Annotated in this window: 50 protein-coding genes (1 of these 50 running past the window's edge); 39 read left to right on the forward strand and 11 right to left on the reverse strand. The window is 61.7% G+C overall.

All coding sequences use genetic code 11. The features are described 5' to 3' along the window. Positions 1 to 3: 3 nt before the first annotated feature. The 28 genes from HTA01S_RS24925 (at position 4) to HTA01S_RS22070 (ending at position 30,672) form a co-directional block, all read left to right on the forward strand. Positions 4 to 144, forward strand: coding sequence for a TAXI family TRAP transporter solute-binding subunit (locus HTA01S_RS24925; protein WP_407656130.1), 141 nt, complete (start codon positions 4 to 6; stop codon positions 142 to 144). A 48-nt stretch (positions 145 to 192) separates the two neighbouring features. Further along, positions 193 to 2,226, forward strand: coding sequence for a TRAP transporter permease (locus HTA01S_RS21950; RefSeq protein ID WP_068175283.1), 2,034 nt, complete (start codon positions 193 to 195; stop codon positions 2,224 to 2,226). Positions 2,227 to 2,240: 14 nt separating this feature from the next. After that, entirely contained in the window at positions 2,241 to 2,684 is a 444-nt protein-coding gene (locus tag HTA01S_RS21955; protein WP_068175284.1) for a DUF1850 domain-containing protein, read from the forward strand. Further along, positions 2,681 to 3,586, forward strand: a complete 906-nt coding sequence (locus tag HTA01S_RS21960) for an AEC family transporter (RefSeq protein ID WP_068175287.1) — start codon at positions 2,681 to 2,683, stop codon at positions 3,584 to 3,586. Before HTA01S_RS21955 ends, HTA01S_RS21960 begins: the two co-directional genes overlap by 4 nt. A gap of 283 nt (positions 3,587 to 3,869) precedes the next feature. Then, a complete protein-coding gene (locus HTA01S_RS21965; protein ID WP_068175288.1) occupies positions 3,870 to 5,036 on the forward strand; it encodes a nucleotide sugar dehydrogenase in 1,167 nt (388 codons plus the stop codon). Between the two features lie 63 nt (positions 5,037 to 5,099). Beyond that, complete coding sequence (locus HTA01S_RS21970) at positions 5,100 to 6,902, forward strand: GDSL-type esterase/lipase family protein (RefSeq protein WP_084236463.1); 1,803 nt, start codon at positions 5,100 to 5,102, stop codon at positions 6,900 to 6,902. Positions 6,903 to 6,913: 11 nt separating this feature from the next. Next, the gene (locus HTA01S_RS21975; RefSeq protein ID WP_068175292.1) at positions 6,914 to 7,981 is read left to right on the forward strand and encodes a glycosyltransferase family 4 protein; all 1,068 of its coding nucleotides are present in this window, start codon (positions 6,914 to 6,916) and stop codon (positions 7,979 to 7,981) included. Positions 7,982 to 8,057: 76 nt separating this feature from the next. Further along, complete coding sequence (locus HTA01S_RS21980) at positions 8,058 to 8,987, forward strand: lysylphosphatidylglycerol synthase domain-containing protein (RefSeq protein WP_068175294.1); 930 nt, start codon at positions 8,058 to 8,060, stop codon at positions 8,985 to 8,987. Positions 8,988 to 9,003: 16 nt separating this feature from the next. Then, positions 9,004 to 9,951: a glycosyltransferase gene (locus tag HTA01S_RS21985; protein WP_068175297.1), complete on the forward strand. Its 948-nt coding sequence runs from the start codon at positions 9,004 to 9,006 to the stop codon at positions 9,949 to 9,951. Positions 9,952 to 9,958: 7 nt separating this feature from the next. Further along, positions 9,959 to 10,915 carry a glycosyltransferase family 2 protein gene (locus tag HTA01S_RS21990; protein ID WP_068175299.1) on the forward strand — a complete coding sequence of 319 codons (957 nt, stop codon included), beginning with the start codon at positions 9,959 to 9,961 and terminating at the stop codon, positions 10,913 to 10,915. Beyond that, entirely contained in the window at positions 10,912 to 11,745 is an 834-nt protein-coding gene (locus HTA01S_RS21995) for a glycosyltransferase family 2 protein (RefSeq protein WP_084236465.1), read from the forward strand. Before HTA01S_RS21990 ends, HTA01S_RS21995 begins: the two co-directional genes overlap by 4 nt. Before the next feature lie 95 nt (positions 11,746 to 11,840). Continuing rightward, positions 11,841 to 12,905 carry a dTDP-glucose 4,6-dehydratase gene (rfbB, locus tag HTA01S_RS22000; RefSeq protein ID WP_068175300.1) on the forward strand — a complete coding sequence of 355 codons (1,065 nt, stop codon included), beginning with the start codon at positions 11,841 to 11,843 and terminating at the stop codon, positions 12,903 to 12,905. After that, positions 12,902 to 13,789: a dTDP-4-dehydrorhamnose reductase gene (rfbD, locus tag HTA01S_RS22005; RefSeq protein ID WP_068175303.1), complete on the forward strand. Its 888-nt coding sequence runs from the start codon at positions 12,902 to 12,904 to the stop codon at positions 13,787 to 13,789. Before rfbB ends, rfbD begins: the two co-directional genes overlap by 4 nt. Before the next feature lie 5 nt (positions 13,790 to 13,794). After that, a complete protein-coding gene (gene rfbA / locus HTA01S_RS22010; protein WP_068175306.1) occupies positions 13,795 to 14,676 on the forward strand; it encodes a glucose-1-phosphate thymidylyltransferase RfbA in 882 nt (293 codons plus the stop codon). 4 nt (positions 14,677 to 14,680) lie between these two features. Then, on the forward strand, positions 14,681 to 15,226 hold the full coding sequence (rfbC, locus tag HTA01S_RS22015) for a dTDP-4-dehydrorhamnose 3,5-epimerase (RefSeq protein WP_068175308.1): 546 nt from the start codon (positions 14,681 to 14,683) through the stop codon (positions 15,224 to 15,226). 5 nt (positions 15,227 to 15,231) lie between these two features. Continuing rightward, positions 15,232 to 16,707 carry a mannose-1-phosphate guanylyltransferase/mannose-6-phosphate isomerase gene (locus HTA01S_RS22020; RefSeq protein ID WP_068175310.1) on the forward strand — a complete coding sequence of 492 codons (1,476 nt, stop codon included), beginning with the start codon at positions 15,232 to 15,234 and terminating at the stop codon, positions 16,705 to 16,707. Continuing rightward, on the forward strand, positions 16,707 to 17,498 hold the full coding sequence (locus HTA01S_RS22025) for an ABC transporter permease (RefSeq protein WP_068175311.1): 792 nt from the start codon (positions 16,707 to 16,709) through the stop codon (positions 17,496 to 17,498). Before HTA01S_RS22020 ends, HTA01S_RS22025 begins: the two co-directional genes overlap by 1 nt. A gap of 13 nt (positions 17,499 to 17,511) precedes the next feature. Next, positions 17,512 to 18,735 carry an ABC transporter ATP-binding protein gene (locus HTA01S_RS22030; RefSeq protein ID WP_068175313.1) on the forward strand — a complete coding sequence of 408 codons (1,224 nt, stop codon included), beginning with the start codon at positions 17,512 to 17,514 and terminating at the stop codon, positions 18,733 to 18,735. A 278-nt stretch (positions 18,736 to 19,013) separates the two neighbouring features. Further along, a complete protein-coding gene (gene gmd, locus HTA01S_RS22035; protein ID WP_068175315.1) occupies positions 19,014 to 20,048 on the forward strand; it encodes a GDP-mannose 4,6-dehydratase in 1,035 nt (344 codons plus the stop codon). Positions 20,049 to 20,139: 91 nt separating this feature from the next. Continuing rightward, complete coding sequence (locus tag HTA01S_RS24930; RefSeq protein WP_084236467.1) at positions 20,140 to 21,516, forward strand: FkbM family methyltransferase; 1,377 nt, start codon at positions 20,140 to 20,142, stop codon at positions 21,514 to 21,516. Continuing rightward, positions 21,513 to 22,139, forward strand: coding sequence for an acetyltransferase (locus HTA01S_RS24935; RefSeq protein WP_084236468.1), 627 nt, complete (start codon positions 21,513 to 21,515; stop codon positions 22,137 to 22,139). Before HTA01S_RS24930 ends, HTA01S_RS24935 begins: the two co-directional genes overlap by 4 nt. A 16-nt stretch (positions 22,140 to 22,155) precedes the next feature. After that, on the forward strand, positions 22,156 to 23,262 hold the full coding sequence (locus HTA01S_RS22045) for a DegT/DnrJ/EryC1/StrS family aminotransferase (protein ID WP_068175319.1): 1,107 nt from the start codon (positions 22,156 to 22,158) through the stop codon (positions 23,260 to 23,262). Continuing rightward, positions 23,259 to 24,293, forward strand: coding sequence for a glycosyltransferase family 4 protein (locus HTA01S_RS24940; protein ID WP_084236469.1), 1,035 nt, complete (start codon positions 23,259 to 23,261; stop codon positions 24,291 to 24,293). The genes HTA01S_RS22045 and HTA01S_RS24940 overlap by 4 nt, the downstream gene beginning before the upstream one ends. Next, on the forward strand, positions 24,290 to 25,324 hold the full coding sequence (locus HTA01S_RS24945) for a glycosyltransferase family 4 protein (RefSeq protein WP_084236470.1): 1,035 nt from the start codon (positions 24,290 to 24,292) through the stop codon (positions 25,322 to 25,324). Before HTA01S_RS24940 ends, HTA01S_RS24945 begins: the two co-directional genes overlap by 4 nt. Continuing rightward, positions 25,321 to 26,658 (forward strand): glycosyltransferase, encoded by a 1,338-nt coding sequence (locus tag HTA01S_RS24950; RefSeq protein ID WP_084236471.1) that lies wholly within the window; start codon positions 25,321 to 25,323, stop codon positions 26,656 to 26,658. Before HTA01S_RS24945 ends, HTA01S_RS24950 begins: the two co-directional genes overlap by 4 nt. A 166-nt stretch (positions 26,659 to 26,824) precedes the next feature. Continuing rightward, positions 26,825 to 27,460 carry a class I SAM-dependent methyltransferase gene (locus HTA01S_RS22060; protein WP_068175324.1) on the forward strand — a complete coding sequence of 212 codons (636 nt, stop codon included), beginning with the start codon at positions 26,825 to 26,827 and terminating at the stop codon, positions 27,458 to 27,460. Positions 27,461 to 27,464: 4 nt separating this feature from the next. Beyond that, positions 27,465 to 28,343 carry a hypothetical protein gene (locus HTA01S_RS22065; RefSeq protein WP_068175326.1) on the forward strand — a complete coding sequence of 293 codons (879 nt, stop codon included), beginning with the start codon at positions 27,465 to 27,467 and terminating at the stop codon, positions 28,341 to 28,343. Beyond that, entirely contained in the window at positions 28,330 to 30,672 is a 2,343-nt protein-coding gene (locus HTA01S_RS22070; protein ID WP_157572234.1) for a hypothetical protein, read from the forward strand. The genes HTA01S_RS22065 and HTA01S_RS22070 overlap by 14 nt, the downstream gene beginning before the upstream one ends. 95 nt (positions 30,673 to 30,767) lie before the next feature. On the opposite strand, the gene HTA01S_RS24955 is transcribed toward HTA01S_RS22070, so the two are convergent. Both HTA01S_RS24955 and HTA01S_RS22080 read right to left on the reverse strand, forming a co-directional pair. After that, on the reverse strand, positions 30,768 to 31,589 hold the full coding sequence (locus HTA01S_RS24955; protein WP_084236472.1) for a tail fiber domain-containing protein: 822 nt from the start codon (positions 31,587 to 31,589) through the stop codon (positions 30,768 to 30,770). 71 nt (positions 31,590 to 31,660) lie between these two features. Then, the gene (locus tag HTA01S_RS22080) at positions 31,661 to 33,442 is read right to left on the reverse strand and encodes a S8 family serine peptidase (RefSeq protein WP_169804802.1); all 1,782 of its coding nucleotides are present in this window, start codon (positions 33,440 to 33,442) and stop codon (positions 31,661 to 31,663) included. 417 nt (positions 33,443 to 33,859) lie between these two features. Here HTA01S_RS22080 and HTA01S_RS22085 point away from each other — a divergent pair, with 417 nt between their 5' ends. From HTA01S_RS22085 to HTA01S_RS22135, 11 genes are all read left to right on the forward strand, one after another. Next, positions 33,860 to 34,762 carry an NAD-dependent epimerase/dehydratase family protein gene (locus HTA01S_RS22085; RefSeq protein WP_322788371.1) on the forward strand — a complete coding sequence of 301 codons (903 nt, stop codon included), beginning with the start codon at positions 33,860 to 33,862 and terminating at the stop codon, positions 34,760 to 34,762. A 152-nt stretch (positions 34,763 to 34,914) separates the two neighbouring features. Further along, positions 34,915 to 37,011: a glycosyltransferase family 4 protein gene (locus tag HTA01S_RS22090; protein ID WP_068175336.1), complete on the forward strand. Its 2,097-nt coding sequence runs from the start codon at positions 34,915 to 34,917 to the stop codon at positions 37,009 to 37,011. A 15-nt stretch (positions 37,012 to 37,026) separates the two neighbouring features. After that, positions 37,027 to 39,213, forward strand: coding sequence for a glycosyltransferase family 2 protein (locus HTA01S_RS22095; RefSeq protein ID WP_245638173.1), 2,187 nt, complete (start codon positions 37,027 to 37,029; stop codon positions 39,211 to 39,213). A 40-nt stretch (positions 39,214 to 39,253) separates the two neighbouring features. Beyond that, the gene (locus HTA01S_RS22100) at positions 39,254 to 40,936 is read left to right on the forward strand and encodes an ArnT family glycosyltransferase (protein ID WP_068175338.1); all 1,683 of its coding nucleotides are present in this window, start codon (positions 39,254 to 39,256) and stop codon (positions 40,934 to 40,936) included. Positions 40,937 to 41,003: 67 nt separating this feature from the next. Further along, entirely contained in the window at positions 41,004 to 41,954 is a 951-nt protein-coding gene (locus HTA01S_RS22105; protein ID WP_068175340.1) for a glycosyltransferase family 2 protein, read from the forward strand. A 36-nt stretch (positions 41,955 to 41,990) separates the two neighbouring features. Then, positions 41,991 to 43,079, forward strand: a complete 1,089-nt coding sequence (locus tag HTA01S_RS22110; protein ID WP_068175343.1) for an acyltransferase family protein — start codon at positions 41,991 to 41,993, stop codon at positions 43,077 to 43,079. Further along, positions 43,076 to 44,011: a UDP-glucose 4-epimerase family protein gene (locus HTA01S_RS22115; protein ID WP_068175344.1), complete on the forward strand. Its 936-nt coding sequence runs from the start codon at positions 43,076 to 43,078 to the stop codon at positions 44,009 to 44,011. Before HTA01S_RS22110 ends, HTA01S_RS22115 begins: the two co-directional genes overlap by 4 nt. Beyond that, positions 44,008 to 44,568 (forward strand): sugar transferase, encoded by a 561-nt coding sequence (locus HTA01S_RS22120; protein WP_068175345.1) that lies wholly within the window; start codon positions 44,008 to 44,010, stop codon positions 44,566 to 44,568. Before HTA01S_RS22115 ends, HTA01S_RS22120 begins: the two co-directional genes overlap by 4 nt. A gap of 28 nt (positions 44,569 to 44,596) precedes the next feature. Beyond that, a complete protein-coding gene (locus tag HTA01S_RS22125) occupies positions 44,597 to 46,537 on the forward strand; it encodes a polysaccharide biosynthesis protein (protein WP_068175346.1) in 1,941 nt (646 codons plus the stop codon). Positions 46,538 to 46,630: 93 nt separating this feature from the next. Then, positions 46,631 to 47,773, forward strand: a complete 1,143-nt coding sequence (locus tag HTA01S_RS22130; protein WP_068175347.1) for an SAF domain-containing protein — start codon at positions 46,631 to 46,633, stop codon at positions 47,771 to 47,773. Positions 47,774 to 47,876: 103 nt separating this feature from the next. After that, complete coding sequence (locus HTA01S_RS22135) at positions 47,877 to 49,844, forward strand: acyltransferase family protein (protein ID WP_068175349.1); 1,968 nt, start codon at positions 47,877 to 47,879, stop codon at positions 49,842 to 49,844. Between the two features lie 101 nt (positions 49,845 to 49,945). Here the strand turns inward: HTA01S_RS22135 and HTA01S_RS22140 are convergent, their stop codons facing one another. From HTA01S_RS22140 to nuoI, 9 genes are all read right to left on the reverse strand, one after another. Further along, a complete protein-coding gene (locus HTA01S_RS22140) occupies positions 49,946 to 50,425 on the reverse strand; it encodes a DUF1178 family protein (RefSeq protein WP_068175351.1) in 480 nt (159 codons plus the stop codon). Between the two features lie 8 nt (positions 50,426 to 50,433). Further along, entirely contained in the window at positions 50,434 to 51,042 is a 609-nt protein-coding gene (locus tag HTA01S_RS22145; RefSeq protein WP_068175353.1) for an NUDIX domain-containing protein, read from the reverse strand. 26 nt (positions 51,043 to 51,068) lie between these two features. Beyond that, positions 51,069 to 51,371, reverse strand: a complete 303-nt coding sequence (locus HTA01S_RS22150) for a DUF2818 family protein (protein ID WP_068175360.1) — start codon at positions 51,369 to 51,371, stop codon at positions 51,069 to 51,071. A gap of 61 nt (positions 51,372 to 51,432) precedes the next feature. Then, positions 51,433 to 52,929, reverse strand: a complete 1,497-nt coding sequence (gene nuoN, locus HTA01S_RS22155; protein WP_068175361.1) for an NADH-quinone oxidoreductase subunit NuoN — start codon at positions 52,927 to 52,929, stop codon at positions 51,433 to 51,435. Positions 52,930 to 52,965: 36 nt separating this feature from the next. Then, positions 52,966 to 54,441: an NADH-quinone oxidoreductase subunit M gene (locus tag HTA01S_RS22160; protein WP_068175362.1), complete on the reverse strand. Its 1,476-nt coding sequence runs from the start codon at positions 54,439 to 54,441 to the stop codon at positions 52,966 to 52,968. Positions 54,442 to 54,454: 13 nt separating this feature from the next. Further along, positions 54,455 to 56,488, reverse strand: coding sequence for an NADH-quinone oxidoreductase subunit L (gene nuoL / locus HTA01S_RS22165; protein ID WP_068175363.1), 2,034 nt, complete (start codon positions 56,486 to 56,488; stop codon positions 54,455 to 54,457). Positions 56,489 to 56,593: 105 nt separating this feature from the next. After that, positions 56,594 to 56,902 carry an NADH-quinone oxidoreductase subunit NuoK gene (nuoK, locus tag HTA01S_RS22170; RefSeq protein ID WP_068175372.1) on the reverse strand — a complete coding sequence of 103 codons (309 nt, stop codon included), beginning with the start codon at positions 56,900 to 56,902 and terminating at the stop codon, positions 56,594 to 56,596. Then, on the reverse strand, positions 56,899 to 57,540 hold the full coding sequence (locus HTA01S_RS22175; RefSeq protein ID WP_068175374.1) for an NADH-quinone oxidoreductase subunit J: 642 nt from the start codon (positions 57,538 to 57,540) through the stop codon (positions 56,899 to 56,901). The genes nuoK and HTA01S_RS22175 overlap by 4 nt, the downstream gene beginning before the upstream one ends. A gap of 33 nt (positions 57,541 to 57,573) precedes the next feature. Then, positions 57,574 to 57,671 carry the end of an NADH-quinone oxidoreductase subunit NuoI gene (nuoI, locus tag HTA01S_RS22180; RefSeq protein ID WP_068175376.1) on the reverse strand. It continues 430 nt past the right edge of the window, so 98 of the gene's 528 nt are visible here — the last part of the coding sequence; the start codon falls outside the window, past its right edge — the gene reads right to left on this strand; it ends in the stop codon at positions 57,574 to 57,576.

The following is a 57,671-nucleotide window of genomic DNA, read 5'->3' on the forward strand; positions in this document are numbered from 1 at the left end:
TCCATGTACGACAACATCGACACGCTCTACGCCGCCCACAACGCGGCCAAGGCCATCAAGCGTGAGAACGCCATCAAGGGCATGCCCGTGCCGCTGCACCCCGGCGCCGAGCGCTATTACAAGGAAGTCGGTCTGATCAAGTAACGCCCAGGGCAGACCCCAGGCTCATCCCTTTCGACCATCGAGAATTCCATGTCAAACCAAAGTTCCAGCGAGACCCCGACCAGCCCGCTGCGCGGCGCCATCTTCTGGGTCGCGATTGCCTTCTCGGCCTACCAGCTCTGGATGGCCTCGTTTCACCCGCTCTCCAGCCAGGTGATCCGCTCCATCCACGTCGGCTTTGTGCTGCTGATGATCTTCGCGCTGTTCCCGCCCATGGACGGGCGCTCGGGCGCCTGGCGGGCGCTGGGCTGGCTGCTGGGCCTGGCGGGTTTCGCCACCGGGCTGTACCAGTGGGTTTTCGAGGCCGACCTGACGCTGCGCGCCGGCGAGCTCACCCAGGCCGACTGGGTGGTGGGCGTGCTGCTGATCACGCTGGTGTTCGAGGCCGCGCGGCGCGTCATGGGATGGGGCCTGCCACTGGTGTGTCTGACGTTCCTGCTCTACGCCCTGTTTGGCCAGCACCTGCCGGGCGCGCTGGCCCACCGCGGCTACGGCATGGACCAGGTAGTAAGCACACTGGGCTTCGGCACCGAAGGCCTGTACGGCACGCCCACCTACGTGTCGTCCACCTACATCTTCCTGTTCATTCTGTTTGGCGCCTTCCTGGAACAGGCCGGCATGATCGGCCTGTTCAACGACTTCGCCATGGGCACCGTGGGCCACACACGCGGCGGCCCGGCCAAGGTGTCGGTGATCTCATCGGGCCTGATGGGCACCATCAACGGTTCGGGCGTGGCCAACGTGGTCACCACCGGGCAGTTCACCATTCCCCTCATGAAGCGCTTCGGCTACAGCCCGGCCTTTGCCGGTGGCGTGGAAGCCACCGCCAGCATGGGCGGGCAGATCATGCCGCCGGTGATGGGGGCGGTGGCCTTCATCATGGCCGAAACCATCAACGTGCCCTACATCGACATCGTCAAGGCGGCGCTGATCCCGGCCATCCTGTATTTCGTCACCGCGTTCTGGATGGTGCATCTGGAAGCGGGGCGCAAGGGCCTGATGGGCCTGCCCAAGGACGAATGCCCCAACCCCTGGGCGGCGGTGCGCGAGCGCTGGTACCTGCTGCTGCCGCTGATGGGGCTGGTGGCCCTGCTCTTCTCGGGCTACACGCCGCTGTTCTCCGGCACGGTGGGCCTGGGCCTGACGGCGATCCTGATCTTTGGCGCGGCGGTGATCAGCGGCGTCAAGCCCATCGCCCTGCGAGGTCTGGCCTGGGTGCTGCTGGGCTTTGCCTGTGCCGGGTTCTTCCAGTTCGGTGTGGGTGTGTTCTTTGTGATCACGGCCCTGCTGGTGGCAATGACCTTTGTTCTGCGCACCGGAGGCGACGCGCGCGCGCTGGCGGTGAAGGCGCTGGTGGACGGCGCGCGCCACGCGCTGCCGGTGGCGATCGCCTGCGCCCTGGTGGGTGTGATCATCGGCGTGATCAACCTCACCGGCGTGGCCGCCGAGCTGGGTGGCTACATCATCGCCATCGGCCGCGACAGCCTGTTCCTGGCGCTGCTGCTGACCATGGTCACCTGCCTGGTGCTGGGCATGGGCATTCCCACCATCCCCAACTACATCATCACCAGCTCGCTGGCCGCGCCCGTGCTGCTGGAGCTGGGCGTGCCGCTGATCGTCTCGCACATGTTCGTGTTCTATTTCGGCATCATGGCCGACCTCACGCCGCCGGTGGCGCTGGCCTGCTTCGCGGCGGCACCCATTGCGCGCGAAAGCGGCCTGAAGATCAGCGTGCAGGCGATCCGTGTCGCCATCGCCGGCTTCATCGTGCCCTTCATGGCGGTCTACAGCCCGGCGCTCATGCTGCAAAGCGGCGACTGGATGGACACCACCTGGATCGTGTTCAAGGCGCTGGTGGCCATCGCCATGTGGGGCGCGGGCGCCATCGGCTACCTGGCGGGCCCGCTGAACTGGGTCGAGCGCGCCTTGGCCATCGTGGCGGCCAGTTTCCTCATCGTGGCGCTGCCGCTGACCGACGAAATCGGTCTGGGCGCGGTGGCCGCGTTCGTTGCCTGGCACCTCTGGCGCACGCGCCAACGGCGCGCCATGGCCACGGCACGCTGACCCGGCCCCGCACCATGGCGTTGCTCGGGGTGTGTCTGGCGCTGGCGGCATCGAGCGCGCCACCGGTGTTCGTGCCGGTGCAGAGCTTCACGCTGGCCTGGACCCACTCCATCGAGAAGGTCCGCTGGGAAGAAGACTACGCCGTGGCCCCGGGCGCCACACCCGGGGCCGCACCGGTGCTGCAGGCGCTGGCCGCGCGCGTGCGCGGTTCGGCCGCCGGCATGGAACCGCCCGACGACGCGCGCCTGGTGAACGGCTGGTACAGCTACACGCCGCAGATTCGGGCGCCGCGCGAACTGCGCCTGACCCGCTCCGAATTCACGCCCGACTACAGCTGGTGCCACAACGGCCAGTGCCAACCGCTGTCGCACTGGATCGCCTCGGACGGCGGCGTCACGCTGCTGACGGCCTGCCGCGAACCCGGCCTTCGCAACCCTCCCGCTATGCTCCCCCGGTGAACTTCGCCCAACTCCTCTTCCCCGACTTCTCGCTCATCCTCTGCGGCTACCTGGTCTGCCGCTTCACGGCACTCAACCGCAAGGTGTGGGAACAGGTGGAAAGCCTGGTTTATTTCTTCCTGTTCCCGGTGCTGCTGTTTCACTCCATCGTGAAAAGCCCGCTCGATCTGTCGGCCGCGTCCAGCCTCATGGGCGCGGGCCTGGCGCTGGGGGTGGGCGGCATCGCGCTGGCGTATTCGCTGCCGCACTGGCCCTGGCTCGGGAAAAAGATCGACGTGCGTCTGCACGCGGCCAGCGCCCAGGTCGGGTTCCGCTTCAACTCCTTCATCGCGCTGGCGCTGGCCGAAAAGCTGGCCGGGCCGCCCAGCCTGCTCATGATCGCGGTGCTCATCGGTGTGTGCGTGCCCCTGTTCAACGTGGGCGCGGTCTGGCCCATGGCCCGCCACGCCAACAAGGGGTTCGTGCGCGAGCTGCTGCGCAACCCGCTGATCATCGGCACCGCCAGCGGCCTCATCGCCAACCTGCTGGGCTTTTCCATGCCGGTCTGGCTGGAACCCACCGTCAACCGCATCGGCCAGGCCTCGCTGGCGCTGGGCCTCATGGCCGCGGGTGCCGGCATGCAGTTCGGCAGCCTGGCGTCGGCCAAGACCCTGGGCGCCCTGGTGCTGGCGGTGAAACACCTGGGCATGCCGCTGATGGCCTTCGGTCTGGCCCGGCTGTTCCGGCTGGATGCCACGCAAACCACCATCCTGCTCATGTTTTCGGCCGTGCCCACCGCATCGAGCTGCTACGTGCTGGCCGCACGCATGGGCTACAACGGCCCGTACGTGGCCGGGCTGGTCACGCTCTCCACGCTGCTGGGCATGGTGAGCCTGCCCCTGGCGCTGGGCCTGCTGAACTGAGGTGCGAGCCCACTCCAGCGTTGGCGGCGCGCCACTGACCCGACCGGGCGCGAGCGGGCGTTGTGGCAAAATTAGCCGGTTTGTAGCACTGGAGCGGCCTGCCCCAGCCCCGTGTCGTCATCGCAGCACGGGGTGTTTTTTTGCACCATCGGGCTGCCCTGGCGCATCCAGCCCTCCCCATGTTCGACACGTGGCCTCGATGGCACGGAGCGTCAGCGCTGCGCATGCCGATGCAACACTTTTCTCACCGCCCGTTGCGCTGCGGTGATTCAGGGACTCGTTTATGAAGATCGCGGTCGCAGGCACCGGTTACGTTGGACTTTCAAACGCGGTTCTGCTCGCGCAGAACCACGAGGTGGTCGCGCTGGACATCCTTGCGGACAAGGTCCGCATGATCAACGACCGGCAGAGCCCGATCGCCGACGCCGAAATCGAGGACTTCCTGGCGCACCAGCCGCTGAACCTGCGGGCCACGCTGGACAAGCACGAGGCCTACGCCGGCGCCAACTTCGTCATCATCGCGACCCCCACCGACTACGACGCCGAGACCAACTACTTCAACACCGGTTCGGTCGAGGCGGTGATCCGCGACGTGATGGGCATCAACCCGGACGCCGTGATGGTGATCAAGTCCACGGTGCCGGTGGGCTACACGGCGCGCATCAGCGCCGAACTGGGCTGCCGCAACCTGATGTTCTCGCCCGAGTTCCTGCGCGAAGGCAAGGCGCTGCACGACAACCTCTACCCCTCCCGCATCATCGTCGGTGAGCGCTCGGCGCGGGCCGAGGTGTTTGCCGGCCTGCTCCAGCAAGGCGCGCGCAAGAAGGACGTCAAGGTCCTGTTCGTGGACTCCACCGAAGCCGAAGCCGTCAAGCTCTTCTCGAACACCTACCTGGCGATGCGGGTGGCCTATTTCAACGAGCTCGACACCTACGCGGCCACGCACAACCTGGACTCGCGCCAGATCATCGAAGGCGTCGGGCTCGACCCCCGCATCGGCAACCACTACAACAACCCGTCGTTCGGCTACGGCGGCTACTGCCTGCCCAAGGACACCAAGCAGATGCTGGCCAACTACCGGGAAGTGCCGCAGAACCTGATCCAGGCGATCGTGCAGTCGAACACCACGCGCAAGGACTTCATCGCCGAAAGCATCCTGCGCAAGCAACCCAAGACGGTGGGCGTGTACCGCCTGATCATGAAGGCCGGCTCCGACAATTTCCGCTCGTCGAGCATCCAGGGCATCATGAAACGCCTCAAGGCCAAAGGCGTGCACGTCATCATTTACGAGCCCGGGCTGAGCGAACCCGAGTTCTTCCGCTCGCCCATCGTCAACGACCTCGACACATTCAAGCGCGAGGCGGACGTCATCATCAGCAACCGCATGACCGAATCCCTCGCCGACGTGCGGGACAAGGTCTACACGCGCGACCTGTTCGGCAGCGACTGACCCCTCGGTCCCTGCCCTCTCCCACTTCCTCCGCCCCGCTTCAACCCCGTTCCCGGCCACGCCATGAAACCTGCATCCACCCTGTCATTGACCGTGATCTGCGCCAGCCTGATTCTGGCTGGCTGCGCCAGTTCGGGCTCGTCCGCCCCCGGTGTGGCCAACCCCTTCAGCACCGACGGCAGCAGCAGCCTGGCCAGCATCAAGGTCAACACCATGCGGGTGTTCGGTGACAGCTACTCGGACCCGAATTTCACCAGCTCCATCGGCACCATCAACTGGGGCCAGCAGTTGCAGGCGCGCGGCACGGTGGCCCGGTCGAGCATCTATGCCATCGGTGGCGCGCGGGCGCAGTCAGGCGAATTGCGGGCCTTCGACCAGCAGATCAACAAGGCGCTCAACAGCGGCAATCCCATCGTCGACCGCGATCTGACAGTGGTCTACCTGGGGCACAACGACATCGGGCGCACAGGCAGCCCCGATGGTCTGGTCCGCTCCACCACCGGCTACAAGGCTGGCGTGGACCGCCTGGTCAAGGCGGGTGCCGCCAACGAGAACCGCCGCCTGTTCGTCACCCAGCTGCACGCCTGGGGCCGGGGCCCTGGCGTGTCGGACGGCGTCGATCACCAGGTCCGCGCCTGGAACACCATGCTCGCCGGCATTGCCAACAGCCATCCCAACATCATTGCGGTGGACATGTACACGGCGTTCGAGCGCGTCTTTCAGGACCCGCAGAAGTACGGCTTCACCAACGTCACCACCGCCGACCGCTCGCGCTCGTCCATCGACGCGCTCTACCACGATGCCACCCACTTCGGCAACCGTGGCCAGGAGATCATCACGCGGGTGTACCAGCACTACCTGAGCCGGGGCTGGGACTGGGCCAACAGCGTGAGCGCCGGCGCCGGCGCGGCTGAGCAGCTCAACAAGGACATCGACCAGGGCACGCTCGTGCTGAGCATGGCCGGGCAGAAACGGCTGCAACCGGGTTTCCGTCTGGTGGCGCTGGGCATGGACCAGAACAAGCCATTCAGCTTCAAGCCGCTCAACGGCAAGGTGTTCCAGCCCTTCGCTTCGACCCGGCAGCAGGAGCTGCAGCAATCCCCGAGGGGCCTGGCCCTGGACATGAACCTGGGCTCCGAGGACAACCCGAGCAACAGCCGGCTGGGCGTGGCCGTGTTCCAGCACGAGCAGCCCAAAGTGCTGGAAACGGCGGCCCAGCGCAATTCCCGCCGCTTCACCTCGGACGCCGTGTCGCTGTACTGGCACAAGCCGGTGTCGGGCTTCCTGCTGAGCAGCCAGCTCTCGCACATGGCCCTGAATTTCAACAGCTATGCCCAGGACAGCATGGTCAACCTGACGCTGGAAAACACCAGCAAGGGTGACACCTGGTCGCTGGAGAACAAGCTGCGTTACCCGCTGCGCAGTGGTGCCATGAACGTGACGCCCTGGCTGTCGCTGACCAGCCAGTCGCACAGCATGGACCCCGCGCTGACCCGGACCCTCTACACCACCGACGTGCTGTTCAGCTCTTCGCGCATGAACGAGCTGCTCTCGGGCCTGGGCCTGGACATTCAGGCCGACCCGATCTCCCTCGCCGGCAACAAGCAGCTGCGCCTGGGTGGCAGCCTCTACCACGTGCAAAGCCTGCACCGCGACTCGGTCATGGTGTCGATGCAGGAAGCGGGTAGCCCGGGCGTGGTGCAGCGCGAGCTGTTCCCCTCCGCCAAGATCAGCCGCACCCAGCTGGGCCTGCAAGCCGCGCTGGATGTGGCGAAGAACGTGCGTTTCAGCGCCACCTACGGCACCCAGCTGCAAGACGTCAAGAACACTTCGAGCCTGCTGCTGCTGGCCAACATCCAGTACTGATCACGCCATTCATGAAAATCCTGTACGTCGCCGGACGCGAAGAGGCCTATTCACGCACCCGCATCGTTCTCAGCGCCCTGCGACAAAACGGCTACGAGGTCGTGGCCTGCCTGCCGCCCGACAAGTCGTTCAAGCACTACCCCCGCCTGCTGCTGCAGACACTGCTGAAAGCCCCCAGTTGCGATCTGGTGCTGGTCGGCTTCTACGGCCAGTTGCTGACCCCGCTGATCCGCTTGCTGACCTGGAAGCCGATCGTGTTTGACATGTACATCACGACCTACGACACCATGGTGTTCGACCGTGAGAAGGCCGCGCCGGGTTCGTTGAAGGCACGCATCTACGGCCTGAGCGACTGGCTGTCCTACAAGGCCGCCAGCCTCTCCATCCTGGACAGCCACCACGTGATCGGGCATTTCGGCCGCATCATCCACACCGAAACCAGCAAGTTCAGGCGCCTGTTCCTGGCGGTGGACGATGCGGTCATCCGCCCCGGCCCGGCACGCGGGCCTGATGGTCGCTTCCTGGTCCACTTCCATGGTGAGTACATCCCGTTCCACGGCGTCCGGCACATCCTGAAAGCCGCCAAGCTGCTGGAAGACCAGAACGTCTCGTTCCAGATCGTGGGCAAGGGCATCACCTACGACGAAAACATGCGGCTCGCGCAAGAACTGGACCTGAAAAACGTCAGCTTCCACGCGCCGGTGCCCTACGCCGAACTCACGCGCTTCATGGCACGCGCCGATGTCTGCCTCGGCATCTTTGGCGACAACGCACGGGCCGACCTGGTGCTGACCAACAAGGTGATCGAGGCCATCGGCGTGGGCAAACCGCTCATCACCCGGCGCAATGCGCCGGTGCAGGAACTGCTCAAGCACGAAGAGAGCGTCTACCTGGTGGACCCGGCCAATCCTCAGGCCCTGGCCGACGCGATCCTGCGGCTCAAGAACGACGATGCGCTGCGCGAGAAGATCGCGCGCAACGGGCACGCGATCTTCCAGCGGTTCTGCACCATCAAGAACTTCGGCGCCGAGCTCAAGGCGCTGCTGGACGGTGTGATGGGTCGCCAACCCGCGCCCTAGACACGGCAGGGCGCGCCCACGATCCCTCGCGGCGCCACTTCCGGTCGATTCAACTCTTTTTTCCGCACCGCTCCCCATGACGCCTCGCAAGCTGCTCAAGCCCATGGCCTACGGCCTGGTCGCTCTGGCGTTCTACTACTTCCTGAGTGAGCTCTACAACCGGCTCGCCGACATCCCGCCGCTCCACTGGGACGCCTATGGCGTGCTGGCCGCGCTCGCCTCGGTGCTGGGCGTGGCCACCACCATCGCCATCAACGGCTACATGTGGCGCGCACTGCTGCTCGACCAGGGCGTCGCGCCCGCCTTGCCCAAAGCCATGCAGATCATCGCGATCGCACAGTTCGGCAAGTACCTGCCGGGCAATGTGGGCCACTTCGCTGGGCGTGCGGCGCTGGGCAGCAACGTGGGCATTCCCGTGGCCGTGACCTTGAGCACGATCATGGTGGAAACCATGTGGAACCTGGCGGTCGGCGCGGGTTTTGCCGCGCTCACCCTGCTGCTTTTTTCGCGAGAGCTGCTGCCGATGCTGCCGTACTCGCTCGGCCCGCTCGGGCTGAGCCTGCTCACCGCCGGCCTGCTGGTGGTACCGGCCATCACCCTTCGTCTCTTCAACCGGTTTTTCCCCGAACTGAGCCGGCGCCTGGGTGGCGGAAAGCCGATCGCCACCACGTCCTTCAAGACCTCCCTCATCGTGGGCGCCGTGGTGCTGCTGGGCTTCCTCATCCTCGGTGGCGTGCTCAAGCTGCAGGCCATGTGGCTGTTCCACATCGATGCCGGCCACTACCCGACCATGACCATCCTGTTCGCGGCTTCCTGGCTGATCGGCTACGTGGTTCCGGGCGCACCGGGCGGCGTGGGCGTGCGCGAGGCCATGATGGTGCTGCTGTTCACGCCGGTGGTGGGTGCGGGCGCTGCCGTGGGTCTGGGAGTGAGCATGCGTCTGGCCACGATGCTGGGCGACAGCCTGGCCTTCGGGCTGGGTCTGATGAGCCGCCGGTTCGTGTGACGCCGCGCTGAACGCCATGCACGACCTACCCCTTCCTCGCATCCACATCCTGCTGGCGAGCTACCAGGGTGCCGCCCACATCGGCGCGCAGCTCGACTCCATTGCGGCGCAGGAACACCCGAACTGGACCCTGAGCATCAGCGACGACGGATCGAGCGACGACACGGTGGCGATCTGCCAGGCTTTCGCCGCACGGCACAGCAGCCACACGGTGCGGCTGCTGCAGGGCCCACGGCAACGCTCCACCGCCAACTTCTTCCATCTGCTGCAAACGGTCCACCCGCTGAGCGAACACGACCTCATCGCGTTCAGCGACCAGGACGACGTCTGGCTGCCACAAAAGCTCGGCCGGGCCGCGCAGGCCCTGGCGCAACTCCGGCCCGCCCCCGGCCAGCCGGCACTGTACGCGGCGCGCACCCGGCTGGTCAACGAACAGCTGCAGCCCATCGGGCTGAGCCCCCTGCCCGAACGCCCCCTGGGTTTTGGCAATGCCTTGCTGCAAAACGTGGGCAGCGGCAACACCATGGTCTTCAACACCGAGCTGTTGCGCTTGCTGCGCCTGATCCAGCCTGCGCACTCGGTCTGGCACGACTGGTCGGCCTACCAGGCGGTCACGGGCTGCGGCGGACTGATGCGCTTCGACCCCGAACCCTGCCTGCTGTACCGCCAGCACGCCGGTAACCTGATCGGCTCGCAGGGCCGCTCCTGGGACAAGCTGCAGCGCGTGCGCCTGCTGCTGCAGGGCCAGTACCGCGCCTGGGGCGACCAGACCGAGGCCGCGATGAACGACCTGTCGCCCTATCTGAGCGTCGAGGCGCTGCGCCAGTTCGACAACTACAAGGCCATGCGCCGATGCCCCGGCGCCCTGGCGCGCCTGCGCGCCTACCGCTCCAGTGGCCTGTGGCGCCAGACGCGCGCGGGGCGCGCCTCGCTCTGGCTCGGCCTCCTGCTCAACCAGATCTGAACTGCCCATGACCGACGCTTCTTCCCCGACACTCCCGCCCGCAACGGTGCTGGTGCTGCTGCCGGTCTACAACGGCGCACGCTTCCTGGCCAACCAGATCGACTCCATCCTCCACCAGGAGCGGGTCCGGGTCTTCCTGCTGTGCCGCGACGACGCCTCTTCAGACCACTCGCGGGACATCCTGCACGACTATGCGACGCGGCATCCCGAGCAGGTCCGGTTGCTGGACGACCGACACGGCAACCTGGGCGCCAGTGCGAATTTCTCGGCGCTGATGCAGGCCGCCCTGGCGTTCGAGCCCCCCGCCGCATTGCAAGGCCAGCCCGTGTATGTGGCCCTGGCCGACCAGGACGACCACTGGCATGGCGACAAGCTGGCCACCGGCGTGGCGCGCATCCGCGAACTGGAAGCGCAGCACCCCGGCCTGCCGGCGCTGGTGCACAGCGACCTGCGCGTGATCAACGAGGACGGCGGCGAGATCGCCCCCTCCATGGCGCGCTACCAGGGCCTGCAGGTCCAGCGCAGCGGCTTTGCCGCGCAATTGCTCAGCAACACCCTCACCGGCTGTACCAGCCTGATGAACCGTGCGCTGCTGCAAAAGAGCCTGCCGGTGCCGCAGCAGGCCATCATGCACGACTGGTGGCTGTCCCTGGTGGCCAGCGCGCTGGGCAGCCGCGACTACCTGGATCAGGCCCTGATCGACTACCGCCAGCACGCCCACAACGCCATCGGCGCCAAGGCGCAAACCGAACCGGTGGTGTTCCGCAGCTACTTTCACCGCCTGTTCGATGACCGCCATGGCGAGATCTTCCAGCTCAACGCTCGGCAGGCCCGCGCCTTCCTGGAACGCTACCGCGACGAACTGACGGTGCGCCAGAAGTTCTGCCTTTGGCTGGCCAGCGGCCTGTCGCTGCGCCTCCCCCCCCTGCAGCGCACGATCTACCGTGTGTTGAGACTGCTGTGAGCGCAGCGCCGGACCGTTCCCAAACCAGCTCGCACCGCAGCCCGCAGGGCGACGGTACTCCAGCGGGCATCCGCCTGTCCGTGGTGAGCCATCAGCAGGTGCCGCTGGCGAACCGCTTCCTCGCCGACCTCCAGGGCCTGAGCAGCGTCACGGAGCTGGTGTTCACTCACAACCTGCCCGAACCGGGCCTGCGCCTGCCGGACCACTTCCCTTCGCGCGAGCTCACCAACGCGCAGCCGCTGGGCTTCGCGGGCAACCACAACCAGGCTTTTGAAGGCTGCGAACAGACGTTCTACTGCGTCGCCAACCCGGACATCCGCCTGATCGGCGACCCCTTCCCCGGCCTGCTGGCCTGCATGCGGGACCCGAATGTGGGCGTGGTTGCGCCGCTGGTGCTCAGCCCCGCGGGGCGGCCCGAAGACAACGCGCGGCATTTCCCCACCCCCTGGAACCTGGGGCGCAAGCTTCTCGGCCAGGATGACGGCCGCTACCACTTCCAGCCCACGGAGCGTTCCGACCCACAGGACGTGGAATGGGTGGCGGGCATGTTCCTGCTGTTTCGCGCTGCGGCATTTCGGGATGTGGGAGGCTTTGATGCTAAATTCCACCTGTATTACGAGGATGTCGACATCTGCGCCCGTCTGTGGAAATCGGGCTGGAAAGTGGTGTGCGATCCCGGGGTCACCGTGATTCACGAAGCCCAGCGCGCCAGCAGACACAACCCCCGGTACATGCGCTGGCATGCCGCGAGCATGGCCCGCTACTTTGTCAAGCACCTGGGCCGCCTGCAACGCCCTGACCAGACCGGTGGCTCCTCACCAGGCCGATGATGCACCGACACCCTTGCCCCGATTGCCCACCCTGCCCCCCATGGGCCGGGCAAGCGGCTCACCCTCAGGCTGAAACGACCCTCTAGGAGACTTGGATGATTCTCGTAACCGGTGCCGCCGGCTTCATCGGCTCGAACTTCGTGCTCGACTGGCTGGAGCAGCACGATGAACCCGTGCTGAACCTGGACAAGCTCACCTACGCGGGCAACCCCGAAAACCTGGCCAGCCTGCGCGACGATCCCCGACACGTTTTTGTGCAAGGCGACATCGGCGACCGCGCATTGCTCGACCGGCTGCTGGCCGAGCACCGACCCCGCGCGGTGATCAACTTCGCCGCCGAAAGCCATGTCGACCGCTCCATCCACGGCCCGGAAGACTTCATCCAGACCAACGTGGTCGGCACTTTCCACCTGCTCGAAGCGGTGCGCGCCCACTGGGGCTCGCTTGATGGCGAGGCCAAGAGCGCCTTTCGCTTCCTGCACGTGTCGACCGACGAGGTCTACGGCACGCTCGGCCCGGGCGACGCACCCTTCACCGAAACCACACCCTACACCCCCAACAGCCCGTATTCGGCCAGCAAGGCGGCCAGCGACCACCTGGTGCGCGCCTACCACCACACCTACGGCCTGCCGGTGCTCACCACCAACTGCTCGAACAACTACGGGCCCTACCATTTCCCGGAAAAACTCATCCCGCTGATGATCGTCAACGCGCTGGCCGGCAAGCCCCTGCCGGTCTATGGCGACGGCATGCAGGTGCGCGACTGGCTGTATGTGAAGGACCACTGCAGCGCCATCCGCCGCGTGCTCGAAGCCGGCACCCTCGGTGAGACCTACAACGTGGGCGGCTGGAACGAAAAACCGAACATCGAGATCGTGCGCACGGTCTGCACCCTGCTCGACGAACTGCAGCCGCGTGCCGACGGCCAGCCCTATAGTAGCCAGGTCAGCTATGTGAAAGACCGGCCAGGGCACGACCGCCGCTACGCCATCGACGCCAGCAAGATCCACCGCGAACTGGGCTGGAAGCCCGCCGAAACCTTTGACAGCGGCATCCGCAAAACAGTGATGTGGTACCTGGCGCACCCGGACTGGGTGGCGCACGTACAGAGCGGCGACTACCGCCACTGGATCGGCCAGCAGTACGGAGCGCTTGCATGAACATCCTCCTGACCGGCAAGAACGGGCAGGTCGGGTTTGAATTGCAGCGCGCTCTGGCCCCTCTGGGCAACGTGCATGCCGTGGACTCGGGTGACTGCGATCTGGCCGATGCCGATGCATTGCGCGCGCTCATCCGCGACGTTCGACCGTCGCTGATCGTCAACCCAGCGGCCTACACGGCCGTGGATCGCGCCGAAACCGAAGTCGACAAGGCCATGGCGGTCAACGCGCGGGCGCCGGGCATCATGGGCGAAGAAGCCGAACGCCTGGGCGCCAGCGTCATCCACTTCTCCACCGACTACGTTTTTGACGGCCACAAGCCCACACCCTACACCGAGCAAGACCCCACCGGTCCCCTTGGCGTCTACGGACAAAGCAAGCTCGACGGTGAAAAAGACCTGGCGAGCGCCACGCGCCGCCACCTGATCCTGCGCACCAGCTGGGTGGTGGGCGCGCACGGTCACAACTTTGCCAAAACCATGCTGCGGCTCGCCGCCGAACGCACGCACCTGAACGTGGTGAACGATCAGCTGGGGGCCCCCACCTCCGCCGCACTGCTGGCCGATCTGACCGCCCACGTGGTACGCCGCCTGCAAACCGACGGAGTGCACGAGTTCCCCTTTGGCATCTACCACCTGACGGCCAGTGGCGAAACCAGCTGGCACAACTACGCCTGCCATGTGGTCGCCCAAGGCCTGCAAGCCGGCCTGCCGCTGAAGCTCACGCCCGAGCACATCCGGGCCATTGCAACAGATGCTTACCCGACGGCCGCCCGCCGTCCACAGAATTCCCGTCTCGATACTTCACAATTCCGGGCCACGTTCGGTTTGCGCCTACCCCCCTGGCAGCAAGGCCTGGACCACATCCTGCAACAGATCCTCTGAGCACCATGCAAAGAAAAGGCATCATCCTGGCCGGCGGTTCCGGCACCCGGCTCTACCCCGTGACCCAGGCTGTGAGCAAACAGCTCATGCCCGTGTACGACAAGCCGATGATCTACTACCCGCTGAGCACCCTGATGCTCGCAGGTATCCGCGACATCCTGATCATCTCCACGCCGCACGACACGCCGCGTTTCACCGAGCTGCTGGGCGACGGCAGCCAGTGGGGCCTGAACCTGCAGTACGCCGTGCAGCCCAGCCCTGACGGTCTGGCGCAGGCCTTCATCATTGGCGAGGACTTCATCGGCAACGATCCCTCTGCTCTGGTGCTGGGCGACAACATCTTCTACGGCCACGACTTTGCGGCCCTGCTGCACAATGCCACCGAACGCGCTGACGGCGCCACCGTCTTCGCCTACCACGTCAACGACCCGCACCGCTACGGCGTGGCCGAGTTCGATCCGACGGGGCGGGTGTTGAGCCTGGAAGAAAAACCCGCCCAGCCCAAGAGCAACTACGCGGTGACTGGCCTCTATTTCTACGATCAGCAGGTGGCCGCGCTGGCCAAAGACCTCAAGCCATCGCCACGCGGTGAGCTCGAGATCACCGACCTCAACCGCCTGTACCTCGAAGCCAACCAGCTGCACGTCGAAGTCATGGGCCGGGGCTACGCCTGGCTCGACACCGGCACGCACGACAGCCTGCTTGAAGCCGGCCAGTTCATCGCCACGCTGGAAAAACGCCAGGGCCTCAAAGTGGCCTGCCCGGAAGAGATTGCCTTCCGCAGCGGCTGGATCAACGTCGAACAGGTGCAGGCCCTGATCAAGCCGCTGGCCAAAAACGGCTATGGCCAATACCTGCAACAGATCATCAAAGAAGCGCTGCGCTGATCCCATGAAAGCCACCCCCCTCGCCATCCCCGAAGTCATCCTGTTCGAGCCCAAGGTATTTGGCGACGACCGTGGTTTCTTTTTCGAGAGTTTCAACCAGGCCCGCTTCGAAGAAGCCGTGGGCTACCAGGTCGATTTCGTGCAAGACAACCACTCCAAATCCAGCCAGGGTGTGCTGCGCGGCCTGCACTACCAGATCCAGCAGGCCCAGGGCAAGCTGGTGCGCGTGGCGCAGGGCGAGGTGTTCGACGTGGCGGTCGACATCCGCCGCAGCTCTCCCACGTTCGGCCAATGGGTGGGCGCCCTGCTGAGCGCTGAAAACAAACACCAGCTTTGGGTGCCCAAGGGGTTTGCTCACGGCTTTGTGGTGCTCAGTGAGACCGCCGAATTCCTCTACAAGACCAGCGACTACTACGCGCCGGCCCACGAGCGCTGCATTGTCTGGAACGACCCCGATCTGGCGATCGACTGGCACACCTCCATGGCGCCACTGCTCTCAGCCAAGGACCAGGCAGGTGCCTCTTTCCAACAAGCCGAGGTCTTCGCCTGACGCCCATGAAACTGATCTCCGTTGTCTTGTCAGGCGGTGCCGGCACACGTCTGTGGCCGGCCTCACGCCAGGCCTACCCCAAGCCCTTCATGAAGCTCGGCGGTAGCGCCTTGCTGGAGCAGGCCATCACCCGCGGCCAGGCCTGCGGTACGGACGATCTGCTCATCGTCACCAACCAGGACCACCTGTTCCTCACCCAGGGGCTGCTGTCGGACATGGCCGACCCGCCTCGGGTGCGCTACCTGCTGGAACCCAAAGGTCGCAACACCGCCCCTGCCATTGCGCTCGCGGCCTTGGATTGCCAGGCCGCCCATGGCGACGATGCGGTGATGCTGGTGCTGCCGGCTGATCATCTGATACCCGACACCGAAGCTTTTGTGGCCAATGCGCTCGAAGCCGTCCGCCAGGCCCAGAAAGGCCGCTTGGTGGTGTTCGGTATCCAGCCCACCAGCCCGGAAACCGGCTTCGGCTATATCGAAGTGGCCAAGCTGGGAAGGGACGTGCAGCCCGTGCTCAAGTTCGTCGAAAAGCCCGATCTGGCCACGGCGCAGGAGTACCTGGCCACCGGACGTTTTTACTGGAACAGCGGCATGTTCTGCTTCACCGCCGGCGCCATGCTGGCGGCGCTGGCCCAGCATGCGCCCGACGTGCTGCAGGCCGCTGGCAAGGCCCTGGCGCAATCGACCTCCCAGGCGATGTCATTGCCCGACGAACCCAACCCGCCCCACGTCACCCGCTTTCACGCGCACAGCTTCGGCCTGCAGCCCGACATCAGCATCGATTACGCCGTGATGGAGCGCGCCGACAACGTGACCCTTGTGCCGGCCCGCTTCGGCTGGAGCGATGTCGGCGCCTGGCCCGCCGTGGCGCAGGCCCACACGCCCGATGCCAGCGGCAACACCCTGGGTGCCGCCGACGGTGCCGACTGGGTCGCCGTCAACACCACCGGGACCCATGTGCACGTTGACAGCCATTGCCACAAAGTCGTGGCCACGGTGGGTGTGCAGGATCTGGTGGTGGTGGATACCCCCGACGCCCTTCTGGTCACCACCAAGCGCGAAGCGCAAAACGTCAAACGCGTGGTGGACGCGCTCAAGGAGCGCCACATCAACAGCCCACACCACCAGAGCACGCTGTTGCCGCCCGCGGTGCACCGCCCCTGGGGTACCTACGCAACCCTGAAGGAAGAAGACGGCTACAAGGTCAAGCGCATCACCGTCAAACCCGGCCAGAGCCTGAGCCTGCAATACCACCACCAACGCGCCGAACACTGGATGCTGGTCCACGGACGCGGCATCGTGCAGATCGGGGATACCGAGCACCCCACGCTGCCTGGCCAATACCACTATATCCCGCTGAAAGAAAAACACCGTCTGACCAACACCGGCCCTGACGAACTGGTGCTCATCGAAGTCCAGTGTGGTGACTATCTCGGCGAAGACGACATCGTTCGCCTGGCTGACACCTACGGGCGGTCCTGATGGACATGATCAGAGCCCTCTGGGCCTACCGGGGTTTCATCCTCGGCAGCGTGCGACGCGAATTCCAGACCAAATACCGCAACTCCCTGCTGGGCGCTGCCTGGAACATCATCAACCCACTGTCGATGATCTTTGTCTACACGGTCATCTTCTCCCAGCTCATGAAGGCGCGGCTGCCCGGGGTCGAGGGCAACTACGCCTTCAGCATCTACCTGTGCACCGGTATCCTGATCTGGGGCCTGTTTGCCGAGATCACCTCGCGCGCCACCGGTATGTTCCTGGAGCATGCCAATCTGCTTAAAAAGCTGAGCTTTCCCCGCCTGTGCCTGCCCGTGACCGTGGTGGCCAATGCGCTGCTCAACTTTGGCATTGTGTTCGGCCTGTTCTCGGTCTTTCTCGTGCTGTCAGGCAACTTCCCGGGCTGGGCTTTTCTGGCCTTGGTTCCCCTGCTGCTCCTGATGGTGGCGTTCGCCATCGGGATCGGCATCACCCTCGGTGTGTTGAACGTGTTCTTTCGCGACGTGGGGCAGTTCTTCGGCATCTTCCTCTCGTTCTGGTTCTGGTTCACGCCCATCGTCTACCCGGTGGCCATCCTGCCCGAACAGGTGCAGTATCTGATGAACTTCAACCCCATGGCCCGCGTCATGGTGGCCTGCCAGGCCGTGCTCGTGCACGGCCAATGGCCCAACTGGACCAGCCTGTGGCCCGTGGCGGTACTGGCGGTGCTGCTCTGCTCTTTTGGCCTGCGACTGTTCCGTCAGCGTTCGGGCGAAATGGTCGACGAACTCTGAACAAGCAGCACGCATGGGCACCATCACCGTCTCCAACCTGGGCAAGGCCTACAAACAGTACCCGACGCGCTGGGCGCGTCTGGCCGAATGGCTGATCCCCTTTCAACCCCAACGGCACACCCTCAAGTGGGTGCTGCAGGGCATCAACTTCACGGTGAACCCGGGAGAAGCTGTCGGCATCATCGGCATCAACGGCGCGGGCAAGAGCACGCTGCTCAAGATGATCACCGGTACCACTCAGCCAACCACCGGCAGTGTGCGCATGACCGGCCGCGTGGCTGCCATGCTGGAGCTGGGCATGGGCTTCCATCCCGATTTCACCGGGCGGCAAAACGCTTTCATGGCCGGTCAGCTGCTCGGCTACTCCGTCGAGGAAATCGCACGGTTGATGCCCGGTATCGAAGCGTTCGCCGAAATCGGTGACTACATTGATCAACCCGTACGGGTCTACAGCAGCGGCATGCAGATGCGGCTGGCCTTCAGCGTGGCCACGGCGCATCGGCCCGACATCCTGATCGTGGATGAGGCGCTATCGGTGGGCGACGCCTATTTCGTCCACAAGAGCTTTGCCCGGATCAAGCAGTTTCGCGAAGAAGGCACCACCCTGCTCATCGTGAGCCACGACAAGGGCGCCATCCAGTCCATTTGTGACCGGGCCATCTTGCTCAACGCAGGCCGGCTGGCCATGGAAGGCGAACCCGAGGCTGTGATGGATTACTACAACGCAATGCTGGCCGACAACCAAAACCAGTCAGTCCAGACAGTGCTCAGAGACGATGGAAAAATACAGACCGTTTCAGGCACCGGTCAAGCAAAAACAACACAAGTATCTTTGCACGATCGGAATGGAAACCCGGTTGAAGTCGTCGATGTGGGGCAAGAGATTATTCTGCGAATTGATGCCTGCACGACGAGCGACATTGAGCAACTGGTCATGGGCTATGGCATCAAAGATCGCTTGGGCCACGTCGTGTACGGCACCAACACGCATCTCAAGGGTCAGGTTCTCACCAAAGTCCGGTCAGGTACGAAGCTGAGATATGAGGTTCGGTTTCCTGCCAATCTGGGGCCGGGGACCTACTCCATTCAGACCGCGCTCACCAGCTCAGATACGCACCTGATCAACAACTATGAATGGAAGGACCTTGCGCTGGTCTTTTCTGTCGTCAATATCAACAAACCTCATTTTGCCGGACTTGCCTGGATCGACCCCACCATTGAAGTGGAGCTTCTATGACGTCGTATCGAGATGGCCTAGACCACAGTTCAAGGCGTTACCCTGGATACGTTGCCTACAACCTGAGGCGAGCGACCTGTTCACGGGCTGACCAGAATAATCTGAGGGCGCAAAGAAGAATGTCTTGGCACTCTCGAACTGAATACAGATGGAAACTGAAGGATGCGATCAGAAGCTGATTCGCACACACGACCCCGGATGACTTCTAACGGGCACCCAACAATTGCTGAGGCCTTAGGTATCTCCAAACCACCTTCCCCAACTTCATCACGGACTTCATGAAAACCGCAATCATCACCGGCATTACCGGCCAAGACGGCGCCTACCTCACCGAACTGTTACTGAACAAGGGCTACGTCGTCTACGGTACCTACCGCCGTACCAGCTCGGTCAACTTCTGGCGCATCGAGGAGCTGGGCGTTCAAAACCACCCCAACCTGCACTTGGTGGAATACGACCTGACCGACCTCGGCGCGAGCATCGCCATGGTGCAGAAGGTCCAGCCCGACGAGATCTACAACCTGGCGGCTCAGAGCTTTGTGGGCGTCAGCTTCGAGCAGCCCAGCACCACGGCGCAGATCACCGGCATCGGGGCTCTGAACTTGCTGGAGGCGATTCGCCTGGTCAACCCCAAGATCCGCTTCTACCAGGCCAGCACCTCCGAGATGTTTGGCAAGGTACAGGCCATTCCGCAGGCGGAAGACACGCCCTTTTATCCCCGCAGCCCTTACGGCGTGGCCAAGCTGTATGCACACTGGATGACGGTGAACTACCGCGAGAGCTACGACATCTTCGGCAGCAGCGGCATTCTGTTCAACCACGAAAGCCCGCTGCGCGGGCGCGAGTTCGTCACTCGCAAGATCACCGACGGCGTGGCCAAAATCCAGTTGGGCCAGCTGGACTGCCTAGAGCTGGGCAATCTGGATGCCAAGCGCGACTGGGGCTACGCCAAGGAGTACGTGGAAGGCATGTGGCGCATGCTGCAAGCCGACGAACCAGACACTTTCGTGCTGGCCACCAACCGCACGGAAACCGTGCGCGATTTTGTGCTTATGGCGTTCAAAGGCGCAGGCATCACAGTGGACTTCCGCGGGCAGGCCGAAAACGAAACCGCGGTGGACAGCGCCACCGGTAAGACCGTGCTGCGCATCAACCCGAAGTTCTACCGTCCGGCTGAGGTGGAGCTGTTGATTGGTAATCCTGAACGTGCCAAGGCCAAACTGGGGTGGAAGCCAACCACGACACTGGAACAGCTTTGCCAGATGATGGTAGATGCAGATCTACGTCGCAATGAACAAGGATCGTCGTTCTAGACGGCCCAATCAACTAGTGCGAACAACATGGCAAGAAAAAATATAGAAATTGGACGGACATGGAGCGCTCATCTCTGAGCGTGATGTTTTGATGAACCATATCTATCGCAATAGACTCGACATTCGCGTCGCTTTTGAATCAGGACTAAGGCGTGATGCGCAGCAGATTTCTGATGAAGACACTTCGACTACTGCCTTGAAAATCAATCAAGACACCGCCGAATCAAATCACGAACCATGCCAACCAAATCAAACATCAACGCCATCAACAACAAGAGCCATGGTTCGAAAAATTGCACAGTTCGGATATAGGCTACTTAAGCCAATCCTGAGGCCGATTGCCTTTCGAGTGAGGCACTATTTAATCAGCGACCTCCACCAAGAAATACAAAAAACATCTGCCGCAATGGCGGCGCAAATTCAGCAGAAAATTGAAAATGAAGCCGCAACAGCGACTCGCGAAACTCAAAACGAACCCCACCACCCATCTCCAGCTACAACTCTTAAAATTCAGCAAGATATTTTAAGAGCATCGAATGCGACAACCCTGGAAATCAGACGAGAACTCCAAAAAGTATCAGCGACTTTGCTAAAAAATCAGCAGATGCTGAATGATATTTTGATACCTCGCCTCGGTCGCATCGAGCAGTACGCTGCCGCATCTGCTAGAAGAGTCGCGGTCAATTGCGACGTGGGTGAAATGCTGGTTAGAACTGAAGTTGGCTTCGTTCTCTGCTCTGCATCGGATCACGCATTGATTTCAAGTCTGCTTGAGAGCGGCGAGCTAGAGCCAGGAACAAGGCTGCTGATTCAGAAATTCCTGAGGCCTGGTGACCTCTATGTTGATGTTGGTGCCAATATCGGAATGCACACGCTAGCTGCGGCGCGTGCCATGCAGGGGCAGGGAAAAATCATTGCCTTTGAGCCGTTCGAACAGACAAAACGGATGCTCGAAAAATCCGTGTGGATGAATGGCTTTTCGAACATGACAACCATCTATCAAGCGGCTGTCTCCAACACCACTGGTCATCATGAATTTTTCATTGGGGCCACGAGCGGACACCACTCACTTTTTTCTTTGGACCATACCCCAAACCACCACCAAAACCCCATTGAGGTTCCCCTCCTCAGACTCGACGATACCATTGCCCCGGGTCAACCCATCAATCTCATGAAAATCGATGTTGAGGGGGCCGAACTCGATGTTATCGAGGGGGGAGCATCCATAATCACCAGCAATCCGGATATAGCACTGATTGTTGAGTTTGGCGCCTCGCATTTGCGTCGAATCGGGCGCACCCCAGACCAATGGTTCGAGTCATTCAGCAAGTTGGGGCTGAACCATCGGGTAATCAACCAGGATACAGGCATGCTTGAATCGTTGTCGATTGCTGAACTGACGAAGGTTGAGTCTGTTAATCTGTTCTTTGCACGCGAGAATTCAGCGGCCTGGAAACGACTGTCATGAGATCCGATATTGTTGTTGTTGGTGCAGGTGGCCATGCCAAAGTTTGCATCGAGCTTCTCAGGTCGATGGGAGAGAGCATCGCCTGCTGTGTGGGTGGCTCGGACAGCCCCGACCTGTGTCTGGATGTCCCGGTCCTGCGTGGTGACGAACACCTTGTTTCGCTACGTGCGAAAGGTCATTTCAGGCTCTTCGTGGCCATTGGTTCGAACCGCCTCAGAGAGCGACTAGGCACTATTTGTGTCGGTCACGGCTACCAGTTGGTCAACGCCATCAGTCCACATGCCATTATTTCACCAAGCGCCAAACTAGGGCGTGGGGTTGCGGTGATGGCTGGTGTCGTCATCAATGCAGAATCGGTGATTGAGGATCTCGCCATCATTAATACGGGAGCGACAGTCGATCACGACTGTCGGGTCGGTCAGGCTGTGCACATCGCACCGCAATGTGCATTGGCCGGGAATGTGACTATTGGAAATCTGAGCTTTTTGGGTGTCGGTTGCAAAGTTATTCCTGAAATCCAGATTGGGGAACACGTGACGGTTGGAGCTGGTGGAGTTGTAATTTGTCATATCGGGTCGGGTGCTACTGTGGTTGGCGTACCGACAAGAGTTCTTAATAGTTAATTGCCTAGGAAAAAGCATGAACCGAATCTCTGTTGCCCAACCCAAAATGACTGGAAACGAGCGCAAGTATGTACTTGATTGTCTCGATACCAACTGGATTTCCTCCAACGGCAAATATATTGGCGCTTTCGAGGAAGCGTTCGCAAAATTCTGTGGTGCTAAGCATGCCATTGCCGCAAACAATGGAACAACCGCCTTGCATCTGGCCATGGTGGCAATGGACTTGAAGCCGGGCGATGAAGTGATCATCCCGACGGTAACGTATATCGCGACCGCCAATGCGGTGCGTTATTGTGGGGCGACACCTGTGCTGGTCGATGTGTGTGCAGACACGATGAACATAGACCCTGCTGACATCGAACGGAAAATCACTTCGAACACGCGCGGCATCATTCCCGTGCATCTTTACGGTCATCCGGCAGATATGACTGCAGTGAACAGGATCGCCCATAAACACGGACTGTGGGTCGTTGAAGATGCGGCAGAAGCTCATGGCGCGGAAGTGAACGGACAAAAGGTCGGAACCCTAGGGACGTGTGCGACGTTCAGTTTTTTTGGCAATAAGATCATTACCACTGGAGAGGGGGGAATGGTCACCACTGACGATGATGCGCTTGCGGCCAAGCTGCGCCTTTTTCGCGGACAGGGTATGGACCCCAAGCGCCGTTATTGGTTTCCGGTGATCGGGTACAACTACCGCATGACCAATATTCAGGCCGCGATTGGTCTGGCTCAGATGGAAGGCATTGAGAAAGCTTTAGCCGATCGCGAGCGTCTCGCCAAATGGTACGACGAGGCACTCAGCGAGCTAAGAGATCAAATCATCCTCCCTGTGCAGGCAAGCTGGGCCAAGCAGGTTTACTGGATGTACAACGTCTTTTTGCGCGACGGCGATGCGAATCGGCGAGACCATGTCATGCACCATCTGGATGAGGATGGAATCGAGACTCGTCCTGTTTTCTACCCAATGCACATCCTTCCACCCTATCTGCAGGATTCATCTTATCCGGTTGCCGACTTATGGTCACAACGGGGCATCAATCTACCCACACATCTGGACCTGACGAGAGATGATGTGGACCGGATAGCCCGGAGCCTCGCCGGGATTCTCTGCAAAAAATGAAAATAGCACTTTGCTCTACGTTCGTCCCCTTCATCAACGGAGGAGCACGAAATATTGTGGAATGGCTTCAGGCGATGCTTGAGGAACAAGGGCATCAGGTAGAAAGAATTTATCTTCCCGAGGTCGATGCGCCTGACTTGCTATTCCAGCAGATGATGGCCTTTCGCTGGTTGGACTTGGAAATGGCCGACAGGATCATCTGCTTTCGGCCTCAAGCTCACCTAATCCCCCACCCGCACAAGATTCTCTGGTTTATTCATCATATCCGTTCTTTTTATGATTTGTGGGACAGCCCATATCGCGGATTTCCGGACGATCCGAAACATCAAAAAATTCGAGAGGCACTGCATCGTGTCGATGATGGGGGACTGCGCGAGGCAAAAGCGATTTTCACCAATAGTCGCGTGGTTTCCGATCGCTTGAAAAGCTTTAACCGAATCGGCAGTGAAGTTCTGTATCCGCCGGTCTTTCGACCCGAACGTTTTCATTGCGAAGGCTTCAATGACGAGATCGTCTACATTTGCCGAGTGGAACATCACAAACGCCAGCACCTGCTTATCGAGGCTATGTACCATACCCGAACACCGGTGCGTCTTCGACTATCTGGTACATGTGCAGGGGCAGACTATCCGCGAAATCTCTCTCAAAGAATCCTTCAGTTAGGGCTAGCTGATCGTGTCCATCTCGATAACCGCTGGATTAGTGAAGAAGAGAAGGTTGATCAACTCGCAAGTTGTCTTGCTGCGGCATATCTCCCGCTAGACGAAGACTCCTACGGCTATCCGAGCGTCGAAGCCAGCCATGCCTCCAAGCCGATCTTAACGACGTCAGACTCCGGTGGCGTGCTTGAACTTGTTCAGGATGGCATCAATGGTTACGTCACCGAACCAACGCCCGAGGCGCTGGCTGAGGCCATGGATCGGTTGTTTCTCGACCATGCCAAAACTAAAGCCATGGGCCGAAACGCTCGAGACAGACTGGTGGAGTTGAACATTTCCTGGACGCATGTATTGCAAAGGCTACTGGCGTGAAAGTGCTTATCGTCAACAACATGGCTCCTTTTGTTTGGGGTGGAGCGGAGGAGCTTGCAGCTCATCTTCAGAAGAATCTGATCGTTGCCGGGCATGACGCCGAGATTTTGCGTATTCCATTCCAGTGGGAGCCGCCAGCAAAAATCCCTTCCCAGATGCTGATGGTGCGTGCTTTTGAACTATCCAATGTCGACCATGTAATTGCCCTTAAATTTCCGGCCTATTTGATACGCCATCCAAGAAAAACACTTTGGCTGGTACACCAGTATCGCCAAGCGTACGATTTACTTGATCAAGGCCTATCAAATTTACCATCCAACGAGTTTGGGAATGCACTACAGAGAGTGGTGCAGACTGCTGACGATGAAAGCTTTCTGGAGAGTAGAAAAATATTCTCCATCTCAGAAGTTACCCGGCAACGCTTGCTGCAGTATAACGGGGCAGATTCTATCGTTTTGCCTCCCCCTATAAATAACAAGGAGCTTTTTTCCCCAGGAACTTCCGGCGGGTACATATTCGCTGGAGGTCGGGTGAACGCGATGAAGCGTCAACATCTATTGCTAGAGGCAATGATAAACTCAGACAAAAATGTTAGGCTGCTAATTGCAGGCCCGCCAGATACACCAGCCGATGCGGATAGACTAACAAAATTGGTATCCGACAACAATCTGACCGATCGGGTCAAGCTTGATTTAAGATTTTTGCCGCGCAAGACCTATGCAGACTATGTCAACAACTCCACAGCGGTGGCTTGCATCCCATTTAATGAGGATTATGGCTATGTTGCCATAGAGGCAGCTGCAGCCGCAAAACCCATCATTGCGACAAGTGATAGTGGCGGCATTTTGAGCTTCGCCAAGCACGAAGTCACTGGTTGGGTGGTCGATCCGAATGTAGACGCACTGGCATCCGCTATGAACACCGTTTTTAAAAACACCGAGCGCACCAGGGAATATGGATTTGCCGCCTTACAACTCATGGAAAGCCAAATGAATGAATGGCCGCAGATAGTCGATAGACTCGTATCATGAATCTAATAATTTTTACGCCTGCAAATACCGGATCTGCTATTGGTCGAATGGCGGCCTTGGTAACACATGAACTGGTGGCGCAGGGATGTCGGGTAACGGTGGTACGGACCGAGGTCAAGCCACTGCTAACAACCAATACGCACGATTTCGGTACGCTGATCATCCCTTGGAATGACGAGGCCTTGGTTTTAGAGCTCATCCTGAATGCCGATGCCATTATTTATCACATAGGCGATAATTTTGATTTTCACGAGGGCGGCGTTCGCTGGCTTGCTGATTTTCCAGGTCTGGTCTGTTTACATGATTTCTTTCTGGGTCATCTTTTCTACTGTTGGGCAGAGAAATATCGTTCTCCGGCTCAAACCGTATTAGAGCACTGGTATGGAATAGAAGCAGCAGGACAATTTTTCGGCTTTCCTGATGGTGAATCGTTCATCGAAGGCACCCGGGAGATCACCCCCATGACCGAGTGGATCTGTTCGCAGGCAGATGGCGTGATAACCCACAGCCACTGGGGCTGCGACCGCGTGCTGAATTCATGTTCGGGCCCGGTACGGGTTGTCCCGCTGGCCTATGATGCCCCAATCAGGGCAGCCAATGCATCTGACACCGCATCTGCCGAGGCCATAACACTGAAACTCTTAACCATCGGAAATGTGAATTCGAACAAGCGTGTTTCGAGTGTAATTCAAGCGATTGGACGTAGCCATTTACTGAAGCAGAGGGTGACTTATCGTCTGGTCGGGGCCGTGAGCCCCGACATGAAGACCACGCTTACTGAGCTGGCGGCCCAACTCGGTGTGAAGTTGCTCATTTCCGGCCAGGTTGATGATGAAAAATTGGAGTACGTCATCACCGAGAGTGATGTCATTAGCAGCCTTCGCTGGCCGGCCTTAGAGGCCGCCTCTGCTTCAGCGATTGAGGCCATGCTGTATGGCAAAGCAGTGATGGTCACTGACACTGGTTTCTACGCAGAAATTCCGGACCCATGCGTTATCAAGATTAAGCAGACCGACGAAATCGGCCATATCCAATCATCCTTGGAAGCACTGCTCGAAGACCAAGACCGGATCCTATGCATTGGGACCGAGGCTCAACACTGGGCGTCCCAGACCTTTACAGCACAGAACTATGCAGAACAGTTAATCGATGCCATTTCGCATATTTCCAGAACCACACCAGCAAAAAACGCCATCAACAATTTTTGCAAAATACTCCAAGGCTGGTCAACAGATGGACTCCTGCTGAGTACGGATGAATTGATACATCCTCTACATATTTTCGAATCAATCAACCAAGAGATGGCAACGAAAGAGGGTCCAGAAAATTGCTGAAGCGTGGCAAGAGGTTTTCATCAAATTGACCGACAGCTTAACCTAGGTCGTACTGAAGTGGAATAGTATTCCGCGACCATGCTTGCCCAGCGTCGCGGAGCGGGTTTTCAAAAAATCCGGCCCATTTTCAGGTTTGAACGTAATTATCCGAGTGAGGGCATCTGTTTTGAAAATTTCGCACGGTTTGCAGGAAAACGGGATTGTCGTTGGCAATGTGTTCGACAAATACGAGTCCCGCAATCCACTGGTGCGCGAGATCATGCGCGGGTTCAACAGCGGTTTGGCCGCTCTGGTCGCCCAAGCCGCTCCTGCCAACGTTCATGAATTGGGTTGCGGGGAGGGCCACTGGGTGCTGGAGTGGGCCCGGCAAGGCATCTCTGCCCGAGGCAGCGATTTTTCCGAGAAGATCATTGCCATGGCCCGGGACAATGCCGTCAGCGCCCAGTTGGACCCAGGCATGTTCTCCGTGCGCAGCATCTACGATATTGCGCCGGACACGGACAGCGCCGATCTGATCGTTTGCAGCGAGGTGCTGGAGCATCTGACCGATCCCTTGGCCGGTCTGGCTGCCATCCAGAGAGTGGCCAGTCGTCACGTCATTCTGACGGTGCCGCGCGAACCCCTATGGTGTGCCATGAACATGGCGCGTGGCGCCTATGTCCGCCACTGGGGGAACACACCGGGTCACCTGCAACACTGGTCGACCCGCCAGTTCATAGCGCTCGTCGAGCGCTATTTTGAGGTGGTCGCGGTCAAGACCCCGCTGCCCTGGACCATGTTGCTGTGTCGGGTGAAAGACTAGGCGGGTGATCCATCGCCCTCACCTCAAACACTGGTTTCACACCGCCAGTACCCTGCTGGCGGTGGCTGGGGCAGCCTTTGTTGTCTTGAAGATTGCAGAGCACTCGGCGCAGATAGACGTTTCACATTTTGGTGCGTCCACCTGGGGTGCGCTCACCCTTTTGATGATCGCATACGGCGCCTCCAATGCCTTTTTGGCCCGAGCCTGGTGGCAACTGCTGAACTATTTGGAGCTTCAGGCGCCATGGCCATGGGCGCTGAAGACCTATGGTGTGTCTCAAATCAACAAGTACATACCCGGCAACATCTTCCATTTGGCGGGGCGCCAAGCACTTGGTATGTCTGCGGGCATGGCCGCTCGTCCGCTGGCACAGTCGGCCCTGTGGGAGCTGGTCATGCTCGCCCTGTTGGGTCTTCTGTATGGTGCGCTGGCGACCCCACTGGGCTGGCCACATATGCCCGCCGCCGCCGCAATCGTCTTGTGGGCATCGTTGCTGACGTGTGGATATGTCGCGCTCCGCCGCCTCGGCGCCAGGCCGCTTGCCCAGGCCATGTGCTGGCAAGCCAGCTTTCTGATGATGTCGGGCGCTGTCTTCATCGCGGTGCTTCTGATGAGCAGCCAGACATCGGCTGTGGCCTACTCCGCGCTGCCCTCGGTATGTGGCGCCTATGTGCTGGCGTGGCTGGCGGGCCTCGTGACTCCTGGGGCTCCGGCTGGAGTGGGGGTGCGCGAAGCCGTGTTGCTGCTGTTGCTCGGCGGGCTGTTCACACCAGCAGATTTGCTTGTAGCGGTAGTCCTGGGGCGAGTGGTGACGGCCTCAGGTGATCTGTTGTTTTACTTGTACGCACTTTCCACCAGGACAAAAGCCCATGACCACGCTTGAACACCCACGCACCAACCATCGTGCCCTGATGCTGTTGCTGCTGGTCAGCACTTGGGGCTTGATGCTGGTGATTCACGGTGCCGTGCCGTTCCTGCTGACCCCCACGCTGGGTCAGGCCGTCTGGTCCACTGGTTTTTCCCAGTCGTTCGTCAACCAGTCGCTGTGGACGGTGTACGCGACCAACTTCGGGGCCCCAGAACCTGCAGCCATGGCATTCGGTTTGCCCGGCGCTTGGCTGACCGCCCTATACATCCAACTGGGCCTGCAGCCCCCCGATGCGTACAGCGCCATGGTGGCCAGTTGGATGACGCTGGCCATGGTGTCGGCCTACGCGATGGCACGGCACTTTTCGGTCAAACCCGCCTTGGCGGTTTTGGCGGCCCTGGGGTGGATGAGCATGCCCGTCACCTGGGCACACGCCGACTATTCCATGCTGTCCATCGGCATTGCCTTGCTGCCGATGTATCTCCTCTGCTCGTTGAAGTTGTTCCAGCAATGCGCGCCAACCGGTGATGATTCGATTGGCAACCACATCTTGTGGAAATTGGCCTGTCCGGTGGTGTGCATCCTCGCAGTTTTCATGGATGGCTACAGCTTCATGTTTTTTGCGATTGGGGCAGGTCTGCTCGGTAGTTGGTGGTGGCTAAAAGCCGACCCCATTGGGCGAAGGCGTCTTGCCCTGGTGGCACTGCCTATTCACGCGCTCAGCCTGCTGGCAGCCTATCTGCTTTACAGCGCCTTCGTCGGCAAGTCAGGTTACGCACCTGCATCTCTGGACTTCTTCCGAGGCTGGGGTGCCGATCTGACGTTTTTTGCCTGGCCCACACTGGGTATGCACTGGCTGCCTGATGCATTGGGTTGGAGTGTGGAGCGCTCCGATCAACAGTATTTTGGTGACACCTCCGTCTGGGTCACAACCTTCTCCTTTCCAGTGGTCGTCGGATGCATCTGGGCAGCGTGGTGCATGGTTCGCATACAGAACGCGGCTATGGGTTTCCTGGTGATAGCGCTTTTTGGTTTTTACATGGCACTGGGTCCATCGATCAAGCTGAACTCGGTCAAAACCGAGAGCGCAAATGCAGGCAGATTGATGCCGGCCGCGGCAGCTCTGGCGCCCACTGGCTCGGGAATCCTGTCCGAAAAACTCCCCGGGTTCAACAACATGCGTGCGAGCTACCGCTGGACAGCCTTGGGCGTGTTCGGCGCATGGGGGGTGCTACTGCTTGCTCTGTCAACGCGCAATCAACCTGGCTCCCAGCGCTTCGCGATCGCGCTGATGGTCGGGGTGATTGTTCTCAATCTGCCCAACCTGCCAAAAAAATGGACTCGAGACGCACATAACCGCTCAATGTTCTTCCAGATCGAAACGGATCTGGTTGATGACATGCGCAAATTTTTGCGCGATGGTGAGCGGGTGGCCTTCCTCCCCTACCGCAACGATTTCCTGGTCAACTACCTTGCCGCACGGCTGAATATCACCAGCTACAACATCGGGGGCGACAAAAATCTGGAAAGCGCAAAGGACCACTGGCCCTACTGGATGCGTGACTTTCACCAAGGACAGATCGACGGGCAATTCGCAAGGCGTGTCGCCATGTTGCTCTCCAGCAGGCAAGCCGACACTGTGGTATTTCCTTACAGCGATATGCAGTGGGCTGCACAGTGGCCATATCCTCACGAGTTCAAGGATCAGCTACATTCCATTGCGCAGGCACTTGAGCATCTGGACGTGTTCGAAATCATCAAGCGTGAGCACTACACAGCCCTGCGCCTCAAGCAGGAATATTTGAACTGGCCCAAAGCAGAGTTGATGGGCAGAATTCTTTTGATTGCATGTGATGCATCTCCATGCCAGAAGTCGATTGAATCTGGCGAGGCACCATCCACGATGCATACATTTCTCACGGAAGGTTGGTCGATTCCAGAGCCATGGGGGCAATGGTCCGCAGGAAATAGCGCCAATGTGCTCTTGAATATTGGAGCACATTCACACAGCGATCTTGAGCTACAGATCACCGGTCGGGCATTTCTTATACCCGGCAAACTTGATCAACAACAGATTGATGTCTTCTTTGGCAATAGAAAAATAGGGCAATTGAACTATGCACTACCAAATGATGCCACACCATCAACAAAGACAATCCAGATCCCTAGAAATCTATTGTCCGACCTTACGATCAAGGATGAGTCATGGATCATGCTTACTTTTCTATTTAAAACACCAAAATCCCCAGCAGAACTGGGTATATCCGGTGATCCACGCCCTCTTGCGCTTGGACTGATGTCATTGGCTCTGCGCGAAAGACCCATGTCAACGCCAAGCAGATAAAGCAGCTGCCTGCTGATTAGCAGCATCGCAATTGGGGTTTGAGCACAAGCCAAAGGGCGGCTTCGTGCAACAAACCCCTTGAGTTCTCTCAATTATTATTTTGCACTGAACCCGACCTGATGCAATGCCGTTCTTTCCGCAGCAGACTGGCTTGACAAAAGCTGCGTGTAAGCAGCTTCAAGCGCAACCAAGCGCCCCTCAATTTCAGAGGTTTTTGCCATTTTGGTTTGACGCTTGACTTCCTCCAACTCGATCCTCTGGCGACGAATTTCTTCGTCTTGCTGCTTCACCGCCTCGAGCAGCACAGCCACCATGGCAGAGTAATTGACAGCTCCGGGAACTCCACCATCCATCTCCACCAACTCGGGATAGACTTTCGCCACCTCCTCCGCGATGAGGCCGATCGAAGGGGCTCCGGTTTCTTTCCAGTTGAACTTGACGCCACGCAATTGCTTCAAATTCTCAACTGAATTGGTCAGCGGAAGCACATTGTTTTTGAATCGAATGGAACTGGTTTGGGCAAACGCAGGAGCACGAACCACCCCGGTAAAATGTGTCTCCCCACCCGATGTGATGGTCATCCTTCTTGCCGCGGCACCACCTGTGGATGAACCGAGATCGTTGATGATGAATTCCCCATTTCCGGGAGCCGAAGCATTCACACCCACCACAAAAACCTTCATAGGGGTGTAACTCGAATCGGTACGCGCGATGATAAAAGCCGCCGTATCCATTGGACGATCCATGCGGAAAACGGCGTTGGAACCGCGAAGGTGCAACAGGCGATCGGGTGTAGCGACACCAATGCCGACGCCGGTGGGCTCCACATAAAGCTCATTGGCATGAACGCACCCTATCGCGGCACCGGCCAATGACAAAGCGACCAAACTCTTTTGGGTGATTCCAGCAATTTTCATAAGACCTCCAGATTGTCCAGTTAAATGATATTCAGCGTATATGAGTTAAATAAAGCGGGCAAGGATGCCCGTCATTGCATGTCTGGGTACACGCGGGCCCAGAGGCGCCCGCCAGCGGTAAGCCGAAAACCCGAACGAAGCACAATGCCTGTGCCGGCATTCAACTGCAGTACCCCGGTGTTTGATACCGCGGTGCTGGTGGCGTGCGAGGTGATGGTTCCGCACGTTGAATGCTCAGCGGTTCCGCTCACCGAGCTGGGCAGCACGATGTCGGACGAGCTGGCACAACCCAGATCGAAGTCCGCGCGCACGGTCACTCCGGAATAGGCGGACGGCGCGTGCAACATCACGTGATAGGTACCCGCTGTGGGCGATGCAAAGGAGCAGGCTTCCGTGGTTCCAGCGTTTGCAGAGCTGCAGTCAAACGACGCCTGGGTGGGCCGACTGCCTCGTTTGACGTACATGTTGGGATTACCGGTTCCGCCGGTGGTTTGAATGCTCAGATTGCTCGCACCCGAGGGCACAACCACTGAGTAATAGCTGAACTGGCCCGTGGTACCGGACTGGCCCGAAAGGCTCCGACCATTCGGGATTCTCGCCAGGCTGTCCAGGCCCGACATGGCCTGATCCACACGGATGCGAGACCGAAGCAGCTGATTGCGGCTGTCAACCACACCAAGCCCCGTGCTTTTGAGCATCGCCAGCATGGTGTCCACGCTGGCCTGCGGGTTCTGCTCTCTTAGAGTGGCGATGGCTCCCGCAACTATGGGCGTTGCAAATGAGGTGCCATCGCCGGTCAGGTACGAACCGGAGAGGTAGGTGGACGTGATGTCATCTCCCGGCGCCAGCAGTTGCAGCATGGGGGCACTGTTGGAAAAGTCTGAGACGGTGTCCGAATCCGTGGTGCTGCCCACGCTGATCACATTCGACAAACATGCCGGAGCAGAAAGCTTGGAGCTTTGATATTCGTTGCCGCTGGCCACCACCGTCGCAATGCCGGCCAATCGCAAAGAGGCGACGATCGGATATTCAGGCTCAGAGTCACAGTAAGAGGAATAGGCGCCGCCCCCCAGGCTCATGTTCACTGAGGCGATGCGGTAGCTGGAGCGCAAAGCATAGACACGCTCTAGCCCCAAAATTTCGTCCGATGTCCACGTGAGAATGCATGGTGGCGCCCCACCACAGATCGTCGAATTGTCAATACGACTATAGATTTGGATCGAAATCAGTTCCGCAGACCGCGCCATGCCCCCGCCATAGCTGGGGTGGGTGTTCCCCGCCACAATCCCCCCCACCATGGTTCCATGGCCACAGCCATTGATGGAAGATGAGCAATCCAGTCCCGAATTGACAGCAGTGGAAGACTCCACGCTGCCCGGGCATAGCGACGTGCTCGAGGAACCCGCATCGTTCGTCGAGTAACAAGCTTCCGACACCACGCGGCCAGACAGGTAGGGATGGGTTTTCTCAATGCCAGAGTCCAAGACGGCAACCACTTGGCCCGCACCGGTACGCCCCTGGAACGCGCCGGACACCATGCCCACGCGCGCCGTGCTGTCGAGCATCACCGGCTTTCGCAGCACATCTTCATGCACGCGGAGAACTTCGGGGTCACTCAACAACGCCTGCACGTCTTGTGCCGAAGCGCGCAGCGACATACCCGAGAAATAACTGAATCGCTTGAAACGGGCCATATCCTGCGCCGATCTCAGGCCTGCATTGGAGCGCGCAGCCACCAGACGCGACAGCACCCTGTCCTGGGTCGCACGAAGGTCTGCGACCTGCGCTGCAGTGCCCTGCTGAACGCGTAGACTCCCACCAGCAGCCCCTTGCCGGGCCAGTTCAACGATCACGGGTACCGAGCCTCGGACCGAAGCGGTATGAACCAGGGCGCTGTGACGCTGATGGTCTGCGGCACTGCGCGATACCGGGCCAGACTGCGCCAGCGCCACCCCCGCAACCAGCACCGTAACCGGCAAAAGACTGCGAAACCAAACGAGCGGAGACACCCGTTTTCGTGCTGTGCGTTGCTTCCCAGACGCACGAGTCCTACCAACCCATCGATTGAACATGCTGACTTTTCCCAACGTATTTGCGTTCGACACGCCGGGTGCCACACCCGGCGGGGGCCGTATCATCGCACAGCCTCGGTGAGGCTCTTTGCAACTGTTGACCAATGGCAGGAAAGCACAATCCGGCGGTCGTTCAGTTCTCTGGCAGCGAACCCGAAAACTCACGAAATTGCGGACAACTTTTCATTCGCTTGGTGAATGCAACCGTTTGTCTTTTCTGCACAACAGGCACCCTTCATGTCCTCCTGCATCCTGCTGACAGGCGCTGCCGGTTTTACCGGTCAACATCTCAAAAAAATGGCCGAATCGCGTGGTCACCGCGTTCTGGCACTGCAATCCGATCTGAACGATGTGCAGGGAATGGAAGACGAGTTGACTGGCCAACGCATAGAGAAAGTTGTTCACCTGGCCGGCATCAGTTTTGTCGGTCACGCCGACGAAACCGCGTTCTACAAGGTCAACGTGATTGGTACGGTCAATTTGCTGAAGGCACTGAAAAGCCAGCAAAAATACCTGACCAGCGTCCTGATCGCCAGCAGCGCCAATGTGTATGGCAATTGCGACGCATCGCCCATTTCCGAAAACCAGCCTCCAGCTCCCGTCAATCACTACGCCATGAGCAAGCTGGCCATGGAACACATGGCCCGCACCTATTCGGACAGCCTGCCCCTGCTTCTGACCCGGCCGTTCAATTACACCGGCCCGGGCCAGGCACCCGGCTTCCTGATCCCGAAGCTGGTGGACCACTTTGCCCGCCGGATACCTCAAATCGAGTTGGGCAACCTGCACGTGGAGCGCGAGTTCAATGATGTGCGCATGGTCTGTGACGCCTATCTGGCGCTGTTGGATAAAGGCGTGCCGGGCGAGGTGTACAACGTGTGTTCGGGTCAGCCCTACACCTTGCAAGCGGTGATAACGGCGCTGGAAGAGCTGACGGGTCATCACATGCAGGTGACAGTGAACCCGACCTTCATACGTGCCAACGAAGTCCACCGCCTCTGCGGCGACCCGGACAAACTCATGGCTTGTACCGGACCGCTGCCAACCTACTCGCTGAAGGACACCCTGAGCAGCATGCTGGCGGCCGCGCGCCCCGACTAAAGATGCCCGCCGGTGCGTGGATGGTCGCGTTGGCGGTAAATCTTATAATGCGGGGTGGCAGGACATGCTGACCTGCCACCTGGACCGCCGCACGGTACACGCCCAGAACACTGGCAACGGGCCCGATCAGCAGACATCACCGCAGGACGCCCGTGATCCCCCACACCGACTGGCTGAAACAGGCCCCCGAGAGTCCGGCCGACATGGCCTTTGCTGTTCCGGCAGGCATTCGCCTGTTGCTGGGCATTCGCCCCGATATTGCGCACCTCAAGACCGACCATCTGCTCGACCGCATCGCCGTCTACGCCTGGTGGGAATCGGACAGCCGCCAAGACTACGCCGAGATGGAGTGGACGCTCAACCCGGCGGATCTGGACACACTGCGGGGCCTCCATGCCGACGAACTACTCGCCCAAGGCGGCCGCGGCTTCACCCGCATGCTGCGTGGCAACTGGCCCAGCGTGCTCGATCTGGTGCCCGGTTTCACAGCCCGGACACGCGAGGTGGTGGTGGATGAGTCCTCGTTCACCCAGGTCCTGCCCCAGCCCTTGCGACTGATCTGGGCCGACCGGCCCGACCTGCAAGCGAGCTACGACATTGCCCAGGAGTCTGGCCGCATCGGTTTGCTGATGTGGTGGTTTGGCTTTGGCCACAAGGAATACGTGCGCGTGGCCTGGCGGGTGGACACCTCGCTACGCCAGCTGCGGCCCCATGGCCCGCAGGGTGCGCACCCCCTGCCACTGTTCCTCTCGCTCATCATCCAGGGGCGTGACGATCTGCGGAACCTGTACCCGCTCGACACCGAGACGGGCTGGCTGGCCGCGCTCATCTGGTGGGAACAGAACGGTTTTCACGAATTCGCCGTGCCCTCCTGGTCGCTGCGCAACCACATGGAACTGCGCGGCCAACTGGCCGAAAAGAGCGCTGGGTTCGACGCCACCCGCCACATGGCGCCTGCACCCTGTGCCCGGCCATTACCCTACCTGCCCTGCCTGATCTGGGGCGCGCGCGCCGATCTGAAAGCGGCGTTCGACCTGGGCAATGCTGCGGGTTGCCATGGCCTGGAGGCCTGGTGGAAGGCCAACGGGGCAACCGAGTACGCCGCTGTGGCCAGCCTGTTTGAAGACCCGGCGTTGCAACTGCCGGGCCTGAACATCGTCGGCTACGCCCAGTCCGTCATCGGCATTGCGGAAGATGTGCGCATGGCGGCACGCTCGGCCCAGATCGCCGGCCTGCCTTACTGCGTGATCGACGCCCCCATGCCCGGCCCGGCCCGACTGGACCACACGCTGGACGCCCAGATGGTGGCCGCGCCGGTGCATCCGGTTTCGCTGTTTTGCCTGCCCCCCACGGAGATGATCCGCCTGGGGATGGAGGGCGGGCGCTCACTGCTAACGGCTGGTACCTACAACATTGGGGCCTGGCCATGGGAACTGCCCGCCTGGCCCGGGTACTTGGCGGGCGTGCACCAGATGGTCGATGAGATCTGGGTGTTCAGCGAATACGTGGGCGCCGCTTTCGCCGGCCTGGGTGACAAGCCGGTGCGGCGCATGCCGCTGGCGGTGGAGCTGCCCGCCATCGCGGGCCCCGATCGGCGCGCGCTGGGTCTGCCGGCCGACAAGTTCCTGTTTCTGGTGATGTTCGACGGCAACTCCTGGCTGTCGCGCAAGAACCCGGTGGGTGCGGTGCGCGCCTTCAAGGCAGCCTTCCCCTCCGACCAAAAAGTAGGCATGGTGATCAAGGCTATGGGGTTGGAGAACAACTCCACAGGCTGGCAAGCCATGCTTGACGAGATCGCGAGCGATGACCGAGTGGTGGTGATTAACAAGACACTGTCGAGGTCGGATGTGACACGGCTGACCGCCTCATGCGATGCCTATGTTTCATTGCACCGCTCCGAAGGCTTCGGCCGCATCATTGCCGAGGCCATGCTGCTGGGCGTCCCCACCGTGGTGACGGACTTTTCGGGCAACGCCGACTTCTGCACGGCTGACACCAGCTATCTGGTCAGCGGTGAACAGATTCCATTGAACAAGGGTGAATACCTGTTCGCCGACGGCCAGTTCTGGTGCGATCCCGACATCTCGCAGGCGAGCCAGCAGATGGTCCGACTGCGGGAAGACAAGACCGAGCGCATGCGGTTGGCCGCGAATGCCCGGAAGAACATCACCGAGAATTACTCCATCGAGGCCGTGGCCCGGGCCTACAAAGCTCGCCTGCAGCAACTGCGCCAAGACCACCGGATTTGAGATCGAACCTTGAACATGCCCATCACCACAGACCCGGCCAACGCCGTTGCCGCGCCCGCGGACTCCACCAGCGCCCAGCAACTGAACGAACTGTCCGAGGCTGTCAAAGACCGCGACCAGCAACTCGTCGAGCTGCTGCAGGACTACACCGAACGCAACTTCCAGCTGATCTCGGCCTACCAGGTCATCTCCTGCCAGAACCAGGAAATCCTGTCGCAGCAAGCGTCCGTGAAGGAAACCCAGGCCCAGATCGACCGCATGTACCGGTCGACCAGCTGGCGCGTGACGGCACCGCTGCGCGCGGTCAGCGTCGCCATCCAGAACCTCAAGCACGCTCTGCGCGTGTTCAAGGACGGTCTGCGCTCGGGTCGCGGCGCGGGCCTGGCCACCCGCCAGGCGCTGCACGCGTACGGTCCCGGTGAAGACGCGGACGCCCAGGCCGCCGACCACGCGCCCAAGGTGCTGGACCTGCGCGACTACCAGGAGTGGGTGCGCCGCTACGACACACCCGATGCGGCGGCCATGGAGGTCATGCGGCAACAGGTGGCGGCGCTGAAGGTGTCGCCCAAGGTGTCGGTGGTGATGCCCACCTACAACGCCAACCTGGTCTGGCTGGGTGAGGCCATCCAGTCGGTGAAGGACCAGCTCTATCCGAACTGGGAACTGTGCATCGCCGACGACGCCTCCACCGACCCCGCCGTGCGGCCCTTCCTGGAAAAGCTGGCGGCCGAAGATGCCCGCATCAAGCTGGTCTTCAGGTCAACGAACGGCCACATTTCGGCCGCGACCAACAGCGCACTGGACGCGGCCACGGGTGACTGGATCACCTTCCTCGACCACGACGACCTGCTGCCCCCGCACGCCCTCTTCTACATGGTGCGCTCGATCGCGGCGAACCCCGATGCCCGGATGCTCTACTCCGACGAGGACAAGCTTGACGAGCAGGGTCGGCGCTACGACCCCTATTTCAAGAGCGACTGGAACCTGGACCTGTTCTATTCGCACAACCTGGTCACGCACCTGGCTTTCTACCGCCGCGACCTGATCGGGCAGATCGGGGGCCTGCGCGATGCCTATGCGGGAGCCCAGGACTACGATCTGGTGCTGCGCGCCATCGAGCACATCCAGCCGGCCCAGATCGTGCACGTGCCGTTCATCCTGTACCACTGGCGCGCCCACGCGGGCAGCACGGCCACGGCCGATCTCAACATCAAGCCCTACGCCATGCTGGCGGGCGAGCGCGCCCTGAACGACCACTTCAAGCGCATCGGCGCGCGCGCCCGCGCGCAGTTCGTGGGGCACGGCTACCGGGCGCGCTACAAGCTGCCCGACGTGCCGCCCCTGGTCAGCATCATCATTCCCACGCGCAACATGGTGCACCTGGTGAAGGTGTGCATCGAGAGCATCAAGGCCAAGACGCGCTACAAGAATTACGAAATCATCCTGATGGACAACGGCTCGGACGATCCGGCCGCACTGGCCTACTTCGCCGAACAGGCCCAGGCCGACAACTTCCGTGTCATCCGCGACGACTCGCCGTTCTGCTATTCCGCCATCAACAACCTGGGTGCCCGCGAAGCCCAGGGCGAGATCCTGGTGTTCCTCAACAACGACATCGAGATCATCACGCACGAATGGCTGGACGAGCTGGTCAGCCAGGCCTGCCGTCCCGGCGTCGGGGCCGTGGGCGCGCGACTGCTCTACCCCAACGGCATGCTGCAGCACGCCGGCATCGTGCTCGGCATCGGTGGCTGGGCCGGCCACTCGCACAAGGGCTTCTCGTCATTGGCCCACGGCTACGTGGGTCGCGCCTCGCTGATCAGCTCGTTCAGCGCCGTCACCGGGGCCTGCCTGGCGGTGCAGAAGCAGCATTTCATGAAAGTGGGCGGCTTTGACGAGGTGAACCTGCGCGTGGCCTGCAACGACGTGGACCTGTGCCTGAAGTTCACCGAGATCGGCCTGCGCAACATCTACACGCCGTTCGCATCCCTGTTCCACCACGAGTCGGCCACGCGTGGCTACGAAGACACGCCGGAGAAGATGGCCCGCTTCCAGAAGGAAGTGAGCTACATGCGCTCGCGCTGGCCCACGCTCATGGCCAACGACCCGGCCTACAGCCCCAACCTCACGCTCGACCATGAGGACTTCGGCCTCGCCTGGCCGCCCCGTGTGGCCCATTCGTACGCCAACCCCAACGCATGAAACCGCACGTGACGGCGCAACGGATTTCCATCGAGGTGGTATGGCCACATTGCTGAACGGCATGGATCGCAGGAAGGATCTGTGGCCCGCCTTGCTGTTGATCGCCTTTTTGATGCTGCAGGCGGTGGTGTTCGCCCGCACCACCCCGCTGAGCTACCCGCCCGACGAAATGTCGCACCTGTCCTACGTGTGGGACAGCATGCAGTCGGCGTTCCTGTTGCCCAACTACGGCAGCGGCACCATCCTCGGCTTCGGCAGTCCCAACTACCTGAGCCACCCGCCGCTGTACTACTCGCTCCTGGGGGCCGCAGGCAAGCTGTTCTCGCTCGACCCCAAGCTGGACTACGTCACCTTCCGGCTGTTCACCGTGGCGCTGTATGGCCTGGCGCTTCTTTTCTCGGTCCTGACCGCCGACCGACTGGGCGTTGAACGCAGCGCCACCTACATCAGCCTGTTGGCCTGCTCGGCCATCCCGATGGTGGGATACCTGGCGGGCAGCGTCAACAACGACACCCTGCTCTACCTGGGCTTCGCCATCACCTTCTATGGCATGGCCCGGATCGCGAACGCCCCCCGTCAGAAGCTGTCGCGCTCGCTGGTGTTTCTGGTGCTGGGTCTGCTGATCGTCTTCCTGACCAAGGCGACCGGCATGGCCATGCTCGTGTTCTTCGGGCTGGTCTATGCGGCACTCAACTGGCGCCACCTGCGCAGCGCGCTCGCCACCCGATCGGCCTGGATCGCATGCGCTGTGTTTCTCGGGGCCACGGGGGCCTACTATGCGGCCACCTACCTGACCCATGGGGCCTTGTTCCCCAAGGCGGGCAACCTGTACCAGGTGACAGCGGTTGAGAACCCGGTGAGTCTGCTGGCCTATGCCGCGGATTTCTACCATTCCATGGCCCGCAGACTGCCGATCATCTTCTCGCACCTGAGCGTGGCCCCCATCCCCGAGGAACTGAACGCCGTCTTCTTCGCCATGCTGGGTCTGCCCCTGGCCGGCTGGATCGTGGTCCGGTTCTCGCCCGATATAGCGGCCGCGAAAAAGCCCTTCGTCAAACTCTTCGACGCGCTGGCGATTTCGATCGTGCTGATGCTGGCGATCCACATCTATCTGGGTTACAAGGCTTACACCCAGACGGGGGTGCTCTCCGGCTTCCAGCCCCGGTACTACCTTTTCCTGATCCCACTGGTGTGGTTCCCCTTCTTCTCCCTGTGCCGGCCCGGCTGGTTCAAGCAGCTCATGACCGGGGTCTTCGCGCTGTTGACCGTGGTCGTGTTCTGGTCTTCGGTGCCCTTCGCGCAACAAAAACAATACGAGGCGCTGCAGGACCGGGGCCCGACGTTCGAATACACCGAGCGCACCTATGAGGACTTCGGACCGCTGCGCATTGCCCGGCGCAACGAGGTGGTCGGCAACATCGACGGACTCACGGTCGAAGACGGTGTACTGAAGGCCCGCGACTGGGTGTTCGACACCGTGCACCGCGCCCGCGTCCAGCGGCTCTGGGTGCTGGCGCGCGAGGACTACATCACGTCGATCAAACCCGGCGCTCAACGGCCCGACGTGGCCAAGGCGCTGGGCATCGGCGCGGCGGCCAGTTCGGGGTTTGCTTTCGCCATCCAGAACCTGCCCAAGGACCTCACGCCTTGCGACATCCGTTTGCTGGTGGAGTTTCACGACGAAACCCTGGGATACCTGAAGTCCGCTCAGTGCAACAACTGACGCCCGCCGCATCCCCCATCCGGTCACCCAATTACCCGTCTCGCCTTTTTTTGTTCGGAGCGTCAGATTGAAACTCATCATCCAGATCCCTTGCTTCAACGAAGCAGAAACCTTGGGCATCGCCCTCGCGGCCCTGCCGCGCGAGGTTCCCGGTTTTGACAAGGTCGAATGGCTCATCATCGACGATGGCAGTTCGGACAAGACCGTCGAAGTGGCCCTAGCGCATGGTGTTGACCATGTGGTGCGGCACACCCGCAACCAGGGCCTGGCCCGCGGGTTCATGAACGGGCTGCGGGCCTGTCTGGAACAGGGGGCCGATGTCATCGTCAACACCGACGCCGACAACCAGTACAACGCCGACGACATCCCGCAGCTGACCCGCCCCATCCTGGATGGCAAGGCCGACATCGTGGTGGGCGCGCGCCCGATCGAGGCGATTGAGCACTTCAGCCCGGTCAAGAAGCTGCTGCAGAAGCTGGGCAGCTGGGTGGTCCGGGTGGCCAGCAAAACCGACATCCCCGACGCGCCCAGCGGTTTCCGGGCCATGAGCCGTTCGGCCGCTCGGCGCCTGACGGTGTTCAGCGACTACACCTACACGCTGGAAACCATCATCCAGGCCGGCCAGAAAAACATGGCCATCACCTCGGTGCCCATCCGCGTCAACGGCGATCTGCGGCCCTCGCGCCTGGTCAAGAGCATTTCGTCGTACATCCGCCGCAGCATCGTCACCATCGTCCGGGTTTTCGTCATCTACCGGCCGTTCCGCTTTTTCGGCTCGATCGGCCTCACCCTGTTCGCCATCGGGTTTGCCATCGGTCTGCGGTTTCTCTACAAGTGGTTCACCACGGAAGCCGGATACGACGGTCACATTCAGTCACTGATCCTGGCCAGTTCCCTGCTCATCATCGGGTTCCACACCATCCTGATCGCCTTCGTAACCGATCTGCTGTCGGCCAACCGCAAACTGCTGGAAGAGATTCGCACCATGACCCTGGAAAACCGGGACCTGGGCAAATAAGCATCGGACACCGGCCCTGATACGCCCATCGCAACCATGACCCACGCCCACGTGCCCGCCCAGGCATCCGGAAACCGGATCCAATGGATCGACGCGGCCAAAGGGCTGGGCATCATCCTGATCGTGATCGGGCACATCTATTCGGTGGCCGAGCCCTCGGCGTTTTACGTCTTCATCTACGCCTTTCACGTCCCGCTGTTTTTCTTCCTCTCCGGCTGGACCTTCAAACCGGGCTCCGAGCCTTTTCAAGGCTTCTTCCTCAAGAAGGCGCGGACCTTGCTGGTGCCGTACTTCTGTTACGCCATGTTGGGGTTCCTGTTCTATCTGGCCGGTTTTCTGGCGGCCAGGCAGATGCACCTCCAGATCGAACAGTTCAACTACGGCCTGCTGCCGCCGCTGATCGGCGTTTTCTACGGCTCGCTGGGCGATGGCCACCTGGTCAATACGCCGGTCTGGTTCGTGATCGCCCTGTTCTGCACCGTGATCATCGGGTACGGGGTCAACCGCCTGGTGGCATCGGACGCCGCACGCATGGCGGTCGTGCTGTTGCTGGCCGCGGCGGGTTATGAGGCGGCACGCTTCGTCAAGCTGCCATTCAGCCTGTCTTCCGCCTTGATCGGGCTGGTATTTTTCCAGGCGGGTTATTGGTTTTCACGCCATCGGGCGAAAGCGCCCATGCCGCCGTTTCTGCAGGCGGCCTTGTTCATCCTGTTGCTGGTGGTGAGCCTGCTCAGTCAGGTCAATGGTTTCGTCACCGTGGCGGAAGCCCGTCTGGGTCATCCGGCCCTGTTCCTGCTGTTCGCTTTCAGCGGCACCTTTTTGGTCATCCTGCTGGTCCAGGGCCTGGGCAAGGGCGCGCGCTGGCTGGCCTGGATCGGCCAGTACAGCCTGTCGATCATGCTGATCCACATGCTTGTCATCAAGTCGGTCAAGGTCTTGCTGGTGGCGACACTGTCCCTGAATATGCAAGCCATCGACCACAACGTGGCGCTCGGCCTGCTGGTGCTGGCCGTGACCGCGGTCCTGCTGGTGCCCACGGTGTACGTGATGGAGCGCTTCCTGCCCTTCAGCCTTGGGAAAGCGGTGCCCGTGCGTGCGCTGGTACCCGTTGGAGAGCGCCCGTGATTGCGGTCACCGGCGCCAGCGGCTTTGTCGGGCAGGCTCTGTGCAGCAGCCTACTGGCCCAGGGCCGGGCGGTGCGCCCGCTGTTGCGCGCGGCAGCGCCGACCACCGCCCATTCCGCCACCGTGGCCGACATCGGCCCGGACACCGACTGGTCCACCGCGCTGTCGGGCGTGTCGGCCGTCGTCCATTGCGCGGCACGCGTGCACGTGATGCAGGACAGCGCCGGGGATCCGATGGCGGCGTTTCGGCGTGTCAACGTAGCGGGCACACGCCGGCTGGCGCAGCAGGCCACCGCCCTGGGCGTGCGCCGGCTGGTGTATCTGAGTTCGCTCAAGGTGCATGGCGAACACACCCCACCGGGCACCCGGTTCAGCGTTCAGGACGCACCCCACCCGCTGGACGCCTACGGCCTCTCGAAATGGGAAGCGGAGCAGGCCTTGTGGGACGTGGCCCGCGACACCGGCCTGGAAGTCGTCGTGGTGCGCCCCCCCCTGGTGTACGGACGGGGGGTGAAAGCCAACTTCCTGAGCCTGATGCGGCTGGTGGCCCGGGGCGTACCGCTGCCGCTGGGTCTGGTGGACAACCGCCGCTCGTTGCTGGCGCTGGACAACCTGACCGACCTGCTCACGCGCTGCCTGGACCAGCCCGAAGCCGCCGGCCAGACCTTTCTCGCCTCCGACAACCACGATCTCTCCACCGCCGAGCTGATCCGCTTGCTCGCAGCGGCCATGGGCCGCCCGACGCGGCTGCTGCCGGTGCCTGTTGCCTGGTTGCACACCGCCGGCCGATTGACGGGTCGCCAGGGGCAGGTCGAGCGCCTGACCGGCTCGCTTCAGGTGGACATAGGGCATACTACGAAGGTTTTGGACTGGACCCCGAGGCTGACGGTGGAGCAAGGCCTGAGGATGGCTGTGCAGGATGTCGTGAAATGAAGCGCGTATTCGATATCTGCCTCGCCGTTGTTGCCAGCCTGGTTCTGCTACTGCCCATCGGCTTGTTGGCGCTGCTCGTGCGATTGACCTCGAACGGACCCGCGCTGTACTGGAGTGATCGAGTGGGGCGTGACAACCGTGTTTTCAGGATGCCGAAATTCCGCAGCATGCGACTGGACACCCCGGCGGTTGCCACGCATTTGTTGCAGGATCCCAACACGTATCTGACCCCCATGGGAGCCTTTCTGCGCAAGACCAGTCTCGACGAACTGCCGCAGTTGTGGTGCATTCTCAAGGGCGACATGAGTTTCGTCGGACCACGACCCGCGCTGTTCAACCAGGACGACCTGATCGAACTGCGCACACAACACGGCGTGCACCGGGTGGTGCCCGGCCTGACGGGCTGGGCCCAGGTCAATGGCCGTGACGAGTTGCCCATCCCTGACAAAGTCGAGCTCGACCGGGAGTACCTGCGTCGGCGTTCGTTCTGGTTCGACCTGCAGATCGTGCTTATGACCGCGTGGCGTGTGCTGCGCCGGGACGGTGTTTCGCACTGAGCCCCTGAAACAACGGAGAAGCGTTCAAATGTTGAATCGTTTTGCCCTGCCCATCCTGGCCATGCCCCGCCCCGCCAAACGGGTGGTGGTGCTGGCGGTCGATGCCTCGCTGTGTGTGCTCACCGTCTGGCTGGCCTACTACCTGCGTCTGGGCGACTGGGTGAAGCTGTCGGGCGATGCCTACTGGCAACCCATGTGGGCGGTGCTGGTCTCGCTGGTCATCGCCTTGCCGATCTTCGTGGTCAACGGTTTCTACCGCGCCATCTTCCGCTACTCGGGTCTCTCGGCCCTTGTGACGGTGATGAAAGCCATCGCCGTCTACGGCCTGCTGTTTGCGACCGTGTTCACCGCCATCGGCATCGACGGCGTGCCCCGCACAGTGGGGCTGATCCAGCCCATGCTGCTGCTGCTGACCGTGGGCGCCTCGCGCATGTTGGCGCGCTTCTGGCTCGGCGGCCTGTACCAGAACCAGCTCAAACTGGGCTCGCTGCCCCGGGTGCTGATCTATGGCGCGGGCAATGCGGGCCGGCAACTGGCCGCGGCCATGTCGAACAGCCACGAGATGCGGGTGGTGGGCTTTCTCGACGACGACGACCGCCTGCATGGGCACGTGCTCAATGGTCTGTCGATCTACAGCCCCGCCGACCTGCCGAGCCTGGTGAACTCCCTGCAGATCTGCACCGTGCTGCTGGCGATCCCGTCGGCCAGCCGCCATCGCCGCAACGAAATGATCGAGCAGATGCTGAGCGCCCATGTCCAGGTGCGCACCCTGCCCAGCGTGAGCGAGCTCGCGCAAGGCACCGTCAGCACCTCGGACCTGCGTGAACTCGACATCGACGACCTGCTGGGCCGTGACGCGGTCAGCCCCAACCACATCCTGCTGGGCAAGAACATCAAGGACAAAGTGGTGATGGTGACCGGCGCCGGCGGCTCCATCGGGCGTGAGCTGTGCCGCCAGATCCTGGCCGTGGGTCCCGACACCCTGCTGCTGATCGAACAGAGCGAGTTTGCGCTGTACGAAATCCACCAGGAACTGCAGGACAAGCTGGACGGCAGCGACACCATCCTGGTCCCACTGCTCGCCTCGGTGCGCGACCCGCAGCGGCTGCGCGAAATCATGTCGACCTGGAAGCCGGACACCGTGTACCACGCGGCGGCCTACAAGCATGTGCCGCTGGTGGAACACAACCCGGTCGAAGGCATCAAGAACAACACCCTCGGCACCCTAACGGCGGCCCAGGTCGCCGCCGAAGAAGGCGTGTCGGACTTCGTGCTCATCAGCACTGACAAGGCGGTGCGCCCCACCAACATCATGGGTGCGAGCAAACGGCTGGCCGAAATGGCGCTGCAGGCCCTGGCGGTGACCCGCCCGCACACCCGGTTTTCCATGGTGCGCTTCGGCAACGTGCTGGGCTCCTCAGGCTCGGTGGTGCCCAAGTTCCGGCGCCAGATCCGGGACGGTGGCCCGCTCACGGTGACCCACCCGGAAATGACGCGGTATTTCATGACCATCCCTGAAGCGGCGCAACTGGTGATCCAGGCCGGCGCCATGGCCAAGGGGGGAGACGTGTTCGTGCTGGACATGGGCGATCCGGTCAAGATCCTGGATCTGGCCACGCGCATGATCGAACTCTCGGGCCTGTCGGTGCGCGACGAGGACAACCCCACCGGCGACATCGCGATCGAGATCACCGGTCTGCGCCCGGGCGAGAAGCTGTACGAGGAACTGCTGATCGGCAACAACCCCCAGCCCACCTCGCATGCGCGCATCATGAAGGCCACGGAGGACTTCCTGCCCTGGCCGGTGCTGCGTGAAAAACTCGTGGTACTGGAAAAAATCCTCGACGACAACGACGCCGAGGGCATGAAGGTCCTGCTGACCGAGCTGGTGTCGGGGTACCAGGCCCACCACGAATCCGTCGATCTGGTCAACATGGACAATCTGGGAGCCGCGCGCTACTGCAGCTGACGCCCCCTGTCCAAGGGCACTTTGCCCCACAAGGCCCGGTCGCAGGACCGCAGGCCCTCTTCGAGAACCGTCACACAAAAGCTCGACACCGACATGAACACTGTCAAGAAACACCGCATCGGCCTGGTCGGCACTGGCTTCATCGCCAGTGGCTTCGCGCGCCTGATCCACAACCACGCGCCCGACCTGAGCCTGACTTCGGTGCTCACCCGCCGCCCGCTGGAGCAGGCTGGGAGTTTTCCCTTCCCCGAGCGCCTGACCCAATCGGTACAGCAACTGATCGACACCTCCGACCTCATCGTCGAGTGCAGCGGCGACGTGCTGCACTCCACCGAGGTCATCGATCAGGCCCTGCGCGCCGGCAAGCCGGTGGTCACGATGAACTCCGAGTTCCACGTCACGACCGGCTCCTGGTTTGCCGACAAGGGCCTGCTCACCGAGGCCGAGGGCGATCAGCCGGGCTGCATCGCCGCGCTGCACGAAGAGGCGGTGATGATGGGCTTCAAACCCATCGTCTACGGCAACATGAAGGGCTTTCTCAACCACCTGCCCAAGCCCGAGGAAATGGCCTACTGGTCCGGCAAGCAGGGCATCAGCATCGAACAGACCACCTCGTTCACCGATGGCACCAAGATCCAGATCGAGCAGGCCTTCGTGGCCAACGGGTTTGGTGCGACCATCACCCGCCAGGGCATGGAAGGCCCGAGCGCGGTGGACGTCAACAAGACCGCCATCGAACTGGCGCGTTTCGCGGCCGAGCTGGGCCAACCGATCGCGGACTACATGCTCGCCCCGGGCAAGGCGGGGGTGTTCGTGGTGGGCACGCACGACGCCGAAGAGTGGAAGGCGCTCAACTACCTCAAGCTGGGAGACGGGCCCTACTACGTCCTGGTCAAGAACTTCCACCTCTGCCAGTACGAGATCGTCAAGACCGTGCGCCGCGTCATCAACGGGGGCGGCGTGCTGCTCAACAACTCCACCCATCCCACACTGTCCATCGTCGGTATTGCCAAGACCGCGCTGCCGGTGGGTACCCGCATCGACCGCGCCATCGGGGGCTTCCAGGTGCGGGGCGAGGCCGCCCGCATCCAGGACGTGCCGGGCCATGTGCCCATGGGGCTGATCCAGAACGCGGTGATCACACGCCCGGTGGAAGCGGGTCAGATCCTGAGCTTCGACGACGTGGAACTGCCCGACTCGTTGGCACTGGACATCTCCCGCAAGCTCTACGCCTGAAACCCGGTGCCCCGCCCGTGGCGGCTGGCACAAGGCCACTGCCCTGGCACCCGGTTGACCCACCCTGTGCACGGCCGCGCATGCGCGCCCAGTGTCCCGCTGCATGACATCGAGCCCCCACACCGCCCACTACCGGCCTGACATCGACGGTCTGCGAGCCATCGCCGTGGTGGCGGTGGTTTTGCACCACGCCTTCCCCGAGCACATTCGGGGCGGTTTTGTGGGGGTGGACATCTTTTTCGTCATCTCGGGCTACCTGATCAGCTCGATCATCCTGTCGGGGCTGCAAAAAGGCCGGTTCGGTTTTGCCGACTTCTACGCCAAACGCGTCAAACGCATTTTTCCCGCGCTCTTCCTGGTGTTGGCCACCGTCATCACCCTGGGCTGGTTCAACCTGACGCCGGTGGACTACAAGCAGCTGGGCAAACACGTGTTCGCCGGCAGCGCCTTCATTTCCAACTTTGCCTTCTGGCGCGAGGCGGGCTATTTCGACGCCGCCTCGGCCAACAAACCCCTGCTGCACCTGTGGTCGCTGGCGATCGAAGAGCAGTTCTACATGTTGTGGCCGCTCACCCTGTACGCCCTGCACCGCTGGCGCGTCAATGCGCTGCGCTGGATCTTCATTCTCCTGCTGCTGTCCTTCGCGCTGAACCTGTCGCTGGTCAAGGGCCAGCCCACCGCCGCGTTCTACAACCCGGCAGCACGTTTCTGGGAGCTCATGGTCGGCGCCATGCTGGCGGCCATGCACGTTCACCGAGTGAGCTGGGCAGCGGTGTTCCAGCGCGACCGCTGGCACAGCCCGCCCAGCACCACGCCGCACCACAGCGGCCGACGCGGCAACATCCACGGCTGGGTCGGCTTGGTGCTGGTGCTGCTGGTGCTGGTGCTGATCGACCCGGAACGCAGCTTCCCCGGCTGGTGGGCCATGGTGACCACGCTGGGCAGCGTCCTGATGATCGCTGCGGGACCCCATGCCTGGGTCAACCGCCACGTGCTGGCCAGCAAGCCTTTTGTCTGGATCGGGCTGATCAGCTACCCACTCTACCTGTGGCACTGGCCGCTGCTGTCTTTCGCGCACATCCATGCCGGCGAACTGCCCCCCGTGGCCACCCAACTCGGCTGGGTGGCGCTGAGCGTGCTGCTCGCCTGGCTCACCTACCAGATGGTGGAGAAACCGATCCGTTTTGGCCGCTTGAACCGGGGCGGTATCACGGTGGCCCTGTGCAGCGGCATCGCCCTCGCGGCTGGGCTGGGCTTCACCACCTTCCAGCGCGACGGATTCGACGCGCGCTTCCCGGAGATCGTGCGGAACATGATGAACAAGGGCGGCAAGGACGCCGTCATCGAGGGCTGGCGCGACAAGGACTGCATGCTGGACTACAAGTACCCGGCGTCCAACTACAAGGACTTCTGCATCGAGAAGAAACGGCCCCTGGTTTTCCTCTGGGGAGACTCCCACGCAAGTTCGCTGTACCCGGGGTTCAAGGCGCTGCAGGACAGCGGCAAGTACCCGTTCGGTCTGGGCGAGCGCGGGGGCGCCATTTGCCCGCCCATTCTGGGCATTGAGCCGCGCCCGCTGTGCAAAAGCCTGAACGACGACACCATCCGCGCCATCCGCGCGGCCCAACCGGATGTGGTCATCCTCTACGCTTGGTGGCACCACCGCCGCTATGACCTGACGAGTCTGGAAGCCACCGTCGATGAACTCAAGAAGGCGGGCGTGCCCCGCATCATCATGCTGGGGGCCGTGCCGTACTGGCAGAAGCCCCTGCCCCAGTTGCTGATGGACGAGTGGAAAAAAGGCCCACCGCTCAAGCGCCCGCCGCTGCGCCTGAAGGAGGGCCTGGACCCTCAATTGCTTGACGTCACGGAGAAGATGCGCGCCCGTGCCAAGGCCATGAACATCGAGTTCATCTCAGGCATGGACTACTTCTGCAACCAGGACGGCTGCCTGACACGGCTGAACGAAAACGCCACGCAGCCCCTGTCGTACGACTACGGCCATCTGTCCACTGGCGCGGCCATCTACTACGTCGAGCAACTGGCGCCCCTGATCTTCAAAACGCACTGAACACGCCGCAGGCCTGCGCATCCATAGGGTCAAAGGGTCGTGGCAGCGCCCGCGCGGTCAGCGGCCACCCCGCCCGAGTGGGCCCGTCGGTGCCCCGGTGATCACTGCAGCGTTTCCTTGAGTGCGGGCAGGTAGGACAGCGGCATCACATCGATGCCCTCTTCGATCAGCTCCAGAGCCACCTCGGGGCTGGTGTGGCCCCGGATGTTGCGCGGATCCGTGTCCCCGCTGTGCATGGCCCGGGCCTCGTCGGCAAAGCGCTCGCCCACGTCTTCGGTGTTGGCCATCAGCTCGCGCAAAGCCCGCAACCATTGGGCCTGCAGCGGCGAGCCCGCTGCCGTGTGGCCCAGCGCCACGCTGGACCCGGTGTCCGCGGGCACACCATCGCCAGCAGGCGCCCTGTCCTGCCGCCCCGTGCGCAGGTTTAGGCGCGGCGCGGAGAGCATTTTCTGGATCTGCGCGTTGCCGCACAGCGGGCAACTCACCAGCCCACGCTCCAGCTGGCCGGTGAAATCTTCTTCCGAAGCAAACCAGCCTTCAAACCCGTGCTGGTGAGCGCATTGCAGGTTGAGGACCTTCATGCCGCCGATTATCCTGCAGTGCCCTCGCCGGCGCTGGCGCCCAAATCCTGGGACCAGTCCAGCGACCAGGTGCCGTGCAGCACGTTCTGCAGCCACATCGTGCCCGCCAGCGTCTTGCCATCGATCACCTCACCGTTTCGGCACCAGGCCTGCAGCTCGGGCAGCGCGGCGGTGAACACGTCCAGGTGTTCACCCTCGTCGAGCTGGCGCTCACCCAGCGTGAGACCGCGCGCGAACCAGATGTCGATGATCTCGGTGGAGTAGGAAATCGTCGGAGCGAGTCGACCCGCAAAGGCCCATTCGCGCGCGCTGTAGCCGGTTTCTTCGAGCAGCTCACGCCGCGCGCAGGCCAGACTGGCCTCGCCCGCGTCGAGCTTGCCGGCCGGGAACTCGATCATCACCTGCTGCAGGGGATGGCGGTACTGGCGCTCCAGCACCACCCGTCCGTCGTCCAGCAGCGCAATCACCATCACGGCGCCGGGGTGCAACACATATTCGCGTGTGGCTTCGGCACCGGATGGCAAGCGCACGGTATCGCGCACCACGTGCAACAGCTTGCCACGCAGCAACTCGGCGCGGGACAACGCGGTTTCACGCAAATGGCTGTCGTTGTCCATGTTCAGCGTCCCTTGGGAAAACCCATCTACCGGCGGCGCAGGAAAAGGTAGCGGTACACGAAGCCGGGAAATGCCAGCGTGAGAAAGAGCGCTCCGGTGGCAGCGTAGAACTCCCACCCCTGGGGTGCGATCTGGCCGGCAGCCTGTTCCAGACCCAGGCCCAGCGCACCCACCAGCAGGTAACACACCACCAGTTCACCCACGCGCATCCACAAAGTCTTGGGCGCTTTGCGGGGAATCACGCCCAGCCAGCGGTCGTTGACGAAGGGCAGATTGGCGGCGATCAGCGCAGCGACCAACACCAGCCAGACAGAAACAGAATGGGTCATGTGGGGAGGATGGGGCCCGAGTGGCCGGCCGGACACATGCCGGTCAGGCGGAACCCGGGCTTCAGGCGAGCAAGGCCGCCACGGCCTGCGCGCACAGTGTCATCAGGCCACCGGGCACGATGCCCAGCACCAGCACCAGCGCGCCGTTGAGGGAGAGCACAGAGCGCGCATCCGCGCCGGCCACGATGTCGGCGGTTTGGGTGGGGGCATCAAAATACATGACCTTGACCAGACGCAGGTAATAGAACGCACCGATGAGCGACATCATCACCGCGAACACCGCCAGCCCGATGTAGAACGCACCGCTGGACGCCAGCAGCGCCTGCAGCACGGACAACTTGGCGTAAAAGCCCACCAGCGGTGGCACGCCCGCCAGCGAGAACATGCAGATCGCCATCACGCCCGCGTACAACGGACTGCGCTGGTTCAGACCCGCGAGGTCGCTGATGTTTTCCGACTCGAAGCCACTGCGCGAGAGCAGAAGAATGACGCCGAAAGTGCCCAGCGTCGTCAGCACATAGGTGATGACGTAGAACATGGATGAGCCGTAGGCGTTGGTGGCGTTGCCGCTGTCACCCGCCACCACACCCGCCAGCAGGCCCAGCAGCATGAAACCCATTTGCGAAATGGTGGAAAACGCCAGCATGCGCTTGAGGTTGGTCTGCGCAATGGCCGCCAGGTTACCCACCAGCAGCGACGCCACCGCCAGCACGGCCAGCATCTGCTGCCAGTCCACCGCGAGCGGTTGCAGACCTTCCACGAGCAGGCGGATCACGATGGCGAACGCGGCCAGCTTGGGCGCGCCTCCGATCATGAGCGTGACGGCAGTGGGCGCACCGTGGTACACGTCGGGCACCCACATGTGGAACGGCACCACGCCCAGCTTGAACGCCAGACCGGCCACCACGAACACCAGCCCCAGCGTGAGCACCTGCGGTGAACCCTTGAGCGTGGCTTCACCACCCGCGATGGCCTTGACCACCTCGGCCAGGTCCAGCGAACCGGTGGCGCCGTAGACCATGGACAGTCCATAGAGCAGGAAACCACTGGCCAGCGCACCCAGCACGAAGTACTTCATGGCAGCTTCAGTGGCCTGCACGTCGTCGCGGCGCAGGGCCACCAGCGCGTAGCTGGACAACGTGAGCAGCTCGAGGCCGAGGTAGATCATCAGGAAGTTGTGGCCCGAGATCATGACGAACATGCCCAGCAGCGCGAACAGCGCCAGCGTGAACAGCTCACCGCCCCGCAGCATGCCGCGGTCTCCGGCGTAGGCTCGGCCATAGACCAGGGTGACCATCATGGCCAGCGTGGCGAAGCACTTGAGCCAGTTGCCCATGGGGTCGCTCACGACCATGCCGCCCCAGGCCAGGGTGGCCTGGCCGGTGCTGGCGTACATGCCCTGCAGCAGGGCCACCACGGCCAGCGTGAGCAGGGTGAGCAGGTAGGTGGCCCCACGCAACGGGGTCTTGACGCCGAGGTCCACCAGCGCGATCACGCAGGCCATCACCAGCAACAGGATTTCAGGGTAAGCCGCGACCCAGCTGAGGTTGTCAATCATGTAAACGCTCTCTTGTGTTTTTCGCCGGTCACGGGGTCAGTTCAGTTTGGAGATGGCAACGTGGCGCAACAGCTCGGCCACGGAGGCGTCCATCACATCGGTGAAGGGCTTGGGGTACACGCCCATGAACAGCACGGCAATGCCCAGCGACGCCATCACGAGGAATTCGCGGGGGTTGATGTCGATCAGCGCCTTGACGTGGCCATTGCCCGGCGCACCCAGATACACCCGCTTGAACATCCACAGCGAATAGGCTGCGCCGAAGATCAGGGCCGTGGCCGCCGCGGCACCGATCCAGAAATTGGCCTTGACGGCGGCCAGGATCACCATCCACTCACCGACGAAACCGGCGGTGCCCGGCAGGCCGCAGTTGGCCATGACGAAGAGCAGCGCGAACGCGGTGAAATTGGGCATGGTGTTGACGACACCACCGTAGGAGGCGATTTCCCGCGAATGCACGCGGTCGTACAACACGCCGATGGCCAGGAACATCGCGGCCGACACGAAGCCGTGCGCGATCATCTGCACGATCGCTCCCGACACGCCGAGGTCGCTGAACACGAAGAAGCCCAGGGTGACAAAACCCATGTGCGCCACCGACGAATAGGCCACCAGCTTTTTCATGTCCTGCTGAACCATGGCCACCAGCCCCACATAGACCACGGCCACCAGGGACAGAGCGATCATGAGCCAGGCCCATTCGTGGGAGGCATCGGGCAGGATGGGCAGAGAGAAGCGCAGGAAGCCGTAGGCGCCAAGCTTGAGCATGATGGCCGCCAGCACGGCCGATCCACCGGTGGGAGCTTCCACGTGCACGTCGGGCAGCCAGGTGTGCACCGGCCACATCGGCACCTTCACCGCGAACGCAAAGAAGAACGCAAAGAACAGCAGGGTCTGGGCGGTGCCACCCAGGGGCAGCTTGTACCAGTCGGTCAGCGCAAAGCTGCCGCCGGCCTGCGTGTACAGGTAGATCAGCGCCACCAGCATGAGCAACGAGCCCAGCAGGGTGTAGAGAAAGAACTTGAAGGCGGCGTAGATCTTGTTCGGGCCGCCCCAGATACCGATGATGAGGTACATCGGGATCAGCGTGGCCTCGAAGAACACGTAGAACAGCATCGCGTCCTGCGCGGCGAACACGCCGATCATCAGGCCCGACAGGATCATGAAGGCGCCCATGTACTGGTTGACGCGGCTGGTGATCGACTCCCAGCTGGCCACCACCACCACCACGTTGATGAACGCGGTCAGCAGCACCAGCCAGAGCGAGATGCCGTCCACGCCCAGGTGGTAGTTGACATGGAAGCGTTCGATCCAGGGACTGATCTCCACGAACTGCATCGCGGCCGTGCCCAGTTCAAAACCGCTGTACAGCGGCACCGTCACCGCCAGACTCAGCACTGCACCCACCAGGGCGATCCAGCGCACCACGTGCGCCTGATCGTCGCGGCCCAGGGCCAGCAGCACGACACCAAAGGCAATTGGCGTCCAGATCGCAAGGCTCAGCAAACCCATCTTGTTCTTCCTCTTAGTGGGCGAGCCACACGAAATACGTCATGAACAGCAACACGCCCACGATCATCATCAGTGCGTAGTGGTACAGGTAACCGGTCTGTGCCTGACGCACCACCGAGGACACCACGCCCACCAGCTTCCAGCTGGCGTTGACCACGCCCGCCTCGATCACGCCACGATCGCCGCCCTTCCACAATCCGATGCCCAGGCCCCGTGCGCCACGGGCGAGCACGTTTTCGTTGAACCAGTCCATGTAGTACTTGTTCTCCAGCAGGGTCACGATGGGCCTGAAGGTGCGCGCAATGCCTGCCGGCAAGGCCGGGTTGACCATGTACATGTACCAGGCCACCACGGCACCGCCCAGCGCCAGGTAGAACGGTGCGGTGGAGAAGGCGTGCAGCGCCATCGACAGCGGGCCGTGGAACTCTTCGGCGAACTTCTCCATCGCCGGATGCAGTTCGAGGTTGATGTGGATCGCGTCCTTGAGGAACTCGCCAAACAGCATCGGCTGGATCGTCATGAAGCCGATCACCACCGACGGAATCGCCAGCAGCAGCAGCGGCACGGTCACCACCCAGGACGTTTCGTGCGGCTTGTGATCGCCATGTCCGTGGCCGTGATCGTCGTGGTGGTCGTCATGGCCATGGTGCGCGTCAGGATTCTGGTCATAGCGCTCCTTGCCGTGGAACACCAGGAAGTAGAGGCGGAACGAATAGAACGAGGTCACGAACACACCCGCCAGCACAGCAAAGTACGCGAAACCCGAGGCCGGCAGGTTGCTGAAGTGCACCGCCTCGATGATGCTGTCCTTGGAGTAAAAACCGGCGAACAGCGGTGTGCCGATCAGCGCCAGCGTGCCCAGCAGCGAGGTGATCCAAGTGATGGGCATGTACTTGCGCACGCCGCCCATCCAGCGGATGTCCTGGTTGTGGTGCATGCCGATGATCACGGAACCGGCGGCGAGGAACAGCAAGGCCTTGAAGAAGGCATGTGTCATCAGGTGGAAAACCGCCACGCTGTAGGCCGAGGCACCGAGCGCCACCGTCATGTAGCCAAGCTGGGACAGTGTGGAATAGGCCACCACGCGTTTGATGTCGTTCTGGATGATGCCGAGGAAACCCATGAACAGGGCCGTGATGGCGCCGATCACCATGATGAAGTTGAGCGCAGTGTCGGACAGCTCGAACAGCGGCGACATACGAGCGACCATGAAGATGCCGGCCGTCACCATGGTGGCGGCGTGGATCAGCGCGGAGATCGGGGTCGGGCCTTCCATCGAGTCCGGCAGCCACACGTGCAGCGGGAACTGCGCCGACTTGCCCATCGCGCCGATGAACAGGCAGATGCAGATCACGGTGATCAGCAGCCAGTCGGTGCCGGGGAAGCCCATCTGGCCCAGTTCGGGTGCCTTGGCGAACACCTCGGTGTAGCTCAGCGTGCCGGCGTAGGCCACGATCAGGCCGATGCCGAGGATGAAGCCGAAGTCGCCCACGCGGTTGACCAGGAAGGCCTTCATGTTGGCGAAGATCGCCGTGGGCTTGTTGAACCAGAACCCGATCAGCAAGTAGGACACCAGGCCCACCGCTTCCCAGCCGAAGAACAGCTGCAGCAGGTTGTTGCTCATCACGAGCATGAGCATGGAGAAAGTGAACAGCGAGATGTAGGCAAAGAAGCGGTTGTAGCCAGCATCCTCTTCCATGTAGCCGATGGTGTAGATGTGTACCATCAGCGAGACGAAGGTGACCACACACATCATCATCGCGGTCAGGCCATCGACCATGAAGCCGATTTCCATCTTCAGGCCACCGATCACCATCCATTCGTAGATGGTCTGATTGAAGCGGGCGCCGTCCACGGCCACGCTCTTGAGCGTCATGGCCGAGAGGATGAAGGCGATCAACACGCCCAGGATCGTGAGCGTGTGCGAGGTGCGCCGACCAATGACGTTGCCACCAAACGTGGTTCCGAGGATGCCGGCCAGCACCGCACCCGCCAGCGGGGCCAACGGAACAGCCAGAAGTGTGCTTGCAGAAAGGGTTGTGCTCATGGTGTGAAAGGCCTTAAACCGACCGCCGGGCCGCCCCAAGGGCGGCTTGCGCCCCCTCGGAGGGCTGTGAATACATGAAATGACGAGCGTGAGGGCACATGGTCATCAACCCTGGAGGGTGTTGAGTTCTTCGACGCTGATGGACGCCTTGTTGCGGAACAGCAGCACCAGGATGGCCAGACCGATCGCCGACTCGGCCGCGGCCACCGTCAGGATGAAGAAAACGAAGACCTGGCCATGCATGTCACCCAGGAAATGGGAGAACGCCACGAAATTCATGTTCACGGCCAGCAGCATCAGCTCGATGGCCATGAGCAGCACGATGAGGTTCTTGCGGTTCAGGAAAATGCCGATCACCGACAGGGCGAACAGGATCGCGCCCACGGACAGGAAGTGACCCAGTGTGATGCTCATGCCTTGCTCTCCTCAACGACGGCCGCGTCGACCAGGGGCGCGGATTGGGTGGCGGCCATGGGCAGCACCACCAGACGGTCGCTGGCGCGCACGTGCACCTGCAGCCCGGGGTTGATGGCCTTGCTGTCCTTGCGCTGGCGCAGCGTGAGCGCGATCGCAGCGACCATCGCCACCAGCAGGATCACCGCCGCCACCTGGATCGGGTACAGGTACTCGCTGTACAACAGGCGGCCGAGTTCTCCGGTGTTCGAATAGCTCGCAGGCATCGGTGCAGAAGACGCCATGACGATGGACGGGAAACCGGCCCACAGCACGGCAATGATCTCGGCCGCCACCAGGGCGCCCAGCGCCGCGGCGAGCGGGAAGTGTTGCCAGAAGCTCCAGCGACCGCCTTCGAGCTTGATGTCGAGCATCATCACCACGAACAGGAACAGCACCATCACGGCACCAAGGTACACCAGCACCAGCGTCAGGCCCAGGAACTCGGCCTTGAGCAGCAGCCACAGGGCCGACGCCTGGGAAAACGACAGCATCAGATAGAGCACCGCGTGCACGGGGTTGCGCGCGGTGATCACGCGGAAGGCCGCAAACAGCAGCACCGCCGCGAACAGGTAGAAAAAGCCGGTCTGGTAGTCCATGGAATGGTTCTTCGGTCGAGGGTCAGCCCAGGGTCAGCGGTAGGGAGCATCGGCCGCCTTGGCGGCAGCGATCTCGGTTTCGTAGCGGTCACCCACGGCCAGCAGCATCTCTTTGGTGAAGTACAGGTCGC

Source organism: Hydrogenophaga taeniospiralis CCUG 15921 (genome assembly GCF_001592305.1).
Lineage (GTDB): Bacteria > Pseudomonadota > Gammaproteobacteria > Burkholderiales > Burkholderiaceae_C > Hydrogenophaga > Hydrogenophaga taeniospiralis.

Bases quoted from the DNA above. Each gene is read 5' to 3' on its own strand.
- HTA01S_RS22085 (WP_322788371.1), top strand. From the start codon at position 33,860: ATGCAACCGTTTGTCTTTTCTGCACAACAGGCACCCTTCATGTCCTCC.
- rfbA (WP_068175306.1), top strand. From the start codon at position 13,795: ATGCAAAGAAAAGGCATCATCCTGGCCGGCGGTTCCGGCACCCGGCTC.
- HTA01S_RS22030 (WP_068175313.1), top strand. From the start codon at position 17,512: ATGGGCACCATCACCGTCTCCAACCTGGGCAAGGCCTACAAACAGTAC.
- HTA01S_RS22045 (WP_068175319.1), top strand. From the start codon at position 22,156: ATGAACCGAATCTCTGTTGCCCAACCCAAAATGACTGGAAACGAGCGC.
- HTA01S_RS21955 (WP_068175284.1), top strand. From the start codon at position 2,241: ATGGCGTTGCTCGGGGTGTGTCTGGCGCTGGCGGCATCGAGCGCGCCA.
- HTA01S_RS21985 (WP_068175297.1), top strand. From the start codon at position 9,004: ATGCACGACCTACCCCTTCCTCGCATCCACATCCTGCTGGCGAGCTAC.
- HTA01S_RS22020 (WP_068175310.1), top strand. From the start codon at position 15,232: ATGAAACTGATCTCCGTTGTCTTGTCAGGCGGTGCCGGCACACGTCTG.
- HTA01S_RS22175 (WP_068175374.1), bottom strand. From the start codon at position 57,540: ATGGACTACCAGACCGGCTTTTTCTACCTGTTCGCGGCGGTGCTGCTG.
- HTA01S_RS24950 (WP_084236471.1), top strand. From the start codon at position 25,321: ATGAATCTAATAATTTTTACGCCTGCAAATACCGGATCTGCTATTGGT.
- HTA01S_RS21990 (WP_068175299.1), top strand. From the start codon at position 9,959: ATGACCGACGCTTCTTCCCCGACACTCCCGCCCGCAACGGTGCTGGTG.
- rfbC (WP_068175308.1), top strand. From the start codon at position 14,681: ATGAAAGCCACCCCCCTCGCCATCCCCGAAGTCATCCTGTTCGAGCCC.
- nuoL (WP_068175363.1), bottom strand. From the start codon at position 56,488: ATGAGCACAACCCTTTCTGCAAGCACACTTCTGGCTGTTCCGTTGGCC.
- nuoN (WP_068175361.1), bottom strand. From the start codon at position 52,929: ATGATTGACAACCTCAGCTGGGTCGCGGCTTACCCTGAAATCCTGTTG.
- rfbD (WP_068175303.1), top strand. From the start codon at position 12,902: ATGAACATCCTCCTGACCGGCAAGAACGGGCAGGTCGGGTTTGAATTG.
- rfbB (WP_068175300.1), top strand. From the start codon at position 11,841: ATGATTCTCGTAACCGGTGCCGCCGGCTTCATCGGCTCGAACTTCGTG.
- HTA01S_RS22130 (WP_068175347.1), top strand. From the start codon at position 46,631: ATGAACACTGTCAAGAAACACCGCATCGGCCTGGTCGGCACTGGCTTC.
- gmd (WP_068175315.1), top strand. From the start codon at position 19,014: ATGAAAACCGCAATCATCACCGGCATTACCGGCCAAGACGGCGCCTAC.
- HTA01S_RS22125 (WP_068175346.1), top strand. From the start codon at position 44,597: ATGTTGAATCGTTTTGCCCTGCCCATCCTGGCCATGCCCCGCCCCGCC.
- HTA01S_RS22160 (WP_068175362.1), bottom strand. From the start codon at position 54,441: ATGGGTTTGCTGAGCCTTGCGATCTGGACGCCAATTGCCTTTGGTGTC.
- HTA01S_RS24940 (WP_084236469.1), top strand. From the start codon at position 23,259: ATGAAAATAGCACTTTGCTCTACGTTCGTCCCCTTCATCAACGGAGGA.
- HTA01S_RS21970 (WP_084236463.1), top strand. From the start codon at position 5,100: ATGAAACCTGCATCCACCCTGTCATTGACCGTGATCTGCGCCAGCCTG.
- nuoK (WP_068175372.1), bottom strand. From the start codon at position 56,902: ATGAGCATCACACTGGGTCACTTCCTGTCCGTGGGCGCGATCCTGTTC.
- HTA01S_RS22135 (WP_068175349.1), top strand. From the start codon at position 47,877: ATGACATCGAGCCCCCACACCGCCCACTACCGGCCTGACATCGACGGT.
- HTA01S_RS22095 (WP_245638173.1), top strand. From the start codon at position 37,027: ATGCCCATCACCACAGACCCGGCCAACGCCGTTGCCGCGCCCGCGGAC.
- HTA01S_RS21975 (WP_068175292.1), top strand. From the start codon at position 6,914: ATGAAAATCCTGTACGTCGCCGGACGCGAAGAGGCCTATTCACGCACC.
- HTA01S_RS22140 (WP_068175351.1), bottom strand. From the start codon at position 50,425: ATGAAGGTCCTCAACCTGCAATGCGCTCACCAGCACGGGTTTGAAGGC.
- HTA01S_RS22120 (WP_068175345.1), top strand. From the start codon at position 44,008: ATGAAGCGCGTATTCGATATCTGCCTCGCCGTTGTTGCCAGCCTGGTT.
- HTA01S_RS21980 (WP_068175294.1), top strand. From the start codon at position 8,058: ATGACGCCTCGCAAGCTGCTCAAGCCCATGGCCTACGGCCTGGTCGCT.
- HTA01S_RS24935 (WP_084236468.1), top strand. From the start codon at position 21,513: ATGAGATCCGATATTGTTGTTGTTGGTGCAGGTGGCCATGCCAAAGTT.
- HTA01S_RS24930 (WP_084236467.1), top strand. From the start codon at position 20,140: ATGAACCATATCTATCGCAATAGACTCGACATTCGCGTCGCTTTTGAA.
- HTA01S_RS24955 (WP_084236472.1), bottom strand. From the start codon at position 31,589: ATGAAAATTGCTGGAATCACCCAAAAGAGTTTGGTCGCTTTGTCATTG.
- HTA01S_RS22145 (WP_068175353.1), bottom strand. From the start codon at position 51,042: ATGGACAACGACAGCCATTTGCGTGAAACCGCGTTGTCCCGCGCCGAG.
- HTA01S_RS22070 (WP_157572234.1), top strand. From the start codon at position 28,330: ATGACCACGCTTGAACACCCACGCACCAACCATCGTGCCCTGATGCTG.
- HTA01S_RS22150 (WP_068175360.1), bottom strand. From the start codon at position 51,371: ATGACCCATTCTGTTTCTGTCTGGCTGGTGTTGGTCGCTGCGCTGATC.
- HTA01S_RS21950 (WP_068175283.1), top strand. From the start codon at position 193: ATGTCAAACCAAAGTTCCAGCGAGACCCCGACCAGCCCGCTGCGCGGC.
- HTA01S_RS22100 (WP_068175338.1), top strand. From the start codon at position 39,254: ATGGCCACATTGCTGAACGGCATGGATCGCAGGAAGGATCTGTGGCCC.
- HTA01S_RS22025 (WP_068175311.1), top strand. From the start codon at position 16,707: ATGGACATGATCAGAGCCCTCTGGGCCTACCGGGGTTTCATCCTCGGC.
- HTA01S_RS21965 (WP_068175288.1), top strand. From the start codon at position 3,870: ATGAAGATCGCGGTCGCAGGCACCGGTTACGTTGGACTTTCAAACGCG.
- HTA01S_RS22110 (WP_068175343.1), top strand. From the start codon at position 41,991: ATGACCCACGCCCACGTGCCCGCCCAGGCATCCGGAAACCGGATCCAA.
- HTA01S_RS24925 (WP_407656130.1), top strand. From the start codon at position 4: ATGTACGACAACATCGACACGCTCTACGCCGCCCACAACGCGGCCAAG.